At 61.0% G+C, this 57,671-nt stretch carries 45 protein-coding genes and 2 pseudogenes; 26 read left to right on the top strand and 21 right to left on the bottom strand.

The window, feature by feature from the left end; all coding sequences use genetic code 11:
* Nucleotides 1-521: 521 nt before the first annotated feature.
* From NKI24_RS28010 to NKI24_RS27930, 17 genes are all read right to left on the bottom strand, one after another.
* Nucleotides 522-2,417 (bottom strand): ABC transporter ATP-binding protein, encoded by a 1,896-nt coding sequence (locus NKI24_RS28010; protein WP_352749978.1) that lies wholly within the window; start codon nucleotides 2,415-2,417, stop codon nucleotides 522-524.
* Nucleotides 2,417-4,285, bottom strand: a complete 1,869-nt coding sequence (locus NKI24_RS28005) for an ABC transporter ATP-binding protein (protein WP_352749976.1) — start codon at nucleotides 4,283-4,285, stop codon at nucleotides 2,417-2,419. The genes NKI24_RS28010 and NKI24_RS28005 overlap by 1 nt, the downstream gene beginning before the upstream one ends.
* A gap of 73 nt (nucleotides 4,286-4,358) precedes the next feature.
* Nucleotides 4,359-5,264, bottom strand: a complete 906-nt coding sequence (locus NKI24_RS28000; RefSeq protein ID WP_352749974.1) for an SIR2 family NAD-dependent protein deacylase — start codon at nucleotides 5,262-5,264, stop codon at nucleotides 4,359-4,361.
* Between the two features lie 38 nt (nucleotides 5,265-5,302).
* On the bottom strand, nucleotides 5,303-5,515 hold the full coding sequence (gene nifT / locus NKI24_RS27995; RefSeq protein WP_023678250.1) for a putative nitrogen fixation protein NifT: 213 nt from the start codon (nucleotides 5,513-5,515) through the stop codon (nucleotides 5,303-5,305).
* Nucleotides 5,512-5,832 (bottom strand): nitrogen fixation protein NifZ, encoded by a 321-nt coding sequence (locus NKI24_RS27990; RefSeq protein ID WP_352639920.1) that lies wholly within the window; start codon nucleotides 5,830-5,832, stop codon nucleotides 5,512-5,514. The genes nifT and NKI24_RS27990 overlap by 4 nt, the downstream gene beginning before the upstream one ends.
* Before the next feature lie 99 nt (nucleotides 5,833-5,931).
* Nucleotides 5,932-6,126: a 4Fe-4S dicluster domain-containing protein gene (locus tag NKI24_RS36035; RefSeq protein WP_023678248.1), complete on the bottom strand. Its 195-nt coding sequence runs from the start codon at nucleotides 6,124-6,126 to the stop codon at nucleotides 5,932-5,934.
* 32 nt (nucleotides 6,127-6,158) lie between these two features.
* Entirely contained in the window at nucleotides 6,159-7,637 is a 1,479-nt protein-coding gene (gene nifB, locus NKI24_RS27980; protein WP_352749971.1) for a nitrogenase cofactor biosynthesis protein NifB, read from the bottom strand.
* Nucleotides 7,638-7,875: 238 nt separating this feature from the next.
* Nucleotides 7,876-9,639 carry a nif-specific transcriptional activator NifA gene (gene nifA / locus NKI24_RS27975; RefSeq protein ID WP_352749969.1) on the bottom strand — a complete coding sequence of 588 codons (1,764 nt, stop codon included), beginning with the start codon at nucleotides 9,637-9,639 and terminating at the stop codon, nucleotides 7,876-7,878.
* 182 nt (nucleotides 9,640-9,821) lie between these two features.
* Nucleotides 9,822-10,121 (bottom strand): ferredoxin family protein, encoded by a 300-nt coding sequence (locus NKI24_RS27970; RefSeq protein ID WP_352749967.1) that lies wholly within the window; start codon nucleotides 10,119-10,121, stop codon nucleotides 9,822-9,824.
* Between the two features lie 11 nt (nucleotides 10,122-10,132).
* Nucleotides 10,133-11,440, bottom strand: coding sequence for an FAD-binding protein (locus NKI24_RS27965; protein ID WP_352692296.1), 1,308 nt, complete (start codon nucleotides 11,438-11,440; stop codon nucleotides 10,133-10,135).
* Between the two features lie 9 nt (nucleotides 11,441-11,449).
* A complete protein-coding gene (locus NKI24_RS27960) occupies nucleotides 11,450-12,559 on the bottom strand; it encodes an electron transfer flavoprotein subunit alpha/FixB family protein (protein WP_352692222.1) in 1,110 nt (369 codons plus the stop codon).
* An 18-nt stretch (nucleotides 12,560-12,577) separates the two neighbouring features.
* Nucleotides 12,578-13,429 carry an electron transfer flavoprotein subunit beta/FixA family protein gene (locus tag NKI24_RS27955; RefSeq protein WP_352480508.1) on the bottom strand — a complete coding sequence of 284 codons (852 nt, stop codon included), beginning with the start codon at nucleotides 13,427-13,429 and terminating at the stop codon, nucleotides 12,578-12,580.
* Nucleotides 13,430-13,617: 188 nt separating this feature from the next.
* Nucleotides 13,618-13,998 carry a nitrogenase stabilizing/protective protein NifW gene (gene nifW, locus NKI24_RS27950; protein ID WP_352480507.1) on the bottom strand — a complete coding sequence of 127 codons (381 nt, stop codon included), beginning with the start codon at nucleotides 13,996-13,998 and terminating at the stop codon, nucleotides 13,618-13,620.
* Entirely contained in the window at nucleotides 13,995-15,203 is a 1,209-nt protein-coding gene (gene nifV / locus NKI24_RS27945; RefSeq protein ID WP_352749964.1) for a homocitrate synthase, read from the bottom strand. Before nifV ends, nifW begins: the two co-directional genes overlap by 4 nt.
* Entirely contained in the window at nucleotides 15,200-16,417 is a 1,218-nt protein-coding gene (nifS, locus tag NKI24_RS27940) for a cysteine desulfurase NifS (RefSeq protein WP_352516050.1), read from the bottom strand. The genes nifV and nifS overlap by 4 nt, the downstream gene beginning before the upstream one ends.
* Complete coding sequence (locus tag NKI24_RS27935) at nucleotides 16,368-16,613, bottom strand: NifU family protein (protein WP_352480504.1); 246 nt, start codon at nucleotides 16,611-16,613, stop codon at nucleotides 16,368-16,370. The genes nifS and NKI24_RS27935 overlap by 50 nt, the downstream gene beginning before the upstream one ends.
* 264 nt (nucleotides 16,614-16,877) lie before the next feature.
* Nucleotides 16,878-17,198: a HesB/IscA family protein gene (locus NKI24_RS27930; RefSeq protein WP_023678237.1), complete on the bottom strand. Its 321-nt coding sequence runs from the start codon at nucleotides 17,196-17,198 to the stop codon at nucleotides 16,878-16,880.
* A gap of 588 nt (nucleotides 17,199-17,786) precedes the next feature.
* Between NKI24_RS27930 and hemP the strand changes: the two genes are divergently transcribed.
* The 11 genes and pseudogenes from hemP (at nucleotide 17,787) to NKI24_RS27875 (ending at nucleotide 28,899) form a co-directional block, all read left to right on the top strand.
* Nucleotides 17,787-17,891, top strand: a complete 105-nt coding sequence (hemP, locus tag NKI24_RS27925; protein ID WP_352480503.1) for a hemin uptake protein HemP — start codon at nucleotides 17,787-17,789, stop codon at nucleotides 17,889-17,891.
* 32 nt (nucleotides 17,892-17,923) lie between these two features.
* Entirely contained in the window at nucleotides 17,924-18,991 is a 1,068-nt protein-coding gene (locus tag NKI24_RS27920) for a hemin-degrading factor (RefSeq protein WP_352749961.1), read from the top strand.
* Nucleotides 18,992-19,843: 852 nt separating this feature from the next.
* Nucleotides 19,844-21,061, top strand: a complete 1,218-nt coding sequence (locus NKI24_RS27915) for a cytochrome P450 (RefSeq protein ID WP_352749959.1) — start codon at nucleotides 19,844-19,846, stop codon at nucleotides 21,059-21,061.
* 40 nt (nucleotides 21,062-21,101) lie between these two features.
* Nucleotides 21,102-21,302 carry a ferredoxin gene (locus NKI24_RS27910; protein ID WP_352491466.1) on the top strand — a complete coding sequence of 67 codons (201 nt, stop codon included), beginning with the start codon at nucleotides 21,102-21,104 and terminating at the stop codon, nucleotides 21,300-21,302.
* Between the two features lie 323 nt (nucleotides 21,303-21,625).
* Nucleotides 21,626-22,237 (top strand): nitrogen fixation protein NifQ, encoded by a 612-nt coding sequence (locus NKI24_RS27905; protein ID WP_352491520.1) that lies wholly within the window; start codon nucleotides 21,626-21,628, stop codon nucleotides 22,235-22,237.
* A gap of 854 nt (nucleotides 22,238-23,091) precedes the next feature.
* Nucleotides 23,092-24,525, top strand: a complete 1,434-nt coding sequence (locus NKI24_RS27900; RefSeq protein WP_352516062.1) for a hypothetical protein — start codon at nucleotides 23,092-23,094, stop codon at nucleotides 24,523-24,525.
* A gap of 55 nt (nucleotides 24,526-24,580) precedes the next feature.
* Nucleotides 24,581-25,336: a hypothetical protein gene (locus tag NKI24_RS27895; protein ID WP_352667638.1), complete on the top strand. Its 756-nt coding sequence runs from the start codon at nucleotides 24,581-24,583 to the stop codon at nucleotides 25,334-25,336.
* Nucleotides 25,336-26,649, top strand: a complete 1,314-nt coding sequence (locus NKI24_RS27890; protein ID WP_352516048.1) for a methyl-accepting chemotaxis protein — start codon at nucleotides 25,336-25,338, stop codon at nucleotides 26,647-26,649. The genes NKI24_RS27895 and NKI24_RS27890 overlap by 1 nt, the downstream gene beginning before the upstream one ends.
* Nucleotides 26,646-27,686 carry an OmpA family protein gene (locus NKI24_RS27885; protein WP_352749956.1) on the top strand — a complete coding sequence of 347 codons (1,041 nt, stop codon included), beginning with the start codon at nucleotides 26,646-26,648 and terminating at the stop codon, nucleotides 27,684-27,686. The genes NKI24_RS27890 and NKI24_RS27885 overlap by 4 nt, the downstream gene beginning before the upstream one ends.
* 58 nt (nucleotides 27,687-27,744) lie before the next feature.
* A pseudogene (locus NKI24_RS27880) lies at nucleotides 27,745-27,891 on the top strand (DUF4236 domain-containing protein); the annotation flags it as partial.
* A gap of 126 nt (nucleotides 27,892-28,017) precedes the next feature.
* Nucleotides 28,018-28,899 carry a hypothetical protein gene (locus tag NKI24_RS27875; protein ID WP_352491527.1) on the top strand — a complete coding sequence of 294 codons (882 nt, stop codon included), beginning with the start codon at nucleotides 28,018-28,020 and terminating at the stop codon, nucleotides 28,897-28,899.
* A 29-nt stretch (nucleotides 28,900-28,928) separates the two neighbouring features.
* Here NKI24_RS27875 and NKI24_RS27870 read toward each other — a convergent pair whose 3' ends face one another.
* A complete protein-coding gene (locus tag NKI24_RS27870) occupies nucleotides 28,929-29,756 on the bottom strand; it encodes a thermonuclease family protein (RefSeq protein WP_352516047.1) in 828 nt (275 codons plus the stop codon).
* 537 nt (nucleotides 29,757-30,293) lie between these two features.
* Between NKI24_RS27870 and NKI24_RS27865 the strand changes: the two genes are divergently transcribed.
* The 5 genes from NKI24_RS27865 (at nucleotide 30,294) to NKI24_RS27845 (ending at nucleotide 41,805) form a co-directional block, all read left to right on the top strand.
* Nucleotides 30,294-35,879, top strand: a complete 5,586-nt coding sequence (locus NKI24_RS27865; RefSeq protein WP_352749954.1) for a DUF3320 domain-containing protein — start codon at nucleotides 30,294-30,296, stop codon at nucleotides 35,877-35,879.
* 70 nt (nucleotides 35,880-35,949) lie between these two features.
* Nucleotides 35,950-37,209, top strand: a complete 1,260-nt coding sequence (locus tag NKI24_RS27860) for a metallophosphoesterase family protein (RefSeq protein ID WP_352516045.1) — start codon at nucleotides 35,950-35,952, stop codon at nucleotides 37,207-37,209.
* A complete protein-coding gene (locus NKI24_RS27855; protein WP_352749952.1) occupies nucleotides 37,206-40,676 on the top strand; it encodes an ATP-binding protein in 3,471 nt (1,156 codons plus the stop codon). Before NKI24_RS27860 ends, NKI24_RS27855 begins: the two co-directional genes overlap by 4 nt.
* Before the next feature lie 290 nt (nucleotides 40,677-40,966).
* On the top strand, nucleotides 40,967-41,569 hold the full coding sequence (locus tag NKI24_RS27850; protein ID WP_352749950.1) for a hypothetical protein: 603 nt from the start codon (nucleotides 40,967-40,969) through the stop codon (nucleotides 41,567-41,569).
* Nucleotides 41,557-41,805, top strand: coding sequence for a hypothetical protein (locus NKI24_RS27845; RefSeq protein ID WP_352516041.1), 249 nt, complete (start codon nucleotides 41,557-41,559; stop codon nucleotides 41,803-41,805). Before NKI24_RS27850 ends, NKI24_RS27845 begins: the two co-directional genes overlap by 13 nt.
* A 757-nt stretch (nucleotides 41,806-42,562) precedes the next feature.
* Here the strand turns inward: NKI24_RS27845 and NKI24_RS27840 are convergent.
* The 3 genes from NKI24_RS27840 to NKI24_RS27830 form a co-directional block, all read right to left on the bottom strand.
* The gene (locus NKI24_RS27840; RefSeq protein ID WP_352749948.1) at nucleotides 42,563-43,780 is read right to left on the bottom strand and encodes an MFS transporter; all 1,218 of its coding nucleotides are present in this window, start codon (nucleotides 43,778-43,780) and stop codon (nucleotides 42,563-42,565) included.
* A 57-nt stretch (nucleotides 43,781-43,837) separates the two neighbouring features.
* Nucleotides 43,838-45,274, bottom strand: coding sequence for an RNA polymerase factor sigma-54 (gene rpoN, locus NKI24_RS27835; RefSeq protein WP_352516038.1), 1,437 nt, complete (start codon nucleotides 45,272-45,274; stop codon nucleotides 43,838-43,840).
* A 69-nt stretch (nucleotides 45,275-45,343) separates the two neighbouring features.
* A complete protein-coding gene (locus NKI24_RS27830) occupies nucleotides 45,344-45,877 on the bottom strand; it encodes a peroxiredoxin (protein WP_352516037.1) in 534 nt (177 codons plus the stop codon).
* A 1,641-nt stretch (nucleotides 45,878-47,518) separates the two neighbouring features.
* Here NKI24_RS27830 and NKI24_RS27825 point away from each other — a divergent pair.
* The 10 genes and pseudogenes from NKI24_RS27825 to NKI24_RS27780 all read left to right on the top strand — a co-directional run.
* Nucleotides 47,519-48,721 carry a cytochrome P450 gene (locus tag NKI24_RS27825; protein WP_352749946.1) on the top strand — a complete coding sequence of 401 codons (1,203 nt, stop codon included), beginning with the start codon at nucleotides 47,519-47,521 and terminating at the stop codon, nucleotides 48,719-48,721.
* Between the two features lie 90 nt (nucleotides 48,722-48,811).
* Entirely contained in the window at nucleotides 48,812-50,101 is a 1,290-nt protein-coding gene (locus NKI24_RS27820; protein WP_352749944.1) for a cytochrome P450, read from the top strand.
* Nucleotides 50,085-50,228 (top strand): annotated as a pseudogene (locus NKI24_RS27815) (ferredoxin); the annotation flags it as partial. The gene NKI24_RS27820 and the pseudogene NKI24_RS27815, both read left to right, overlap by 17 nt.
* Before the next feature lie 168 nt (nucleotides 50,229-50,396).
* Entirely contained in the window at nucleotides 50,397-51,239 is an 843-nt protein-coding gene (locus NKI24_RS27810) for an SDR family oxidoreductase (protein ID WP_352749984.1), read from the top strand.
* A complete protein-coding gene (locus NKI24_RS27805) occupies nucleotides 51,239-52,582 on the top strand; it encodes a cytochrome P450 (protein ID WP_352749942.1) in 1,344 nt (447 codons plus the stop codon). Before NKI24_RS27810 ends, NKI24_RS27805 begins: the two co-directional genes overlap by 1 nt.
* Nucleotides 52,583-52,727: 145 nt before the next feature.
* Nucleotides 52,728-53,729 carry a polyprenyl synthetase family protein gene (locus NKI24_RS27800; protein WP_352749940.1) on the top strand — a complete coding sequence of 334 codons (1,002 nt, stop codon included), beginning with the start codon at nucleotides 52,728-52,730 and terminating at the stop codon, nucleotides 53,727-53,729.
* A gap of 134 nt (nucleotides 53,730-53,863) precedes the next feature.
* Nucleotides 53,864-55,414 (top strand): hypothetical protein, encoded by a 1,551-nt coding sequence (locus NKI24_RS27795; RefSeq protein WP_352749938.1) that lies wholly within the window; start codon nucleotides 53,864-53,866, stop codon nucleotides 55,412-55,414.
* Nucleotides 55,411-56,313: a terpene synthase family protein gene (locus tag NKI24_RS27790; protein ID WP_352749936.1), complete on the top strand. Its 903-nt coding sequence runs from the start codon at nucleotides 55,411-55,413 to the stop codon at nucleotides 56,311-56,313. The genes NKI24_RS27795 and NKI24_RS27790 overlap by 4 nt, the downstream gene beginning before the upstream one ends.
* An 85-nt stretch (nucleotides 56,314-56,398) precedes the next feature.
* The gene (gene fni, locus NKI24_RS27785) at nucleotides 56,399-57,448 is read left to right on the top strand and encodes a type 2 isopentenyl-diphosphate Delta-isomerase (protein ID WP_352749934.1); all 1,050 of its coding nucleotides are present in this window, start codon (nucleotides 56,399-56,401) and stop codon (nucleotides 57,446-57,448) included.
* 53 nt (nucleotides 57,449-57,501) lie between these two features.
* Nucleotides 57,502-57,671 (top strand): FAD-dependent oxidoreductase (locus NKI24_RS27780; RefSeq protein ID WP_352749983.1); only part of this gene is annotated, 170 nt, incomplete at its 3' end.

The following is a 57,671-nucleotide window of genomic DNA, read 5'->3' as shown; positions in this document are numbered from 1 at the left end:
GCAATCGGGAGGGAGGCCAAACTGACGACGAGCCGGCGGCACAGATTACCAGGGGTTTGTGCGTTGGCTGGCGTCTGGGCCATCGTGTGAACCTGCACGATCCTAAGAAGATGATGGCCGAGCGCGTCACGATGCCGGCACGCGTCTGCTCGTCGCGCTCGCGCTAGTCGTTGGCACATAGCCCGCCGCAGAGGTTCTTCTCGCCCGGGGCGGCGCCGGTGCGGCGCCCAGATCCAGCTTCATCAGCGGCTCGACGGTAGCAAAGCCGTCACTCGCTACGGCGCTGTTGAGGGCGCGCTCGTGAGCGGCTTTGCTACGCCGAGCGACACCACCTGGAGCGAGTTCGCCCGATGTCGCGGGGTGCACCGCGGTCGGATAACGATGCTGGAGGAAATCGTTCGCAGCCGGTCTTCACGATCTGCGCGAGTGCTTTTCATGAATGCTGCCTGCTTCCTCGTCTGCGGCGGCCTGAGTGTCCGGCACGCCCGAGTCAATGCCAGTACCACAAGGCCGGCAAGACGTCAGGTCTGGGAGCCAGCTTGTACGGTCGTATCGTGTTCGGGAATATCGTCGAAGGAGGCGTAGTTGAGATTGTAGAGTTTGGAATACAGGCCCCCTATGGCTATTAGCTGATCGTGGTTGCCAGTCGCAACAACTTGGCCATTCTGAAGCACGATGATGCGGTCGGCACCCCGGATCGTGGCAAGACGGTGGGCGATGATTAGGCCAGTGCGCCCTTTAAGCAGCTTTATCAGAGCCTTCTGAATCTGCATTTCCGTGTAGCTGTCGATGTTGGCGGTAGCTTCGTCGAGCACGAGGATCTTGGCGTCGGCGACGAGGGCGCGGGCGAAACTGATAAGCTGGCGCTGGCCGAGAGATAAGTTGTCGCCGCGTTCGCCAAGTTGGGTCTCATACCCGTCGGCGAGGCTCATTATGAAGTCGTGGGCGCCGACCGCCTTGGCGGCCTCGATCACCTTGTCGCGCGTGGCCTCTGTCTTGTGGTATCGAATGTTCTCGAAGACCGTCCCGGTGAACAGGAACGGCTCCTGCAGCACCATGGCGACCTGGCGGCCGAGCGATTCCTGGGTGAGATCGCGCACATCATGTCCGCCGACCAGCACTTGGCCCTGCTGAACATCATAGAAGCGGTGGACCAGGGCCATCGCGCTCGATTTGCCAGAACCGCTCGGACCGACCAGTGCGACCGTCTCGCCGGGATTGACCCGGAAGGAGACATTTTTCAGCACCGAACGGTTCGGATTGTAGCCGAAGGTGACGTCCCGGAACTCGACCGAGCCGTCCATTTCGGGCGAAAGCACCTCGGCATTGGGTTTGTCCTGAACATCGATCTTGACGTCGAGCACATCGGTCAGGCGCTTGCCTGAGGCCATGGCGCGCTGCATGACCGAATATTGCAGGGTGAGTGAGCGGATCGGGTCAAAGAAGCGCTGGATGTAAAATAGGTAGGCAACCAATACGCCCACATCTATGCGGCCATTCATGACCATCGAGCCGCCGACCACAATAACGGCGGCCATGGCGAGGCCGGTGAGGCCATCGACGATAGGCACCATGACCAGTGCATATTTGGCAGCGATCAGGTGGGTCCTGAGGTTGGCATGGGCCTTGTCGTCAAAAAGGATGAAATTCACCTGCTGGCGGTCCATTGACTGGACGGTGCGCACGCCGTGAATGGCTTCGGCCAGCGCGCCGTTGACGACGGAATTAGTCTCGTGTGCGGCCATGAAGGCGTCGCGGGCACGCGGCAGCCAGACAATGCGGACGATCACCAGGACCGGCAGAACCGAGAGCGTCAGGAGGCCGAGGCGGAAGTCGAGCCACAGCATTACGAAAACGATGCCGAAGAGAAGCGCAACATCGCCTACGGAATATACCGAGGTTTCGAGGAATTCCTGTATGGAGTTGACGTCGCCTTGCAGGCGCGACATGAGGCGTCCGACCTCGGTCTTCTCCATGAAGGAGAGCGAAACTTTCTGCAGATGGCCAAACATGGCGCGGCGGATGTCGAACAGGACAGTTTCGGCCACTTTCCCAACCACGGTTTCCTGCATGTAGCCGGCAGCGAAATTGACCAAAATCGCCAAAACGAACGCGCCGACGGCCGCGAGCTGGGCTGAGCGATCGGTCCTTGCCGGGTTCATGCCCTGGTCGAGCGCGTAGCGGATGATCAACGGGATGAGAAGCTGCGTCCCGGTGAAGATCAGCATTGCTGCAATCGTGATGACTACCCTGGCCCGATAGGGACGGACGAAAGCCCAGATGCGCCGGAGGATGCTCTTGTCGAAAGCCCGGCCGAACATCTCCTCCTCGATGCGGTGCGAGCCGACAACCGCGCGCGGAGGGCGTCTGCCGTCGTCACGTTCGGCTTCGACTTCGCCGGCGCGGCACTGCGCCATCAGCGGGCGCCCCCATACTGGGTCATATTGTCATCACCCGGGCGCGTCTGGAGATCGTAAAGGGCCTTGTAGCGTCCCCGCTTCGCCAAAAGCTCTTGATGCGTGCCGCGTTCTACGATTTCGCCGTTATCGACAAAAAGGATCTGATCGGCGTGCATAAGCGCACTCAGCCGGTGCGCGATGATGATCGTCACCCGATCCTTGGCGAAGCGCCGCATCGCCGCGCGGATGCGCTGCTCGGTGCCGGCATCGATCGCCGCCGTTGAGTCGTCGAAAACGACGACGGAGGGGCGCAGCATCATGGTGCGAGCAATCGTGAGACGCTGGCGCTGGCCGCCAGAGAGAGAGACGCCGCGTTCGCCCACGACCGTCTCGTAGCCTGCTGGGAGCCCGAGGATGTATTTGTGGAGCTGGGCGAATTCGCCAGCGCGTTCTATTCGCTGTCTCTTCGCCCAGGGATCGCCATAAGCGATGTTGTTCTCGATCGTGGTGGTGAATAGGAATGCATCCTGCTGTACGACGGCGACCGCCTTGCGAAGCGTCGCGAGGGTGACATTACGTATGTCCTGGCCGTCCAGCGTGATGGCGCCACCGGTCACGTCGTAAAAGCGGGGGACCAGATGAGCCATCGTCGATTTGCCCGAACCCGGCGGACCGACGATCGCGATCGTCTCGCCTCTACGGGCCTCAAAGCTGAGGTTCTTCAAAATGGCGCGGTTTTCGGCGCTGGGGTACGCAAACGAGACATTGTGGAAGCGCAGAGTGCCGTCGCTTATCTCGAGCGGTCTGGCCTCGAGAGCATCCCTGATTGTGATCTCCTGGTCGAGGAGACCGAAAAGCCGCGAACCGCAGCTAGAAGCGCGGGCAAAGGCATTGACCATGAGGCCGATCTGGCGGACTGGCATTTGCAGGATTGTCATGAAGGTCAGGAAGGTCGCCACCGTTCCGACGCTGATCTCGCCAGCGACGAGCTTGCTGCCACCGATCCAGAGCACCAATCCCATTGCGAAAAAGAAGGACAAGGTCATCGCCGACGTGCTGGGCACGTAGATGTCAACGCGGTCGTGGGCGAGGTCGAGCGCGTTCTTGGAAGCGCCGTCGAACTTCAGCATCTCGTAGGCTTGAGCCGCAAAAGCGCGGACCACGCGGATGCCTGCGAGATTTTCCTCCATCACGCGGCTTAGTACCGAAAGCCGCTCATGCAGGTCGAGCCAGGTGGCGCGCAGCCTAAGCTGTGTGGCCGATGAGCGCCAGGCGACAAAAGGCACGAAGCTCAGCGCGACCAGGCCGAGCATGGGATCGGTCGAGATCATCATGTAGGCGCCGATCCCGATCAGCATGGTGAGCAGGAGCACGCGAACGAGCGCGGTGGAAAAATACATCCGCACGCCTTGGAGATCGAGCATTCCGATGGTGATCAGATCGCCTGAATGGACCCGGTCGTGAAAGGAAAAGCTGAGACGCTGGATCTTGTCGTAGTAGGCGAGCCGCAGTTCGTACGCGACATGATGCCCGACGGCTTCGGCAAAATAGTTCTGCGCCATCGTGAAAAGGCCGCGTAGCGCGCTGACGGCGAGCAGCAGGAGAGCCGGGGTCCAGAGCGCTTGTCCTGCCGCGGTCCCCGCGACACCGCCCCCAATGGCTGTCTGGGTCTGGTCGACAGCCCGGCCGAGAAGCTGGGGAATGAGCAACTGGAGGATTGCCGCCATGATCGTCGAGCCCATAGCGAAGGCGACCTGCCAGGGATGCCGCAAATTCATACGCGTGATGCGCAACAGCGTACTCAAATCCCTGCCCCAGCGCGCCGCTTCCACATGGGTCAACGAATTCAGAGCGTTCGTTGCGCTGCCGATAGCATCACTGCTCACGGGTGTATTCCCGACTGCATTTTGCGCCTTCGAGGCAAGCCGAAGGACCAATCATCAAAGGGGCCCGCCATTGTTAATCCTGTCCACCACCTGCAGCAGTGCCCGTTCCTATAAGCCGAGCCGCGGCTTCACTTACTGGCATGTCGATCACCGTGATTCCGCTTGCCGCAAGGAAACGCGCTTCGTTTCTGGTCAGCGTTTCCGCGTCCATTACCGCGCAATGTGGACCTCGGGAGCGCTTCATGATCTGCCTGGCGTAGGTGCGCAGCATCTGATCGTTGAAGCGGCAGCCAACGAAGAAAAATCCACGGGTGACGCGCCCTTCCTTCACCACGTCTGGGATCGGTGTCTGGATATCGATTTCGGTCAGGACTTCGACATAGTCGGAATCTGCGACGAGAAAGTTTTGCGCCGGCCTAATACTCCCGTGAGGTGTATAGAGAACCGTCTTTGCCCCCGATCGGGGGTCGAGTTCCCTCCCGGACAGATCGTAGGTTTTCGTCCAAATGTCCCGGATTTCGTTCGCCCGCGTGACGCCTTGTATCTCAACGACGTCCGTTCGGCCGGTCTCTACGAGAGCCGTGCGCATCGCGCCGTCGTACCAGCTGTCGACGATGAGGGAGAGCGGCAGCCTTGCGAGCCAGGCGTGGAGGAGGGTCGGCGCCACCGGCGCTGCGAATATGTCGGTCATCCAAGCTTGAAGCGTCCGGCGATGCCGGCGCTGTTCGATGAACTGCGCAACCGACCACATATTGGTGCGGATCCTGGAAGGGGCTGGCGCCCGTGCATTGAGTGCCGCGGCAACGACCTCGGGCGTATGCGGCACAGGCGGTTCCGCACAGTTGAACCCAAGAAGACCCGGACCGAGATAGGGGATCACCTGATCGGCGGCGAGCGCTTCCTTCGCCAGGTCAAGCAGCTTTTCGGCAAAACTGTCCCGCACGATGACCAGGTGGCCCGATGTCAGGATCGTGTTCATGCTCGTTTCCTCGCGACGCACCTTATGAACGGGCAGCATCAGTCCTCTTCGGAAACCTTCCTTGCCTCGACGGTGATCGGCAGACGCGTATCCCGTGGAAGATCGGGTAGGAGGAGCCGCCACCCGTTCCTGAGCGTCACAGTTCCGCCCCACAACTCTTCCTTCTCAAGCTTGATGATCGGCTCTTCGAGGTCCTTTTTGGGGACATACGCCGACAAGCCAGCATCGGTCCTGCGGATCATGACTTTCATCTGGCCGTCCCTTCATTGGTATTGTTTTCAGCACTGCAGGGCGCCTCGGCCTTGTCGAGGCTCATCAGTTCACGCGCTCGCATGCCGACGACGGTGCCACGGTCGATCCATTCGACCGCATAGATGAAGAACTGCTGGAGAAAGGTGCCAATGTCGCGCACATATCCCTCGTCGCCCTTCCGCACGAGATTTTCGCCGATCTCCCTGCCAGGATAGGTGCCGTCATTTTTTATGTGGCGAGTGGCACGTACCCGCTCTCCCGGTATGAATCGTGGAGGCCTGCGGATTTCGACCTCCTCTTCGCGTCCGAGCGACATGTCCGTTCCCTGATTTCTCTTGAGGCTGCAGATTGTGAACAAAGGCGTTCCAGGCCTCCTGCGAAGGCATCCCCGACCATGTCGGCAGCCCAATGTTCGTCACGCAGGAACGCAGGTCTTCGGCACCGGGCATACCGAGGCACATTGCTGCGCATCGAAGACCCCCTCGCACTCGGTGCACTTTTGCGGCTCGATCACATAGCTCTCGCCTTTGAACTTGATCGCGCCGGAGGGACACTCGAATTCGCAGGCGCCGCATTGGGTGCATTGGGATGCGATGATCTTGAAAGCCATTTTAACTCCTGGTCCGAATGGATGAGACGCGCTCAGGCCGTCGCCGCGAGTGCGGGGGTCCCAGACGCGGCCGCGTAAATCGCGCTGATTGCGGTCTCGATATAGTCGTGGGCATATGCGTCGGTGGCTTGGATTCCAGCGTCGGCGAGCTGATCCTGCGGGCAGTTTCCGATCTTGGCGCACAGCACGACATCTATGCCCTCAAGCGCAGCGATGACGCCATCGAGGGCGGCTTCTCCGCCCCAGCCGCCGAGACAATACTGCTCGACCTTGCGATGCCCGACAAAACTGATCCCTCTCGGCGAGGCTTGATAAACCTGGAATTCCTTCGCATGGCCGAAATGTTCATTGACGCGGCCGCCGCCCTTGGTCGCCACCGCGAAGAGAAGGGACTTGCCGGGGCTCGCTGCCTTGACCAATCCGATCGCTTCTCTCCTAGCCGCCACGTGATCACGGCGCTCCTCCGCGACCAGCTCCCGATAGGCCTTGCGATTGCTGGCATCGTAGGTGACCTCGCCGGGAATTCGGTCGACTGTGAATTCCTGGCCACGATCCTCTCCGAGCAGGCCGACGGCATCTGCCCGGCACTGCCGGCAGTGGCGCATCAACTGGGCGCCGCCTTCGACACGATCCTGAAGAGCCTTCATCTCCATTGCGTTTGGGCCGCGTTGCCCGCTCAGTCCGTAGTGCGTGCCGTGCGCCGGGTCCGAAATCAGCGGCATGAGGTTGTGCAGGAACGCGCCTCGCTCCTTGACCCATCTATTCACCTCGATCAGATGCTCATCGTTCACGCCGGGGATCATCACCGAATTGATTTTGGTGAGGATGCCGCGCGCGGTCAGCATCTCCAGGCCCAACATCTGCCGCTCGTGCAGGATCCGGGCGGCTTCGATGCCGACGTAGCGGCGATGGTCGTAAAAGATCCAAGGATAGATCTTTGCACCGACCTCAGGGTCGACCATGTTGATGGTGATCGTCACGTGATCGACATTCATGTCGGCAAGCTCATCGACATGGTCCGGCAGCGCGAGCCCATTCGTGGAGATGCAAAACTTGATGTCTGGGATTTCCCTGGCGACTCGTTCGAACGTTGCCTTCGTCTTCTTCCAGTCGTAACAGGCATCGCCAGGTCCGGCGATGCCGAGCACGGAAAGCTGCGGCACCTCGTTGGCGACCGCGATCACCTTGCGTAGCGCCTGGTCGGGCGTCAGCTTTTCGGAGACCACCCCAGGCCGGCTTTCGTTGGCGCAGTTATATTTGCGATTGCAGTAGTTGCACTGGATATTGCAGCCGGGCGCGACCGCGACGTGCATGCGCGCGAAATAGTGATGCGCCTCTTCTGAAAAGCAGGGGTGATCCTTGATCTTCTCCCAGATAGCCGGATCCGTGTCGTCCGGCTTTATCGACGAGCCGCAGGACGAAGACGCGCAGCCACCGGCTTTCACGGTGGCAAGCAACTGGTCACCGAATGTCGTGCTGAGGCTCTCAAGCGAAATTGCCGGTGCGGACATCGAACGGCTCCGTTGCTGGGTGAATGTCGCAGTTCAAACCGCAAGAGCTATGCCAGCTCAAAGAGCGGTTTTGGTTCACGAATTGGCTTTCGTGTCGGATTCCGTCGGATTACTCCGACACACCTTTGTCGGGCTTCCGACAGTGGACAAGCAAATCGGGTCGCGAAGGCTACCAGCCTTGGGCGCGAAGGGTGTGAGGGAGACTACTCCGGGCTTACGTTTGACGTCATCACGACGTCTAGAATTTCTTCACCTCGATACCATGCCGGCGCAGCGCGTAGCCGATTTGCCGCGGCGTGAGGCCGAGGATACGAGCCGCCCTGGCCTGAACCCAACCGGCCTTGTCCATCGCGTCGATCAGCCGGTCGCGTTCCGTCAGACGCGGGGGACAAGCGGGATCGTTTGGATCGCCGGCCGCAAGGGGAGATACGTTGCCTGCGGAGGCACCGATGCGACTGGCCGGCAGCCGCAATCCGACCGGCACTGCGTTGACCCGTGCGAGATCGTCGATGGTATTGCCGCCATTCGAGCGGTCGACTCGCTTCCAGAGGAGCCAGGAAAGGCACTGGCTCTTCTTACAGGCGAAATCGGATGGCGTGATCGTCCTTGAACGCGCAAGTGTGGCCGTCCTTTGGACGCAGTTCTCCAGCTCGCGGACGTTACCAGGGAAGTAGCATTGCGAGATCAGGTCAAGCGCCGACGGCGCGAAGGCGAGTGCGCGATCGTTCTCCTTGTTGAATCGATTGAGGAAGGCGTTCGCAAGGCGTGGAATATCGCCGGGTCGCTCTCTGAGCGGAGGCAGGATAATTGGCACCACATTGATGCGGTAATAAAGGTCGGCCCTGAACTCCCCTTTTATGACGGCCGTCTCGAGGTCCTTGTTGGTGGCGCATATGAGGCGCACGTCGACCTGTAGCGTTTTGGTGCCGCCGACTCGCTCCAACTCGCCTTCCTGCAAGACACGCAACAGCTTGGCTTGAAAGGCCGGCGAAATCTCGCCGATTTCATCAAGTAGCAGCGTTCCCTCATTTGCCAATTCAAAACGACCGGCGCGCTGGGAGATAGCACCCGTGAAAGCGCCCTTTTCATGCCCAAACAGTTCTGACTCCAGAACGCTTTCAGACAGTGCGGCGCAGTTCAATTTGACGAAAGACTTCTTCCTCCGACGTGAGAGCTTATGGATGGCTTGCGCAAAGAATTCCTTGCCGGTGCCGCTTTCACCCCGCAGAAGCACGGTGGAATTGGTCCCTGCTACGACCGAGACGGTTTCGAGCACCTGCTTGAGTGCGGGGCTTTCCCCGATGATCCCGTCGATTTTGGCATCCGCATGCCGGGCAGGGTCGTAGGTTCTCCCCTCGTTGGGCGATTTCTCCGGTCTCCATTGCTCAGGGACACACCTTTGACGATCTGTACTCAGGGTGCGATGGAGACGGATGGTCCGGCCGACAAGGTTGGCGACCATCGTCAGGAAGTATGTGTCCTCGTCGTCGCGAAAGTCGGTGGCGCCGTCTCCGGCGCGGTCGATCGACAATGTCCCAAGGATCTTATGATCAGCCTTTAGCGGGATGCCGATAAAGGCAATTGGGATGGTGCCGCTGCTCGAAGACGTTTGAAGGTCAGCCTGAAATAGTTGGGACTTGCGGACGTCCGGTATTAAGAGCGGCGTCCCCGTAGCGACGATTTGATCTGTTACGGCCTGTGGTATGACGCGGCGAGTGCCTGATTGAGGTGCGTGGGTATTGCCGGCAGTTGCGGCAATCTCCGGCTCTCCTTCAGCGTCCAGGACGATGATTGCTCCGTGACGCATCTGCAGAAACGAAGGCAGGATGTTCACGACGTTGGCGAGCGTAATCTCCAGCTCGCTGGGGGCGGTCAGCACCTTCGATATCTCGTAGAGTCCCCTGAGCGCGATATCTGCTTGGGGCATGCTTTTGATGGGCGGTTCAGGGCGGGTATCCCGAGGTGCTACCTCGTCGCCCCGATCTTGCGGTACGTGAGCCATGGAAACACCTCAGGGGTTGTCGTCCAGAGTGCTCCTCCTTTTGTATCTGGGTCTGAATTCTGAAAGCACAGTATTCACGAGCTTCTCTTCGTTGCGAGGCGATTCCAGCAAAGATAGACTTGGCCTTGGTCCCGACCTCAGGTGTACCAAGATTGACCCTGTTGATACGGTGCGTGCCTCGGTCATCCGAATTTGAAGAGGACTCCGAAGCCGCCGCGTGGATAGTTCCACTCGATCTCGCCACTGGTCTCGCACAAAATCCGGCAGGTGCCGCACTCCATGCAGCCGTCGGCGGTGATCTCCACTTGACCTTTGTCGTTCAACTCATAACATTTCGCCGGGCAGACGTGGGTCAGCGCGAGCAAGTTCGCGCTTGGCCTCTCGTGCGGTAGCACTTTGATATGCGGACGGCCGGAATCCACCAAGTAGCGGTTCTGGTAAAGCTTGTCCTCGACACGTGACTTCGTCAGTGCGATCGTCATTTCGTCTCCCCTCAGCGCCACGCCAATGCAAGGCGGACCGCGTCGCTGACCAGCCCCCAGCGCGAGCGCGCCTTGATGAAGGCCGCCGTGGTCGCCTTTTCCTTCTCGATCTTCGGCGTGCCGTCGACACGCATGAAATTCTGCGCGGCTTGCGACATCAACCGCGGATAAGTCGTGAAGTAATTGCAGGAATTGGTGTGGAGCAAGGCCGGCATGTCTTTGTATTTCCTTAGGTCCTTGACCACGAAGGACTTGTCCAGCATGGCTTTGTAAAGGGCGAGATTCCGTTTGGTCATAGGACCGTTGCGGCTCTTGACCTCGATGATTGCCTCAGCCGCGATGCGGCCGGAGGTCATGGCGAGGTTCGAACCCTCGCGGTGAATGGCGTTGTTCAGTTGCGCGGCATCGCCGACCACGACCCAACCGTCGCCAAAGAGCTGCGGAATAGCCTTGTAGCCGCCTTCGGGAATGAGATGCGCGGAATATTCTTTCACTTCCGAGCCGGCGATCAGCGGCCGGATCGAAGGATGGCTTTTTAAGGCGTCGAGGAGGACGTAAGGGCTCTCGGCCATCGCGGCGAAATCGGAGACGAGGCAGCCAATGCCCAGTGAGATCGACTCCTTGTTGGTGTAGAGGAAGCCGAGCCCGGCCATGCTGCGGGAGGTCGTGCCCACCGCCTCGATCACGCAGCCTTCATCGCCTTTGAGGCCGAACCGCTGCTCAATGACCTCTTCGGGCAGGAAATGCATTTCCTTGACGGCGAGCGCCACGGTTTGCGGCTTCGGCATCTCGCGCAGGCCGGCCCGCGTGCCAAGGAGTCCGCAGACACCTTCTGCGAGGACGACCACGTCCGCGTAAATGGCTCCGCCGGCCCGGTCTGTGCGGACGCCGATCACCCTGTCCTTGGCGTCACGGATGAGTTCCGTCACGGTCGTCTCGCAAAGAACCGTCGCGCCGGCCTCGCGCACCTTACGCGAAAACCATTTGTCGAACTGGGCACGAATGATCGTGTAGCGGTTGGGCTTCGCCTCATTGAAGTCGTCCGACCGATAGTGAATCCCGGTATGGGATGTGTCGTCCATCACCCAAAGCCGCTGTTCAACCAAATGCCGCTCGAGAGGCGCATCGTCCCGGAAGTCCGGGATGATCTTCTCCAGCATGTTCGCGTACATGATGGCACCCTGGACATTCTTGGACCCCGGATATTCACCCCGCTCCAACTGCAGCACCTTCAGGCCGTGGCTGGCCATGGTGTAAGCAGCTGCGTTTCCGGACATGCCGGCCCCAATAACAATGGCGTCGAATTGTTCCTCAATCATATCCATCCCTTAGCTCGCAAGCTTATCGCGACTGTGGGGCGACAGCCGCCGGGTGAAGGCTTCCGTCAGTGCGGGCAGGAAGCGGATCGCGTCGGTGACGATCCCGAGGTGAGCGAAATCGAAAATCGGCGCGTTCGGGTCGGTGTTGATGGCCACGATGAGATCCGCCCCCTCGACGCCAACCCGGTGCTGGATGGCGCCGGAAATCCCGGCCGCTATGTAAAGCTTCGGCCGGATGGTCTTGCCAGTTTGGCCGATCTGCCGATCAGCTGGCATCCAGCTCTTCTGGACCAACGGGCGCGAACAGCCGTGCTCGGCGCCAATTGCTCGCGCGAGATTCTTCACAAGCTGCAGGTTCTCCGCCGCGCCTAGACCGAGGCCTCCCGCAACCACGACATCGGCATAGGCAAGATTTGCCTTTGCCGACTGACTATCCGGCAGGAAGCCCAGCACTTTGGTAACGATCTCGTCCTCGGCTACCGACAGCTTGTGCCGGATGACACGCCCGACCGGATTATCCGCCCGCTGCGGCATGGGCATGACCCTCGGTCGCACTGTCGCCATCTGCGGCCGGAAATTGAGCGTATAGATCGTGCACAACAAGGAACCGCCGAAAGTCGGACGGGTGGCGGCGAGCGAACCGTCGGTATCCACATCAAGTTCGGTGCAGTCGGCCGTGAGCCCTGTCTGCAAGGTCGTCGCCACGGAGCCGGCAAGATCCCTGCCGAGTGTGGTGGCACCGAGAAGAAGGATCTCGGGTTTGTGGGTATCGACCAGATCCGTCATCGCCTTGGTGAAAGGCTCGTTCCTATAGTCGGCGAGCAGCGGCTCCTCGACGATGTAGACAAGGTCGGCGCCATAAGCGAACGCTTCGGCAACGGCGTTCCCGATGGCCTCTCCCGGCGGTCCAAGCGCGACGCCCGCAAGCTGGACCTGAAGCTTGTCTGCTAACTTGCGGCCTTCGCCGAGCAGTTCGAATGATACGGGATGGACCTGGCCGCGTTCGAGCTCGATGAAAACCCAAACGTGCCGGTAGTCCTTGAAATGCGCGGGCAGCTCCTTCTTTATGCCGGCACGGCCGGCGGCAGGGCGAGGGGTTTCTCGGTTCGCGTTCGCCATCGTCTGATCCTTGCCCTCTCACGCGCCGCCGTTGAAGGCGAGCTCATGTTCCAATGCCGGCTGGCGGGTGAAGATTGCCGTGATGAGTTCGTCAGCGACATCGCGCAAGGCCATCTCGGCGGTGTCGATTTTTGCCGCCTTTTCCGCCCGCGCAGGAGGGGCGAAAACGCGCTTGACGACGGTCGGTGAACCGCGCAGGCCGCATTTGGTGAGATCCTCAATGCCGGCGTCGGCGGCACTCCATTTCAAGACCTGGCTGCGCGCGGCGCACAGGGCGTCCTGGATCGAGCCCCGGCGGATCTCGTTTGTGCCTTCCAGCATAGTGATGAGGCAAGGGAGCCTGCTCTTCAGCATCTGTGTGCCGCCTTCGGAGCGGCGCTCGACCTTGATCTCGCGTGCAGCAAGGTCAATAGAGGCGATCTTCGCGACATAGGTCAGTTGCAGGAGTCCGAGGCGCTTGGCGATGCCGGGCCCGACCTGGGCGGTGTCGCCATCGATCGTCTGCTTGCCGGTGAAGACGAGGTCTGGCGTGCCGAACGTCTCGCCAACTTTTGCGATTGCCTGGGAAAGGGCGAACGAGGTCGCCAGCGTGTCGGAGCCGGCAAAATAGCGGTCGGTCAAGAGCACCGCTCGGTCGGCGCCGTAGCCGAGCGCCTTGCGCAGCGCGTCCTCTGCCATGGGCGGACCCATAGTGAGCACGGTGACTTCGCCACCATAGGCGTCGCGCAGTTTGAGAGCTTCTTCGAGGGCGAACAGGTCGTAAGGGTTGATGATAGTCGGAACACCCTGGCGCATGATCGTGTTCGTCACCGGATGGACCCTTATCTGTGCCGAGTCCGGCACCTGCTTGATGCAGATTACGATGTGCATTGGCGGTTTCTCCAGGCTCCTGTCCGGATGCGGGCTTGGCGGTTTATCTCCTTGGTTTGCATCATTCGTGCCAACTGTTTTGGGCTGCCCCCTATCCCTAGAACTTCGCTTGGTTGCTTCCGAGGGCGCCGTGGTGATGACGGATTTGTCGGCTTCTCGACATTGTCGCGTCGCAACCCGTGTCGCGGTCATTCCTGTCCGAACCGCTTCAGTACGGAGTCGAACGGGACAAAGGTGCGGCCCGGCGTGGCAGGTTTGTTCGGATCGTGGTCTTTGAGCACCTTGAAGACCCGATGCGAGAGCGGCGAGGAAATCGCGAAGTCTTCGTAAGCGCGTTCGAGCGTCGCGCGCACCCGCGCGGCAATCACCTGGTCGGGCAGACCGGAGAAATCTTCTTCGGCAAGGTATTGGCCCACGCGCTTCATGATATGGAGCCGCGAGACATTCAGCACCTTCGGATCATAGGAGACGCCAAGGACTGCGAAGAACTCCTCCGCAGCCGACAGGCGCTTCAGTCGTGCGAGGATGTCGGTGACATCGATAGGGCGGCTGTCAGCGGAACAATTCATTGCATTCTCCCTGGTCGGAAAACTGTGGTGTCGGTGCGCTCGCGCACGGCTGACCTGGACCCGCACAGCTCCGCGAGGGATGCCTCGCTGCACATTCCATCGTAGAGCTCGACCAGTTGAGTTGCAGTGACGGTCGATTTGGTCTCGGTCGCCTCGCGCCGGGCGCGGGCCACCATCGCGGCTGCCAGATCCGGGTCGAGATCGCGGCCGCTTTCGCTCAGCACATGGGCAATCGCAGTGGCGCCGGAATGCTTGCCGATGACGATACGCCGGCAGCGGCCCACGAGAGCCGGATCGAGCCCCTGATAAGTACGCGAGTCCTTCAGCAGCCCTGCGACGTGAATGCCGGATTCGTGCGTGAAAACATCGGCGCCGACGACCGGTTTAATGGCCGCGGTCTGCCGGCGGGCGGCCCAAGCCACCTGGGCGGCGAGGTCGGGCAATGCGGTCAGCTCGATGCCGGTATCCGCGTCGTCGAGGACCGCCATCGCGGCGGCCACCTCTTCCAGCGCGGCATTGCCCGCACGCTCGCCGAGCCCCAGGACGGTGACGGACGCATGGCGCGCGCCTGCGCGGATCGCGGCCAGCGTGTTGGCGGCAGCAAGTCCGAGATCGTTGTGCGCATGAAATTCAAGCTCGATTGGAGACTGCGGCACGAGCTGGGCGACAAGTTCGAAGGTCGAAAACGGGTCGAGAACGCCGACTGTGTCGGCTAGCCTGACGCGGCTTGCGCCGGCGCGTGCAGCCGTCTCGATGACGCGGGCGAGATGATCCCGATTGGCCCGCGAGGCGTCCTCGCAGCCCACCGCGACGAAGAAGCCGGCGGCGGCTGCGCGCCTGACCATACGTTCGATGACCTGGAGCGCTCCCGCCTTATCGAGGCCGAGCTTGGCGGCAAGTTGGATGTCCGACGCAGGCAGCGATAGATTGATGGCGTGGACGCCGCTCTCGATCGCTGCATCGAGATCCAGCGACGTCATCCGGCACCAGGCCATGAGCCGAACCGGGAGACACCGCGCGACCACGGCGCGAATTGTTTCGATCTCGTCGGCGCCCATGACCGGCGTGCCGATCTCGATCTCTGTGACGCCGGCCGCCGCAAGAGACTCGGCGATCTCCAGCTTTTCCGTCGTGGTAAAGGCGACGCCGGGCGCCTGCTCGCCATCGCGCAAGGTCGTATCGTTGAGAAAGACATGACGGGTCATGAACGGTAGCCGGTTCTGCTGCCGCTCAGGCATAGACCGGATTGACCGTCTTCGGAGCTTCGGTTACCCGGCCCAGAACTGGGAAAGCCACGCAGCTTCTCCACGATTGCCGGCATGACCTCGAGCACCCGGTCGACGTCCGCTTCGCCGTTGTCCCGCGCCAAGGAGAAGCGGACTGCCGCGTGTGGCGTTTTCATCGCGCTCAGGACATGGCTCGGTTCCAGAGAGCCGGAGGTGCAGGCAGAGCCGGAGGAACACGCGATGCCCACGCGGCTGAGGAGGAGTGGAATTCCATCACTTTCGACATCTTCGAAGGAGATGTTTGCGGTGTTGGGCAACCGTTCCAGGGGATCACCGGTGACACAGGTGCTTGGGATGCGCTGAAGAATCCCGTCCTCTAAACGGTCGCGGAGCGACTTTACCCGTGTGGTCTCGTCGTCCATGAATTTCAAGGCGAGTTCGGCCGCCATGCCGAGCCCGACTATGCCGGGCGTATTCTCGGTGCCAGCACGCCGGTTGTGTTCTTGGTGGCCCCCCTTGATCAGCGAGTGGAAATTGACGCCACGTTTTACGAAAAGCGCGCCGATCCCTTTCGGCCCGTGCAGCTTGTGGCCGGAGAGCGACAGCATGTCGATTGCGGTCGACTTCAGGTCCATCGGAAGCTTGCCGACCGTCTGCACAGCATCGGTATGGAAAAGGGCGCCCACTTCCTTGGCCAACTCGGCAAGCCTGGCCACGGGAAAGATCACACCAGTCTCATTGTTCGCCCACATTATCGAGACGATTGCCACCTGTGGGGTGAGGGCGGCCATATAGGCGTCGAGGTCGAGCCGGCCACGGCAATCCACCGGGATCCTGTGCACCTTGACGCGGCGGGTCTTCTCAAGATGCGCGCAGAGCGTCAGCACGGCGGGATGCTCGACCGCGGACGTCACGATTTCGGTTCGGTTGGGCGCCGCCTCGAGCGCCGAAAGAAGCGCTGCATTGTCGCTTTCTGTCCCACCCGAGGTGAAGGTGATCTCATCGTCGAACTCCGCGCCGATCAGAGCTTGCAACTGCCTCCGCGCCTTTCTCACCGCCGCACTGACTGAGGCGCCAAGAGCGTGCGCCGACGAAGGGTTGCCGAATTGATCCCTAAAGAACGGCAACATCGCTTGCACGACCTCAGGATCGACCCGTGTGGTTGCGTTGTTGTCGAGGTAGACAGGTTTCATGTGCGATCCTCAGTTGACCGGAATGACGCGAGCGCGCGACCGCCTCATTGAGCCTCTGGCGTATGCCGTTGATGATGATGGGCCCGAACTGGCAGCCGGCGCGGACGCCCGAGAGTTTGACGTAGACCGGATCGGCGTCGGCATGGCCAAGTCCGCAGTCGCCGCCGTCAGCCCGCAGGTAAGGACGCCCGAACACGACAACGTTATCGATAAGCCGAATTTGGCGCAGCGGCGCGATTTGGCCGCCAGCAGCTTGGGTGCCACCAGGAACCGAACTGTTTCGGGAGGCGACGTTCTTTGCATCCTACCTGAAGCGATTGCCGGTCCCAAGATCGGCTTCGACCTTGCCTTGTTCTTGAGGACAGGGACATCTGTTGTGCCGGCCATATAAGCCTCCTCTGCCGCAAATGAGTCCGTCGGCGGCAATCGCTTCATGGACCCGCACAGGCGCTTCGGGCGATCAACTGAAGGACTTGCCGCAGCCGCACTTCTCGCGCGCGTTGGGGTTATCGAAGACAAAGCCGGAAGATTCGAGCCCGGTGAGGAAGTCGACGGTCATGCCGGCGACATGCGGTTGGGAGCCCGCGTCCACGAACAGCTTGATCCCATCTGTCTCGGTGATCGCGTCGCCCTCGCGCGACACGCTCTCCAGGCCCATTAAGTATTTGAAGCCGGCGCAGCCGCCGGCCTGGACCATGATGCGAAAGCCTTCCGCCGGCTCGCTGGCGCGGGAAAGAGCAGTCTTGATGGCGGCAACAGCGTTGTCGGTGAGCGTAATCATGGCTCCATTCTCCTCAGTCCGGGACCTGCTTGCGCATCACGTTGCATGCACCGTGCCAAAGCGAAAAAATGTTTCAACACAGCGCGGCATCTCTGACCCTGCGGTGGTTCTTGTGAGTCCATTGCTGCGAAGGTGTCGGCCAACCGACACGTACTGTCGGGTTTGTCGGGTCCGCCACGCGGGATGTTGGGCCTGAGTTGTTGGCTGAACTCACATTAAACCAATGACCATTACAGAAGACTCCTTCTGGGCTTGCTTCGGCGCAATTGGCACAGTTTTTGAAGCTCCACTGGCGAGGCGGCAAGAGACTGCCGATCCACAATCGTGTCGTGGGTGCCCTCGCGATCGATGCGGCGAAGCAAGGGAGCAACATGTCAGGACTGGGTCAGACACGCTTTGTTTGGCGAAGCAGCGCCGCCCGTGGCATCCGAATGACCGATTGGCCGATTGCGACAACACCCACAATCGCTCACCACCGCCCGGTGGCCACCGACCGGCTCGATGAGATTCCATCGGCATGTGCCTGCACGTGTCACTCGGGTCTCGCCGCTCCGATAGCACCCCCGGTTTTCGCGCGGGTGCGACGACGTGCGCACGCTGTCCAGCGACACTTTGTTCACGGGCCAGCAGCAGATCAGGGTCGAGCATTTCGGCGCGCCTTATCGGCTGAAGATTCCCGGGCAGTGCAGCTGATCCTCACACGTAGGTGGAAGCAGGGGTAAGACATGGACCAGCGCGAGAAACCATCGCCGGACGAAATCCGGCGGGCGTGCGAAGACAATCCGAAAATCCGGGAGCATGATCTCGCCGCTCGATTGGGCATTTCGGAAGCCGAATTGGTCGCGGCGCATTGTGGTCACGGCGCGGTGCGCATCGAGCCGCGCGTCGATGATCTGCTGACCGGCCTCGAAGCGGTCGGCGAGGTGATGGCGGTCACCCGCAACCAAAGTGCCGTGCACCAAAAGATTGGCGTGTACGACAAAGTGGTCACCGGCAACCCGCATGCCATGGTGCTCGGCGACGAGATCGACCTGCGCATCTTCCCGAAAGCGTGGGCGTATGGCTTCGCCGTCGAGAAGCGCGAGGGAGCCGAGATCCGCCGCAGCCTGCAATTCTTTGATGCCACCGGCGAGGCGATGCACAAAGTACATCTCAGGCCCGCCTCGAACCTGCACGCCTATCAGAATCTGGCGGCAGAGCTCGTATCCTCCGACCAGGAGCCGATCATATCGGTCGAGGCGAGCGGGGCGCGCGATAACGCAGTGAGTCCAGACCAAGCCGCCACGGTCGACGACCTACGCGAGCACTGGAGCCGGCTGAGCGACGTGCATCAGTTCTACCATATGTTGAAAACACTGAAGCTCAGCCGCTGCCAGGCGATGCGTATGGCCGACGAGGATTACGCCTGGCTGCTCGACAATGATGCCGTTGGCGCCCTGTTCCAACAGGCGACCGAAGACGAGATGCCGATCATGTGCTTTGTCGGCAATCGTGGTTGCATCCAGATCCATTCCGGCCCGATCAAGTCGGTCAAGCAGATCGGGCCGCGGATCAATGTGCTAGACGAGACCTTCCATCTGCATCTTAGGACCCATCACATCCGCGAGGTCTGGGCCGTGCGCAAGCCGACGAGGGACGGTCACGTCACGTCCGTTGAAGCCTATGGCGCCGACGGCAAGATGATCATCCAGTTCTTCGGCACGCGCAAGGAAGGCGAACGCGAGCGCAGCGACTGGCGGTTTCTGGCCGAGAGTCTGCCACGCGTTCCCGGTCCGACCGACAGGGATGTGTAGAGCCGGCAGGCCCGTAGGATTGAACCGGCCGCCATAGGGCTCGGCGCCACGTTCCGACAGCGGCTCGCGAGGAAATATAGGTCCATGTGCGATAGAGCTTGCCGTGTTAGCGCATACGCACGGTCAGGTGTGCACGCCGGAATTGACCGCATCGATACAGTCAGGCTCGTCGCCGGCCGGATCGCTGCGCACGAGTGCATCGCTCGTCTGACCGGAAATCCTTGCAGCGGCTACAACAACGCATATGCCATCAGCGCCGAACCGAAGCGGAAGCGCGGCCGGGTCTTGTCGGACCGCACCCGAACCTTGCGCTGGATCGCGTCGTTGCTCAATCCGGGCCGTGCGAGCGATCTCCTCGCTCGTCGACCGGAAGGCTGTGCAGCAGCAGCCAAGCCGAACAGCCCGATGTCGCGGACTCGACAAAACCGACCACGGATGTCGGTTGTCGGACGTTGTCCTAAGAATGATGGACAGGTGATCATCAGCGGCGGGCCTAGTGCAGGCTGGCATTGCTTGGTGCAGCGCCATGGGTACGCCTATCCGGCACGCGACTTGCTTCGACAATTTGATCAGCAGGGCATCAGCAGTGCGTCACGGAGCTCAGAGGTGATTGACCAGCCTCTCAACCCTAACGGGGATAAGCGGCGGCTTTGCTTCATGCCCGCAGCGCGGCGGAGATGCCCCTTCTGATCGACTTCGCAACCGATCTCATCCGCGCTGGTGCAGGTGGGCTGTATCAGGCGACAGAATCTAGAAGGCGCCCGACAAGAGACGTGCCCATGCTGGAAATCGACTTTATGAACAGCGGTGCAATCTCAATCGAGCCATGAACGCCAATGTAGAGAAAACAAAATGGCGACCAACCCCGTTCCAGATCATGTCCCGCCCGAAATGGTGAGGGACTTCAGCCTGTTTACATCGCCAGGGATGCCACCAACACCCAACGGGGATCCACACGCAGCTGTCGCTTGCGTACATGACGGGCCTCCGATCTTTTACTCCCGCTACAACACGCAAGATGGCCGGGGTACCTGGGTCATCACCCGTGCCGCGGACCAGCGGAAGGTGCTGCAGGACGCAGAGACTTTTTCCAGCGATCGCAGCATCTTCTCCTCCATACTGGGTGAAAACTGGCCGACGATCCCGCTTGAGCTCGATCCACCGGCCCATGGCGTCTTTCGCTCACTGCTCAATCCGCTGCTTTCGCCAAAGCGGGTGTTGGCTTTGGAACCGGCTGTCCGCGAACGGGCGGTCGAGCTGATCGAAAGGATCGCCGCGTCGGGCACAAGCTGCGACGTGATGAAGGATTTTGCCTTTCCTTTCGCGGTGAGCACCTTTCTTCGCTTTCTGGGGTTGCCCGATGACCGACTCGATACATTCGTCGGCTGGGGGAAAGATCTGCTCCACGGCGACGATAAGGAACGACCTGTGGCTGCCCGGACGATCGTGGCATTCATCGACGAACTTGCAGCCATGCGCCGCCAGGAGGCGGTTGACGATTTCATGAGCTTTATCGTGCAGGCACGGGTCGAGGGCCGCCGGCTGACGGACACCCAAGTCCGCGGCATCGGCGTGCTTGTCTTCGTCGCTGGGCTCGACACGGTCGCAGCAGCTATAGGCTTTGACTTGGCGTACCTCGCGCGCAACCTCAAAGATCAGCAATTGCTGCGGAGCGAACCGGACCGCATCCCGCTCGCAACCGAAGAATTGCTGCGGGCCTATCCGCCCATTCAGTTGATCCGCGTGGCTACGAAAGATATCGACTTCGAAGGCGCGCCGATCCGGAAGGGGGACTATGTTTCCTGCGCCACGATGATTGCCAATCGTGACCCGGCGGAATTCGAATGCCCCAACACAATCGATTTGGAGCGGGAGGACAACCGCCACGCAGCGTTTGGCTATGGTCCCCACCGTTGCCTTGGCTCACACCTTGCCCGGCGGGAGATTGTCATTGGCCTGGAGGAGTGGTTGGCGCGCATCCCGGCTTTCAGGATCAAGCAGGGTACGGCACCGATAACTTCTGGCGGCCATGTGTTCGGGATCGAAAATTTGATCCTGGACTGGTCTTAGGCCCGCCCCGACCCGGGGCACAGACAATGGAGGCAGCGCAATGCGCATCATCGTCCAAAAGGCCAAATGCCAGGGTCACGCGCGATGCGCGGCGCAAGCGCCGGACATCTTCAAGCTTGATGACGAGGGCTACATCCTGCCCGGTGACATTGAAGTTGCGGAAGGGGAGGAACTGCCTGCATCGCGGGGCGCGCGATCCTGTCCTGAACGTGCGCTGGAACTCACCCGCTGCGCGCTTTGAGGACTCATTCAACCGAGAGTCTGGCGGGCTTGAACCATGTGGCCGCATTCAGCACGCGACCTCTGTCCCGCACGGTTCACGTCCAACTCTGCAGGGGCATTTCCGGCGCCAGTGTTCCCCGTGAGGCGCAAACGGCAGGGCAGGGGTTCGCGAACACCTCTTCCAATCACAGAATTTGCGTCAGAGCCGACGGACCAGACGAGAATTGCCGAACTACTCGACGCGAGGCGACCCGGAGTGCCATACCGAAGAACTGCCCGACCCATGTTGCGGCAGGCCGGGTCTCTGCATGATTTGATAGGACGAAACCAGGAGAACGCACCATATTTGCCCAACATTATGCCCGGCTCAGCACCGGCCAATGGCCGCACATCGAGCTGGAGAGGAGGTTCGACCAGCATGTGCTTGCCTGTGTGCTTTCACGTGCGCTCGAGGAGATCGAGGCCGGCGAGGCGACGGCGACGGAGGCAACCGGACTTTCGCGCGCCGAGTTGCGCGATGTCCTGGTCCGCTGTTTCCCTGCTTTTCCTATCAACGCGTTTGCCTTGAAAGAGGTGAGCGAGCCCGAGCCGGATCTGGAAGAAGAACTTCTGCATGGACTGCTGCTGGCGCATGCCCGACATGGCGACCCGGCGAGCGCCCGCTTCGCCAAGATCATCGCCCGGCGTGCGATGCGCAATGACCACCTCTGGCAGGACCTTGGCCTTTTTAATCGAACCGACCTCGGCCGCCTGCTCGCCTCGCATTTTCCGACGCTGGCGGCCGGCAACACCCAAAACATGAAATGGAAAAAATACTTTTACCGAAAGCTCTGCGAGGCCGAAGGTTTTTCGCTGTGCAGCGCCCCCAGTTGCCGGGACTGCAATGATTTCGAAAGCTGCTTCGGCCCGGATGAAGGCGAAAGCCGCCTCACACGGACCAAGGACAACGCCTAGGATTGAGAGCCGCTTGCGTCAGTCGTACAGCGTCAGCGCTCGCGCCGCGCCATATGTCTGTTGTCAAATCTCGACGGACGCCATCGTTGAGACGGCCATTTCGGCAGCGATAGCCCTCTTTTCGGCCTCCTGGGCAAGATGACTGGCCGCGACCTGCGAATGGCCCCTGCGGCAAGCAAGGCGCCATAAATAACTGCGCCCAGCAGAACCAGTCGGCAAGAACGAACGGAACTGGCCACGTGGACGGGTATATCGAAGCGTCCATTGTTGACGTCAGCATTATACCTGGTAACGCCAGACTTCGACCGATTTTCAGCGGGCCGATAAGAAAGGCGCTCGAAGAGAAGGCGACTTTCGACCTGAACCGGAAATTGCAAAGCTGCAAGCCCAGTTGGAGCAGCAGTTGGCCCGGTTGAAGGATGCAGAAAAGTTGGCGATCAAGCTCAAGACTAATTCTGTTGGCCTCAAACGAATCAACGTCGCCGACGAAGCAATCGAGGTCGTAGCCGGTTTCACAGGACGGCGGACATTGGGGTCGGCAGTCTAGTCCCAGCCAAATAGGGCGCGCGCTTCTGCTACTGCGCAAACGCCTCTGGAGTCGATTTTATCAGCTCGTTGGCGTGATCTTCAGTTCCTTCGCCACAAAGCCCGGCGGAGAAGAGTATGCTGCCTGGCCTATTCATTCGCCCAAGCCCGCTTGCCACGGCAGCTATCGTGGTCATTTTTACATCAGACGATCGTCTCGTGAGCAGTGGACCGCAGAGTTGCGAAGACGCAGTTGCCCTTTGCTTCTACTGTGCATAGAAGCCATTTGTGCGGGCAGAGGTACAAAATCTGGGTGCGGTGCTGTGGGAATAAAATTCGAAAAGCTAAATAAACTGCGAGAGTCACTGCTAGAGGCAAATCACGATTTCCGCGCCAGCACCCAATTGTTCAATAGCTTGGATGTCGCGAAAATTGATCGCGAAATGGATCTTGGAGATCGCGGAAAGCAGCGGGGCGAGGCGAACCAACCTCCGAAGGCGGCCAAGAATTTCGACGACGTTGAGCATGCAGTCATCGAGAGGGTCGAGGACGAAAAAAAGGCGGCACACCACACCCTCGAGGATAGCCTGCAGCTTCTCTCCGGACGTTTGGCGGGCCTCGACTTTGAAGAGCAATTTGGTCTGATCCGTCAGGCGAACGCCGCCAGTGTTTCTGATTTCAAGGCCTCGATCGCGGTAGGCCTGGACGAACTTCACGGATTGCGAAAATCGCTCAACGACGCGGAGAAGGAGCACGCCTGGTTCAAACAGAAGCACGGGCTTGTCCGCGCCGTTAGGATTCAGCACGGAGCAGCCTACGTTTTCCGAATTTCCTTGCTGATTTTCCTGTTTCTGATTGAAACGGCGATGAACGGAAATTTCCTTGCCAAGGGAAATGAACAGGGATTTTTTGGCGGACTCCTCGAAGCCGCCGCGTTCTCGTTTTTGAACATCGGCGCCGCTCTGCTTTTCGCAATATTCTGTGCACGCCTGGTGACTCACAGATCGTTTTTCGTGAAGGTGATCGGCGCGTTGTCGATAGTGGCATACATCGGCTTGGCATTGACCATAAACCTAGCGCTTGCACATTACCGCGAGGTCAGCGGGTCCTTTGTGAACGGAGCCGGTGTCGAGGTTGTGCGCAGCATGCTCGCCAATCCGGCCGGCCTTATGGATGTGAAATCCTGGCTTCTGTTCGGCATCGGTCTCATGTTTTCGATTTTTGCATTTATCGACGGCTGGTTCGTTCTCGACCCATACCCAGGCTATGCGGGTGTCGAAAACAGATTGGTCGCTCGCAGGGAAGACTACATCGAGCGCAAGAGCGAGCTCATCGAGGCTCTGCAAGAGGTGCGCGATGAGCACAACGAGAAGGTGGAGGACATCGTCAAGCGGCTGGGGAGCAGACGCAGGGAGCATCGGGCGATCATCGATCATCGGTCGAGGCTGCTGACGCTCTTTGTGCAGCATCAAGACCAGCTGGAGCGAGCCTGCAACCAGCTTCTCGCAAAGTACAGGGAGGCCAATATCCAGGCCCGCACAGAGCCAGCGCCAAAACATTTTGCCACGCCCTACAGACTCGAGCGCATAAAACCCCTGATATCGTCCGACGATGAATGGAGCGAGAAGGACCTGGGCGCCTCAATTCGTGACGCGCAGGAAGAACTCAACGCTCAGGTGCGGCTCATCGGGCTGGAATGCGAGCGGGGGATCGAACAGTACCGAGATCTCGACAAGCTTCATCCGGACAGCGTGAATGGCTAGGCGGGGCCGCAGAAGAAAGAATGGCAGTGGCGGCACCATTGTGGCAGCAGTTGGATTGGCCGTGCTGTCGGCTGCGATGCTGGCCGGTTTTGTTTGGATGTGGTCGAGATCCGGGAAGGACCAAATCGACGCCAGCACGAATTGCCCGTTGGCCGGTCCTGTAAGCCTGACGGCGGTCTTGATCGACGCCACCGACCCGATTTCGCCAATAACCATGGCCGATTTGAAGAATGAATTCCGTAAGACCATTGGGCGCGTCGAGCCCGGCGGCTATCTGAGGATATTGACGCTGGGCCCGACCCCCGGCGACCTGACTGTGATGTTTGATGGATGCAACCCGGGCGATGGCTCGACGGTCGACAGCTGGACGAACAATCCGTCCCGGCGGCAGAAGAAATGGGAAGATGCATTCGAGGATCCTCTGACGAAGCTTCCCGACCAGATTCCCAATGGAGAATCCGCTAGCCAATCTCCAATCATGGCCGGAATGCAAAAAATCAAACTGTCATTATTCGATAGCGGTTTGGCGAAAGAGAAGACCGCAAAGCGAATAATAGTCGTGTCGGATATGATTGAACATACGGCGCTGTACTCACAATATCGTTCGGGTCTCGATTACCAGAAGTACCTTGATAGTTCGGCCGACAGGACCTACGGGACATCGCTTGATGGCGTGGGGGTTACGATACTCTATGTCGATAGGGCGAAGAAGCCATTTGGCTCTTTCGGACATGCAGAGTTCTGGACCCGGTGGGTTCAAGCTCATCATGGCGAGTTTGAGAAGCTGGTAGGGTTGGAGGGGTTAAACTGATGGCCAAGAAGCGAGGGGAGTCCTTCTTGGGACATCCGAGCCTGCCCCTTGTCGTCTTTGCGACACTAACCCTGGGCGGCTGTGTGTTCATCGCAATAGCCAAGCTGTCGGGCGTAGACCCGATAATGGCGGCGAGCGCACCGGTATGCCTGATGCTCATCTATCTTGCCGCGTCCGTCTTCACCGGCAAGCTGCGGCTCCACGATGAGCAGACTGGCGACAATCTCTACTACATGGGTTTCCTGTTTACGTTGACGAGTCTCGGCGTATCGCTGTTTCAGTTTGGTTCCGAAGGATCCACCGACACAATCGTGAGGAACTTTGGTATCGCGGTGACGTCGACGATCACGGGCATTGCTCTGCGGATCTTTTACAATCAGATGCGCCGCGATCCTGCCGACATCGAACGGACGGCCAGGCACGAACTCGCCGATATGACGCGTCGTGTAAGAGCTGAGATGGAAAGTGTAACCAGGGAATTCGCTGACTTTCGCCGCGTCAGCAATCAGATGTTGGAGGAGGGTTTTGCCGAAATTGCCGTTCAAGCGGAGCGGAACGGAGAGCACATAAGATCGGCGCTGGATAAAATCGCGATGGAATCGATCAAACCGGTTCAAGAGGCCTCGGGAAAGCTCAGCAATGCTTTGAGCGATAATTTTGGGCAGATCGAAAGTCAGTTCTCGTCGATCGCACAGCGCGTCGAGGCGGCAGCCGATCTGCTCGACAAGGCCAACAGCTCAATGTCCTCTTCAGTTGGCAGACTGGGTGAACAGGCCGACAGCGTAGCCACCAAGTTAGAGAAGGTTGTCGTCCCTGATGAGGTCCTTAAGAACGATCTGGCGCCGATGGTGAAACTCCTTGGCAGCGCGGTCGCCCAATATGCTGTCAAAACAGAGACGGCTTCGCAGGAACAGCAAGCCCGCATGGCGGGCATCGTTGATGCTGTGGCTAAAGTGGCCGCAGGTGTGGAAAGGGCTGTGGCAGCCGCAGAGCAAACAGCGGAGAGTGTCCAAGCGCAACAGCGCTTGACCCAGGCGCTTGCTGCAGTGGTGCAAAAGCAAAGCAAGGACACCGGAGACCTTGTCGCAACCTTGGCAGGAAGAAGCCTCCACGCGCCGAGGCCTGTTCCCCCTCTCAACGCTCCTATCGCGATCGAACAGCCACTGGCAGATCTGGCCGCAAATGACACCGTCGAGAGCGCACCGATTAGGGTCGAGCCTGAGCCCCAACCAGACGCTTTCCAAACTCTGGGAAGCGAGCCTCCCGCCGAACGAACGGAACCGCCTAAGCGAACCAGTTGGTGGGGCAGGTGAGTGACGCTGGCGGAACTTCGGTCGCCTTCGAGCGCAAGGGTTACGGCCGCGGTTTGATACTGGGCCTGACCATGGCCGAGACGATGCTGCTTTTGGTGTTCTGCCTGCTGCTAGCAGCCGGTGCTATCATCACGAAAAAGCAGAAAGAGACCGATGAGGCGCTGCGAGCCGCTCAATCAAACAAGGAAAACGTGCAGAGGCTCGAAGCCGAAAACAAGCGGCTTCTGGCTCAGATAAAAGCGGTGTTTCAGCCCGCGAGCGGAGGAACCGTTCCCGACGAAGAATGGCGCGAGCTGGTCCTGGCCAAGGATGCTGTTAAGTCGGTCAAGGAAGCAGGTATTTCCCTGGAGGAGGTCGTGCGAAATGCCCCTGTCGCGAAGGTCCTTGCGGACAACGACATAAGCGTTGATCAGGCCAAGGCCATGATAGATGCGGCGAAGGTCTTGAAAGAATTTGGTTACATCGGCACCGACAAAGGGCTGCAGGATCTGGCTGATGTGCTCAAGAAGGCTGCAGAGCCGACGCAAGCAGCAAAACCTCACGATTGGCCGCCGATCATTAGTCTCAGCGAACTGGATGGCTATAATTTCGATACCGGAAGCGCAGAGCTTTCGGATCCGTTCAAAACAAAGTTGCGCGATCTTGCGAAGACAATCGCCGGCACTGCGACCTCTTACGGTGTCGACGTGATTGAGGTGATTGGACACACGGACGAACAGGCAATGGCGGGCGAATCCTCCAACATGGACAAAGGGCTCCGACCGGTTTTGTCAGGGAAAGTGGAAATCGGCTCACTCCATCCCGCCGACAATGCCGGCCTTGGTCTGGCGCGCGCGATTTCAGTCATGAGTGTGCTCAGTGACATGCCCGCATTAAAGGGGTTTACGATTTTGCCGATGTCAGGTGGTCAGCTCATCCTGCCCGGCGATCATCTCACCGACGGAGCGCAGATGGGCGATGTGCGGGCTCGAAGGCGCATCGAGATTAGGGTGAGGCAGCGATCAAAATTGGCGCCGGTTGGTGGCGCCAAGCCATGAATGGGGACGAGAGACTGGCGCCTTAGCCGGTACGGCAGTTGAGTTGGGGGATTGGGCTATGGGGTTTTACGTTCGAAAATCGATCAGTGCGGGACCATTCCGCTTTAACTTTTCGTCCGGCGGGGTTGGCGCTTCCGTTGGCGTGAAGGGCCTCCGCATCGGCACTGGGCCACGAGGTCACTACATCCACGCCGGCGTCGGTGGGCTCTACTATCGTGGCACTTTAGGCAAGGCTAGCGCCAAGAAGGTAGTACAGCTCTCTCAAACCCGATCTGCGCCGCAACCCCGTCCACAATCCTCGCCCCCGGAGTACGTCTCTGACGGCGTCGTAATGAGGGAAATCGAGTCCCGCGATGTGGTGGAGATGCGTGACGAGACATTTGCCAATGTACTCGATGAAATCAATGCTAGGCAATCGCAGACGCGGCTGTCCGTAGCACTCGCGGTTCTGTTCGGGATTGCAGGTTTCCTTGTGGGGACCAAGCTCGGAGGTGCCGCACCGGTGCTGGGCATCGGTGCCTTTGTGCCGGGTATGCTCATTGGCAAATGGTTTGACAGCTACCGCCGGGTAAGCGTGCTCTATTACGATTTGGAAAAAGACGCGGAGGCCGCCTACGGGCGACTTGTCGGCGCGTTCGAAACTCTCACCGGCTGCGGCGGGAGATGGCATGTCGCTGCCGGCGGCAAGATAGAGGATCTGACGGCTTGGAAGCGAAATGCCGGGGCCAGCATGCTGGTCGATAAAAAGCCCACGACACTTGAAAGCTCCTTGCCGAAGGTTGTGCGCAGCAACGTTACTCCGCCTTCAATCCATGTGGGTCGGCAGGTGCTCTTCTTCATGCCTGACCTAGTGCTGGTGAAGGACGGAAACCGATACGGCGCAGTCGGATATGCCGATCTGCAGACCCAATTCGCCCCGAGTAATTTTATCGAGACCGGCAAAGTTCCATCTGATGCGGAGATCGTGAGCTACACTTGGGCTCACCCAAACAAAAACGGCGGGCCCGACAAGCGTTTCAAAGACAATCGGCAGATCCCTGTCTGCCGCTACGAAGCGTTGCGGTTTTCTAGCCCGTCCGGACTTAACGAGCTGGTGGAATTTTCCAAGACAAACGTCAGCCAGCCCTTTTGCCAGGCTCTATCGGCACTCGCGCAATTGCATCGAAGCTCCGACCGCCAATCCATAACGCTGAACGCGCACTCAAGGGACTGATAGTGGCGATGGCTCAAAGCATGGCCAGGTCAGCAAACGCCTTCGCATGGAATCCCATCGCTATCTCGATCCAACTTGCTCCCCCATGAGCAGTTGGCGAGATACCAACGCGCTTCTTCGCAAGATGAAATCTGCCTGCAAAAGCGGCGAGGTTGGCATGAGTAGCTCTGTGCTACTTGGCGACGGCTGATGAGCCCAAGTGGGCTTTTGGTTGGGTTCGTAGCTTCCGAATGTTGTTCGCGCCAATCCCAAGGGTTGTCAAAAGTTCCAATCCAGATTCCGACCTTAGCGGTTTCAGCCTTAGTTTGCTGTTGCGCATAGGCCCCGTGGCTGTAGCGGGGCCAGTCCAAGGCTCGACCATGTTCAACCATCCAGGACGCGACGCTGACACCGTCCGCGCGACGGCAATCACCGACGAAGCGACGGTACCGATCCCATGAAACAAATGTGCATTGGACAGGCCGCGAAGCCGCAAGGAAATTCGCCAGTGCTTCGGCCGCCTGGCGCCCGCAGGGGTATTGATGTCCGCTCGCGTCATTGCAGTATTGGCGGCTTTCGGGTGCATCGATGCCGTTGAAGCGGACGCGCTGCCCGTGGATCTCTATCGTGTCTCCATCAACCACCGATGCTATGCCGACAATCGGCGCCGGTCTCGACCCGGTCGAGTTTGCTATATCCAGACCACGTAACTGGTCGCCCGGCCCTGTAAAATAGTGGGTGGCGTAAGCAGCCAAGGCCACCACGATCACTAGGATCAGAGGCAAGGGCACATCTGGAAAGAAACGTCTGCGGACGATTGGTTCCGCGCCGCGCCTTGGTCGCGCGCGGCGACGATGAGAATAGCGATTGTTATTCAATTTCCGATCCTTTGCGAAACGCAGGCTGCATGATTTCTAACGTGCCTCTGCACGCTTCGTAGGCGCCTTTTTCGCTGGCGCTGGTTTGCCTTGTAGTTCGGCGCTTTGAACACCATGGTGCCTTCGCAGATCAGCCCGAAGTCACGACTTTGTAGTTGCCCTTTTCGTGAACACGACCATCTTTCCGCGCTGGAGCCTACAAGTTTTCTCGGAATGCAATTAGGAGGGCCGATTGAAAAAGAAGTCGGCTTGTGCGCCAGTTGGTCGTGGCCGGCGAGGCAGATGCCAGAGCTGCCAACACCTCGTCCAGAGGTATGATGGCATTTTGTCCGAAAGGGAACCTCGAGATCAAGGTGGGGATGCGAAGTGTCCGGAACATTAAACAAACATCCGCAATTTTCCACTAAGCTGCGGTGCTCACAATACTAAAACGATTGAAGTGTTGGTGGCAGCCATTCGAAGTTGAAAAACGAGCATTTTATGTTGCGGACAGCCCTTGTGTAGGCTCTATGTGTCCAGCCTATCAGGGGGGTGTGAGTGTCGGAAGTTGAAAAATCGGTCTTCCAAAGCGATCTGCCTTTAAAGGAAAAGCTCGAGCGAGCCAGGATGGAATTGCTCGACCTTTCTGCTCGCAACCGACTTTTGAATGTGCCACGGTTTTCAAAGAGCGCGAAGACGATCGATATTGTCGACGAGAGGTCGTCTGAGATCTATCGATTGCTGGTGAGCGAAGGAAAGGCTTTTACCTTCCTGGCCGGCAAGCCGGATCGGCCGAAGGCAGGCCAGGTTGAAAGCAGCCCTCCAGACGAGGAAATCGACTATTCCCCCGTTGCTCTTGCTCAGCCTGAGGACGAAGGATTCGACGATAGAGGGGTATCTGCGCGACATTCTGACACCAAGCTTCAGACGAGGATGACCCCAACGGGGCTGCAGCGCCGGCTCCTTGATCTCTACCACGATGCCCGCACACTTGAGGAAGAGCAGGGCGTCAATATCCTCTTTCTGGCCCTTGGCATGCTGAAGTGGATTGACCCGAACAACAAAGAAAACATCCGTCAGGCTCCTCTCATTTTGGTGCCGGTACGGCTTGAGCGAGGGGCCGCTGGAGAAAAGTTTCGGCTGCGAGCTCGTCCGGAAGATCTTACCGCAAACCTCTCCTTGGAACTCTATCTCGACCGCATCCGCAAGCTCGCCCTGCCGCGTTTTGAAGTGGGAGACGACTTCGACGTCTCGGCCTATCTCGATGCCGTTGCCGAAGCAGTGTCGACGAAAGAGGGTTGGCAGGTGCTTGCCGATGATATGGTGCTCGGCTTCTTCTCGTTCGCTAAGTTCTTGATGTACCGTGACCTGGATCCGGATCTCTGGCCGGATGGCGCAAAGATTATCGAACAACCGAAGATCCGCTCGCTTCTTTCAGATGGTTTCGACGCACGCGAACCGCTGATGTCGGACGACAATGCGATTGATCCGCATATTGCGCCTGCCGAAATGTTGCATATCGTCGACAGTGACAGTTCTCAGACGCTGGCGATCCATGATGCAAGAAAAGGTCGCGACCTCGTTATCCAAGGTCCGCCTGGGACAGGAAAATCGCAGACGATCGCAAACATTATCGGGTCGGCCGTTGCCGACGGAAAGACCGTGCTGTTCGTGGCCGAAAAAATGGCTGCGCTGGAAGTCGTGAAGCGACGGCTTGATACTGCCGGAGTGGGGGACGCCTGCCTCGAGCTCCATAGTAACAAGGCGAACAAGCGCATGATGCTGGAGGAGCTGCGGCGCACCTGGCAACTCGGATCGCCTAGGGGACAGCTTCCTTCTTGCCTGACTGAGCGCTTGCTGGAGGCTCGCGATAAACTCAATGCACATGCTGCACGAATGCACGTTGCATTTGGAACGTCCGAACTCACTCCATACCAGGTTCTTGGCCAGCTAACCCGACTAAGGCAGAACGGGCAAAAACCAGTTGATATTGAACTTGAGGATGCCACCGCTTGGACGAATGACGGTGTCTCGCAACGTCGCAAACTTCTCGATGAGGTGTCTCAGCGGATCAACGAGATCGGCTTGCCGATCCACCACCCATGGCGGGGAGTTGGCCTGGATGTCGTTCTACCAACGACTATTGAGAGGCTCGTCCCACGCATTGCGTCGTCGCTGGATCAAGCAAAGGCTCTGCACGCCAAACTGGCCGATATTGCTGAGCGGATCGAGGCGAAGCCTCCGCAAATCCTCAGCGACAGCGGCGAGGTAGAAGATCGTGCTGAGCTTCTCGCGTCCGCACCTGGACTTCCTGCCGAGGCGCTAGTCTCGCCGGTTTGGGATGAGCGTCCAAAGGACATTGCATCGCTTCTCTGGACAGGAACGGATTTCAACCGCAAATCCGAGGAACTGTCGGAGCAGTTGGTGGCGACGGCTATCGACACGCCAATCGAAGGTCTCGAGACAGAGCTTGCTAAGCTTCCTTCAGACTTTCCGAAAGATGGTTTCGTTCGTGCGCGCCAGCTAACCGTGTTGCTCCCACGCTTACGGGAAGAAGCTGAGCGGCTAAATCAAGAACTGGGGTCTACGGTTTTACCGGACACGCTTGCAGGACTCCTCAGGCTAGTGATGACCGGCGAGAGAGTTGCGGCAGCCCCCGATGCGAGCCCTGAGGCATTCGCAGCCACAGTTTGGGACTCCGGGCTGGAACAGGCTGGTGACCTTGCCGACAGCGTAGCAACGCTAGAGACTGCTAGAGCCGAGCTTCAGGGCAAGGTTGTTGATGCCGCGTGGAGTACCAACGTGGCCGCGGCGCGGCAAGCGCTCGCCACGCACACGGGAATATTGAAAGCATTGAATGGCGACTACCGTCGCGCCACTGCACTTGTGCGGACTATTTTGGTAGCCCCTAGCGCGCCTGCGGCGGAGATAGTGGGTCTCCTCGACATTCTGATGAAGGGCCAGGCGGCCGCAGCAAAAGTGCGCGAAGGCGACGCCTTTGGCCGTTCCGCCTTCGGAGCCGATTGGCGTGGGGAGAGATCGTCTTCGGCACCACTCCAGGCCTTAGTGGAGTGGATGCGCACGCTGAGGGGACTTGGCTCGGAACCGCGAATTATAGCCGGGCGGATGGCGGAGCGCTCTGAAGCGGGCGCGCGTGCGGTCCGAGTTCGTAAGGTGATCGACATCGGTCAGCCGATTATCGAGGGGTTCTGGAACGATTTAGGCCACCTTGCGTCATCCATGCTAGGTGACGTGGCTTCCGCCGAGCGGGCCTCGCTGCAACTGATGGAAACGAAGGCAAGCACTGTAGCTCAAGCCGATAACGCGTCACGACAGGTTCTGACTGACGTTCCAGATCTGATCAGTGAGCGGGTGGAGATACTGCGCCGACTAGGCAGACTACAAGCGCTTGCTCAAGAGATCGACGACGGGGAAAGCCTTGGCAAGTTCGCATTCGGCTCGTCGTGGCTCGGTCGAGGATCCGATTGGGCCGCTCTCGCGCAAGCCGAACTTTGGCTGAGAGAAAATGGCTCAATCCGGCATTTGGCTGCGCGGTTGCCTGAAAGAAAAGAGATCGCAAACTTGGCGCGTTCAGCGCGTGAAGCGGCCCAAGCGGCAGCGCGGGAATTGAAGGCGCTTGCAGGGGATTTGAAAGCCGATGCTCCCTCCTTGTTTGGAGTAGACGATTTTCCAGACGTCGCGATAGTCGAGGTTGTTTCTCGACTGGAGGGGTGGCTCGATCATCAGGAACAGCTCTCGAAATGGGTTGCCTATGAAGAGCGATCCGAAACGGCCCGAAAGGCTGGACTGGGACAGTTGATAGACGGCCTAGCCGACGGCCAGATTACAACAGGATCGGCGCGATCAGTCTTCGATATGGCCTACTACGAACGAATGTTTCTAGCGATGGCGACCGATGAGCCGGAGCTGGCAAGGTTCGACGGGGAACTGCATTCCAGGGCTGTACGTGACTTCGCGGATCTGGACCGACAGAGGATCAAGGCCGGTGCCATCGAAGTTGTGACGGCTCATCACCGAAAAATTCCTTCAAGAGACGGCGGAGCTGGACCAGTCGGACTGCTTCGTTCTGAGATGGCGCGCAGACGGGGCCACATGCCTATCCGGCAGTTGATGCAGAAGGCAGGGCCTGCCATCCAGGCACTCAAGCCAGTGTTCATGATGAGCCCGCTTTCGGTGGCCCAATTTCTGTCGCCCGGCAGGATGTCCTTCGATCTGCTTGTGATGGACGAGGCGTCTCAGATACAGCCTGTGGACGCGCTTGGCTCGATCGCCAGGGCCAATCAGGTGGTCGTTGTTGGCGACGAACGCCAACTGCCACCCACGACATTCTTCGCGAAGATGACAGGCTCGCAGTCTGATGACGAGGGTGAGGGCGCGCAGGTCGCCGACATCGAAAGCATCCTCGGCCTGTTCACGGCCCGCGGCTTGCCGCAGCGTATGCTCCGCTGGCACTACCGTAGCCGTCACCAATCTCTGATCGCCGTATCGAACAGCCAGTTCTACGAGAACCGGCTTTTCATCGTGCCAAGCCCCTATACCCAAGAGGCAGGCATGGGGTTGCGGTTTCATCATGTGCCGGAGGGGGTCTTCGATTCCGGTGGCACAGGAACCAATCCGGTAGAGTCGAGAGCAGTAGCCGAAGCGATCATCCGTCATGCGAAGGTGAACCCGCAAGAGACTCTAGGCGTTGCAACATTTTCGGTTAGCCAACGCCGCGCGATCCAGGATGAACTCGAAGCGCTGCGGCGACTAAATCCCGATACGGAGGAGTTCTTTCACGCGCATCCCAGCGAGCCATTCTTTGTCAAGAACCTTGAGAATGTTCAAGGCGATGAGCGCGACGTGATCATGATCTCGGTGGGGTATGCCAAGAATGCGCAGGGATACATGGCCATGCGTTTCGGCCCTCTTGGTGCGGAAGGCGGCGAGCGTCGGCTCAACGTCCTCATAAGCCGAGCCAAGCGCAGCTGCGAAGTATTCGCGTCCATCACAGACGAAGACATCGACCTGGAGCGTGGCAAAGGGAAAGGCATCTTCGCCTTCAAGCTCTTCTTGCACTACGCGAGAACAGGGCGAATTTCGCTTGCCCAGGCCACGGTTCGCGAAATGGATTCGATCTTTGAAGAACAGGTAGCCAACGCGCTGATCGAAAAAGGTTATCAGGTTCATGCTCAGGTGGGCATTGCCGGTTTCTTCATCGACCTCGCGGTTGCGGATCCAGAGAGGCCAGGCCGGTATATACTCGGCATCGAATGCGATGGTGCAGAATATCATTCGTCGCGCTCGGCCAGAGATCGAGACCGGCTACGGCAATCCGTCCTTGAGGATCATGGTTGGATTATTCATCGGATCTGGAGCGCTGACTGGTTCCAACGACCTCATGAGCAGCTGGAGCGAACCATACTAGCGATTGAGGCTGCCAGAAAGGAACTCGATGAGCGGGCCGAATTGGGGGTTCAGAGAAATCGTGCTGTAGCCGTTCAGGTTGTTATGGTCGACCGGGGCAACGTGACGGAAATCGGTCTCGAGAGCACAAACGGATCCGAGACTCCCAATCGAGCCTACGAAGAGACTCAGCTAAGGCGACCGGGATCGTTCGAACTCCACGAGACGCCCAGCGGAATCATGGCCGGGCTGGTCGAGCAGGTCGTGGCTACAGAAACACCAATCCATGTCGACGAAATAGTTTCGCGTATTCGGGACGCGTGGGGTCTGCAGCGGGCCGGTGGCAGGATTCAGGATGCAATCGAGCGAGGTGTAGGCATAGCACAGAGAGGTGGTGCAGTAGCCCGTCGAGGCAACTTCTGCTTCAAGCCGGGTGCTCCTGTTCGTCTTAGAGATCGCAGTGCGGTCGTGTCCCCTGGATTGCGTAAGCCCGAAATGATTGCGCAGGACGAGGTCGCCCAAGGCGCTATGGAAGTCGTGAAATCCAATCTCGGTGCGACAGAGGAAGAAATTGCCACAGGCGTTGCGAGGATGCTGGGCTTCAAAGCCACAAGCGCACAACTGAAGCAGCTAATTTCGGCCGCGGTCGCCGATTCAGTTGCCAAGGGATTGTTACGGTCCCAAGACGGCTTGTTGGTGGTCGGCGACTCCACGAGCGAGAAATTAGCCGAAGTGTAATGGGGCGTTGCAGCGACCTCGCTGCAATTTCAGTCGAGCTCAGAACACCTCTTTCCCTGGCGGAGGCCGAATGGCATTTCGATTCGTACACACGGCCGATATTCATCTCGACTCGCCGCTTCGTTCGCTGGCCATGCGAAATCCCGATCTTGCCGGGCTCGTGGGCGACGCCAGCCGCCAGGCATTCGTTTCGATAGTGGATCTCTGCCTTGAGGAACGAGTCGACGCGTTGGTCATTGCTGGCGACCTATACGATGGCGAGCAGACCTCGATGAAAACTGCGCGGTTTCTGGCATCGCAAATGACACGCCTGCACCAGACCGGCATCAGGGTTTTCAAGATCCGCGGCAATCATGACGCCTTGTCGCGGATTTCCAAACAGCTGGTGTTTCCCGACACCGTTACCATCTTCGGCGGTCGTGCTCAGTCGGTATTGCAGACAGCCGGCGGTCTGGACATCGTTTTCCACGGTTTGAGCTTTGCGAACCCAAAGGCCCCGGACAGCCTGCTGACCAAATATCCGGCTGCTCGTGAAGGGGCCGTCAACATAGGCATCATGCATACCAGTCTGGCTGGATCGCCCGGTCACGACGTTTACGCGCCCTGCAGCATCGCTGACCTGCACGCCCACGGTTTCGACTATTGGGCCCTCGGCCACATTCATGTTCGTCAAGTCTATTCCGGCGCAAGCACCGTGGTGATGCCGGGAATACCTCAGGGGAGGGATATTAACGAGGCGGGTGAGAAATCAGTCACCCTGGTGACGGTGCGCGACGACCGTTCGGTGGAGATCGAGGAACGGCTGACCAGCGTTGCGCAGTTCGAACGGGTGAGCGTCGACCTTACCGGGGCGGTGGAGTGGCCCGAGGCCGTCGCGTGTATTCGTTTCGCGCTCGAAGAGATGCGGGCCACCGTCCGATCGCGTCATGCTGTGGCCCGCGTTGGCCTGAGAGGGACGTCACCATTGTTATGGGCGCTGATCCGCGACAGGGACCTCCTTCTTGCCGAAGCCGAACAGGCTGCGGAACAGCTGGGCCATACGTGGGTGGAGAAGCTCGAGCTTGACCTCGCGCCGCCTCGGACGGAGACCGACGAGGATATTGCTGATCCGATTTTCGAACTCGGGCAATCAATGCGTGCCGATGCCACCTCGGAGGCCTTCCGCGCTGAGGCGAGGGCGTTCGTCCAAAAGATGGTCGCCGACCTTCCGGCCGACGGACGGGATTTTGCTGGGAAGGACGAAGCCGGGCTGGAGCAGTTCCTCGATCAGGTGCTTTCCAAGGGTGCGGACTTGGTCACTGCCCGCCTTAAGTCCGGTGGATCGTCATGAGGTTGCGGCGACTTGACCTCATTCGCTATGGAAAGTTCACCAATAGCACGATCGACTTCGGACCCAAACCGGAATCCGGACCTGACCTGCATATCGTGTTCGGCCTGAATGAGGCCGGCAAATCGACCGCGCTTTCCGCCTACTTAGACTTGCTGTTCGGCATCGAGGAACGGAGCCGCTACAACTTCCTGCACGAGTACAGCGCCATGCGCATTGGCGGCGTGCTGGAACTGGCCGGCTCCGAGCACACGTTCACGCGTACGAAACAGCGTACTAATTCGCTATTGAACGCGACGGGCCAACCGGTGAGCGACGTGGCGATCACGGCGCATCTCGCCGGACTGTCGCGTGACGCTTACACGACGATGTTCTCACTCGATGACGAGACGCTGGAAGCGGGCGGGAAGTCGATTCTGGAGTCGCGGGGCGACCTCGGCAAGCTCCTCTTCACGGCAAGCGCCGGTCTTGGGAACGCAAGTGATACGTTGAACACCCTCGAGGCCGAAGCAGACGCTCTGTATCGGAAGCAGGCGCATGGCACCGAACTGGCGCTCCTGAAGAAGCGCCTTGTTGACGTGAAGTCGCGCAGGGATGCGATCGATACCCTTGCATCAACCTACGAGGGCCTGGAGGCCGAACGTCTCGATGCAGCGCAGCAATACGACCGGACCATCAGTGACCGAGCGGTGCTGGTGGCCAGGCTGGATACCATTGCTCGTTACGTGCGTGCTGCGCCGATGCGGGCGGATATCCGGCGCAAGATTGCCCGGCTGAATGAGCTGCCGGACATCGCCTCCCCAGCTCGCACGTGGACGGGTAGTGTCACCGGACTCATCGATGACGATGCCAGCCTCAGAACGCGGCTGTCCGCAAACATCGACGAGGTCCAGCGCTTGGCGGCAAAAGTCACTGCGGTCGATGAGGATGGATCGATCCTGTCGATTTCCGAACGAATTCGCGGGCTTGCGGAGATCAAAGTGCGCCATACCGCGGCTGGCTTTGACTTGCCCACTCGCAGGATGGGGCTGCAAATCCTCAACAACACCGTGGCAAGCTGCCTAGCCGCCTTGGGTCGATCTTCCGAGCCGGATCCTGCCGCGCTGCTTCTGCCTGCCGTCACCGTTGGCGTCGTTCGCGCTATGGTCGAGCAGAGGTCCGGGATTGCTACCGGGGTGCGCGCCGCCCGCGACGAGGCGGCGGCAGCACTCGATGCGCTGCAGGCGGCAAGGCAGCGGGTCGGCGAGGAAAGGGCAGTGCCCGAACCTGCCAGGGCAAGGCTGGGCTCGGCTTTGTCGAAAGCGCGAGCAAGCGGACACCTGGCGGAGATCAGGACGGCTCGCGAGGCAGAAGATGCGGGAACAATTCGATGGGAGGTGTCGCTCGCGCGCTTGCGTCCATGGAGAGGAGATGCCCTTGCTCTCGCCAACGTCGCGGTTCCGAGCGCCGGGCACATTGCCGCCTGGAAGACAGTAGCGTCAGAACTGGCAAGAAACACCGCCGTACTTGCCGAACGCCTCGCCGAATACGAGGGCAACCGTGCCATGCTCAAGGCTGGATTGGATGCCCTTCGTGCCTCGGTCGACGTTGTCGACGATGATGGGGCTGCCGCGATCCGCCGTGTCCGCGATGATGCGTGGGCAACACACCGCGCAGCGCTGACCGGTGACACCGCTGACGATTTCGCCGTGGCACTGGCGCGCGATGACATTGCCAGCGCGGGCCGGCTGGCCGGCGCGGCGGATCTTGCCGAGATCCGGGCAACGACTCGCGAACTGGCCGAGGTCGCGGCCAACCTGTCACGCAACGGCATCCAACGCACACAGCTCGGCAAGGATGTGGATACCCAATTGTTGGAAATCCGCGCGGCCGCCAGAGACCTGCTCGGAGACGCCGTGGAACCTTCGTCTGAGCGCCTGATCGAAAGGATCGAGGATCAGATCGAGGCGCGCAGCGATGCGCTCGCTGCCTGGGAGCAGATCGAACTTCTCCGCAGGAAGGCGGAGCGAGCCGCTGACGCCGGCGAGCAGATACGCTTGGAAATGAGAGCAGCGCTGGAAAGCGTCGGCATAGTATCAGAGCCCGGCGACACCCTCGAAGCAATCATGGCCATCGCTGAGCTGTTTCTGGATCGGCAGCGCAAGGTGGACGCAGAGTATGCCGAGGCGCTCAGAATGGTGGGCTCCAAAGAAGAGGATCTAGCGGCCCGACGGGTTGCCGTAGGCGTGGCGGAGCGTCGCGAGGAGGAATGGCTGGCCGGCATTGTCGAAGCACTCAAGGGAACTTGGCTCGAAAGCGGGCTCTCAGCATCCGGCGTCGGCACTGTGCTCGATCAACTGGCCGAACTGTCAAGAAGCCTGCAGGAACGGGACGATCTGCAGCTGCGTATCGACAAGATGGCGGCCGACAGGGCTAATTTTCTGGTCGAGGTCATCGCCGTAGCGGTTGAAGCCGACGAGCCGACGGAGGATGGCGAGCCGGAGCAGTTGGCCATCCGCCTTGCCGAGCGCCTGGAGCGCGCCGAGCGGACACGCGAAACGAAGGCAAGCCTCGGCCACGACCTGAAGCGCCTGAAGGAGGCGCGCGACATCCTCGACAATGAGATTTCGGCGCACGAACGCCGCAAGAACGAAGTGCTGGGCGTTTTTGGCGTCGCCACTTTGTCCGAGGTAGTCGAACGCGATGAGCTGCTGCGCGAGCGGGATGGATTGCGCGCTGCCGTCGCTGAACTTGAGGAACGGGTAGTGACGGAACTTGCAGTCGACGGATTCGAGGAGGCACGCTCGATCCTGGACGCGATCGATTTCGACAGCCTCACGGTCGAGAAGGCTGAGGGCGAGCAGCGGCTTCGCCAGTTCGATGAGATGATCCAGCAACAGCTGATCCGGCAGACACGCGCGGCCGATAAGCTGGACGCCATCGGCGGCGACAGCGCGGTTGCACACCTGGATGCCGAACGGCGCACAACCCTGTTGGAAATCGAGGAGAAGGCCGTTCGTTACATCGAGCTGAAGCTCGGCATCATGTCGGCTGGAAATGCTTTGCGGATCTACCGTGAGAACCACCGTTCGGGGATGATGGCGCGTGCATCAGACGCATTCAAGCTAATGACCCGTGGGCAGTATTCAGGCCTTACAACCCAGCCCGTGAAAGGCGGGGAGGTTCTCATCGCGGTGCAGCGCGACGGGCAATCCAAGCTCGCTGACGCGCTTTCGAAGGGCGCGCGCTTTCAGCTCTACCTGGCACTGAGGCTCGCCGGTTATTACGAGTTCGCGCAATTCCGGCCCTCGGTTCCCTTCATCGCCGACGACATCATGGAAACCTTTGACCATATTCGCTCGGAGGAGGTTTTCAGATTGTTTGGGGAGATGGCGAACACAGGTCAGGTCATCTATCTCACGCACCACAAGCACTTATGTGAAATCGCCAAGGCTGTTGTGCCACAATCTACCATTCACCAGCTGGATTAGGCTCGATTAGAATTCGCCTCAAAACGGTTCAACTAACCAACTCGTCTGACATAGGAACTTTCGATCGAATCCGTCATGACGTCCCATAGAGGTTGAGAAATGCCTATTTTGTTCTGCAATGTTGCGTGGATGAACGACTACGCCGGGCGGAGCGCGGATGACCCGCCTCTCGGTGGCGGGGCATTTCCGAGTAAGCAGGGTTATTGCGCGGAGGAATGCAACTTTGTTGCAGCCGATGACGGGTACGTTTACGGCTCTTCGAGACGATTAAGGGCGAATTGGATCGGCAGGTGCGCATCCAGAATCTGGGTTCAGGCAAGCACGACGAATTTGTCGACGGGATCGACATCGTTTGGACGGCTCCGGAGGAAGGCAAAGATCCGCGCGTGGTGGTCGGGTGGTATCGCGGTGCGCGACTGTATCGCCACCGCCAGCACTTCAAGGGGCGTAACCCTTCCGCCCAGCATTACAAGGATAAGATCAGGTCGTTCAGGGCTAGGACACTCGCCGAAAATGCATTCGTGCTGCCCCCGGAGGATAGGCACCGTGGCAAAGGGTGGAGTGGCCAGGCAAGCTGGTGGTATGCGAACGATACGACAGATCGATCCGCCAGAGCATTCGTCAAGAGAGTAAAGGCATTTATCGAAGGCGAGCCAGTCGCTCCCGTCGGGGCATCGCCCGATCATGATGGAGGTCGTGGCCGACCGGCTGGAGCGGCAGCGTCCGACGTCTACAAACGGTATGTGCGGAAGTACGAGATCAATGTCCATCCTCAGCATGACAGTCTGCAAAAACAGTTCGTAGCGTTTCTCAGCGAGCGATATCCGCGGATTGATTTTCCCGCTTGTTTTCGCGACGACCTTCGGTTGCGGTTGACGCAATGCCGGAAGTGATGGTCGAGATCAAGCCTGCTGATGCGGCTACGATGCGCTTCGCGATTCGCGCCGCGACCGGCCAGTTGCTCGACTACCGCCAGCATCAGCGGTGGACTGGCCGACAGGTAATTCTCGTCGGTGCGAAGGTGACGAGCAAGAACGATCTAAGTCTGGCGTTTGACAACGGCTTTGGCCTGGCCTGGCCCATTGGAACCGGCGGATTCGAGATCCGCTGGCCCGACGGCGCTGGTTGATTGGCAAGCAAGCGCCGAACGTCCGGAGGCTAAAGCTCAGGGTCGCGATGGATCGGCATTGCTGCTTTCGGTGCCGAACCCAATCTCTCATGTGGGGATATCGCAGTCCTCCAAACGATGCTCAAGTCGGTAGTAATGGTCCCTTATGCTTCGCAATCGTGCAATCAGTCCTTACTCGCCGGCGCGCAGAGCTGTGACGAACTCGTTTTCCTCCGCGAACCTGCTTAGGAGAGATCGTATCGCGTACGTACGACATCGATGTTTTGCGCCAGCTCAGTGCGGCCAATTTTGTACGATTGCTTGAATTCAGCGTATATCACGCCGTAGATTCAATCAGTCTGCGGCGCAGTTCGATGAACACTGCATCGTCCGTCGATTCGGATAGTCTGGCATCCGACAGTATGTTTCTGACGTGGAGCTCAGTGACGCAGACCGCTGATATAGCACTTGTGTCAACGATCAACGCCAAACCGAGAGGCTTTCTTATCGTCTTGCATTTTGAGAAATTTCTACCCCTTGAGTGTCTCAGATGCGTATGCGCGAGCCTCTAAGGTCGCTGTACGTTGGCTTTAACGGTGCGGCAGATGCCGCGCACCGAGGTGCTTTGTCGACAACCGGTGTCGGTCGCCATGGCCCGGAGGTGAAGCCGGCGAGGCGCTTGCGCTGGTCCATGAGTAATCGTGCGGAGGACCGCGCCGCGCCGTGCCTCGCATCTCTCGTGCCGCTTGCGCTGCTGAGGCCTCTTCTGTCAGGCGGTCTAGGTTTCGCGCTTCGGGCCGAGCAGGAACACTGTCAGGGCGGCGGCGAACGTGGCAACAGCACTGTAGGCAATGGCACTGGTAATCCCGGCATTGTCCACCAATACTCCGCCGAAAATCGCGCCGGCTGCGATTGCCACTTGGAATGCTACGACCATCAGCACACCGGCGCTTTCGGCCTGCTCGGGAACGGCCCGCCGCACCATCCACGTCTGTAATCCCACCGGCACGGCGCCGAAGGCAAAGCCCCACCCGGCAACCGCAATCGCCGAGGCGAAGGCCGATGCTCCCGCCATCAGCAGCGAAACAGCGGCTATCGCTATGAGCAGCGGTGCAAGGGCCGCGACTGCCTTGAGACTGTACTCGGCCAGAAGCCCGCCGGCCAAATTGCCGAAGAATCCCCCGATGCCAAAAGCAAGCAACACAAGCGAAATCGTTTCGACGTCCAGAGCGGGAACCTTCTCGAGGAAGGCGCGGATATAAGTGATTCCGGCGAAGTGGCCGGAACCGACAAGCAGGATGACCACAAGCGCGACCTTGACCATCGGAATCTTAGCCACATTCAGCAGGCTGCGGAAGCTAGCCACTCCAATCGGAGGCAGTCTCGGAATGGTTATGAGTTGCACCAGCAGTGTAGCCGCGCCGCCGACTGCGGCGAGCATGAAGGCACTTCGCCATCCCCAGATATCGCCGACATAAGCGCCGATTGGAGCTGCGCAAACGGTAGCCACGGAAACGCCGGTGAGGATGATCGCCATAGCGCGCGGCAGGAGGTGGCTTGGAACGAGCCGCATCGCCAGTGCTGCCGACATCGACCAGAAGCCTCCGAGCGCTATGCCGAGCACGACGCGTGCAGTCAGGAGAACCGCCAGCGACCACGCGCCGGCCGCCAGAACGTCCGACAGGATCAGCAGCAGCGTCATCGCCCACATGACGAGCCTGCGGTCCAGGCGCTTTGTGATGATAGCCAACGTCGGCGCCGAGATCGCCCCGACGATAGCGGTCGCCGTCATCGCCTGTCCAGCCGCTCCCTCGGTGATGCCGAGATCATGTGCGAGCGGCGTGAGCAGGCTGACAGGCAGAAACTCTGCGGTCACCAGCCCGAAGGTGCCCAAGGAAAGCGAAATGACCGCACCCCATGCGGGACCAGACGGTGGGACGGGCTTTTCTGGGTCGTGCAGAACAGCGTCCACAACGCCTGCCGCGGATTGGGTCATGAACGAAGTCTCCACTTTGATGCAATGCAACCTGATTTTGGCTGCCTTGACCCAAATTTAAAAACACAAGCGCATTTCCCGGCGGCGTTGCACGGAGGAGGGGATGTTCATTGCTTCGCGATATTTTGTGACGGTGCGGCGCGCAACATCGATGCCGGTTTCCTTCAGCCGGGCAGCGATGTCCTCGTCGGAAAGCACGTCACCGTGAGATTCTGCGGCAATCATCGCTTTGATCCGATGGCGGACAGCTTCGGCTGAGTGCGCATCGCCGCCTTGGCAGGACGCGATTGCGACGGTGAAAAAATACTTCAGTTCAAAGACGCCGCGCGGGGTAAGCATGTACTTGTTCGAGGTCACCCGGCTTACCGTCGACTCGTGCACGCCGATCGCGTCAGCGACGGTTCTGAGATTGAGAGGGCGCAGGTGGGCGACGCCATGTTCCAAAAAGGCATCCTGCTGACGCACGATTTCAGCCGCAACCTTAACGATGGTCTTGGCGCGCTGATCGAGGCTGCGGATTAGCCAGTTCGCGTTTTGCAAGCATTCGTCGAGAAATGCTTTATCCTTCGCACTTTGGGCAGTTTGACGCGAGACTTCGGCATAGTAGCTTTGGTTGATCAGCAGCTTTGGCAGTGTGGCGGGATCGAGTTCGATCTGCCATCCCCCTTGCGGTGAGGGCGTGACCCAGATGTCGGGTATGATTGATTCAGACGCACCGGATTGGAATCGGTTCCCAGGCTTGGGATCGAGCGCCCGAATCTCATGCATCATGTCGAGAAGGTCTTCTTCATCGACTCCGCAATGCTGCTTCAGTGCCTCAAAATCGCGCCGCGCAAGCATTTCAAGATGGGCAACCAAAGCTGCCATTGCCGGGTCGAGCCGGTTACGCTGGCGCAACTGGATCTCGAGGCATTCTCTGAGACTTCGCGCAAAAACTCCCGGTGGATCAAATTGCTGCAAGGTTCCGAGAACCCGTTCCACAACAGCCTCATGGACATTCAGGCTCTCGGCCAGCTCCAAAAGGTTTGCCCGAAGATAGCCAGTATCTTCCAGATCGGCGGCAAGCTGGCCAGCGATCAGCCGCTCCTGGGGTGTGAACGCAGTGAGGGCGATCTGACGAGCGACATGGTCGTGCAATGTTTCGGCGAGGGTGGCAAACTCGTCGAGGGAAGGGCCATTGCCCGGCGGGTTGTTGGTCGTGTTGCCGAGTGATTTCCATTGCCCGAGCCGTTCAGGCGACCCTGCCCCGGTCGGTCCTTCAACGGCGTTTGCGCCAGGGCCGACAGGCTGATCCGCTCCCGAAATCGAGACGTCGTCAAAAGGCCCGCCATCGCTTGATGCAGATTCCAAAAGCGGGTTCTTCTCGATTTCCCGCTCCACGAACTGATGCAGTTCAGTATGCGCCAGTTGCAGCAGGCGAATCGACTCAATGAGTTGAGGCGATGCGACCATGGATTGCTTCTGGCGCTGAAGCAGGCTTGCTGAGGATTGCATGGTGAGCGCGAAAATCCTGTCGAGGAGCCTCTTGGAGCCGGCAATGGCACCACTGAGACGTATTCTAGGTCATGCGGCGGCTTTCAGCGTTTCGAGAACGTTTTGCGGGGACGAGACGCCATAGGGGTCGGCCTCGCAGTTGTCGGAGAAACCTTCCTCCTCGAACCAGTGCTCCACCACGCCATTGTTGATCAGGGCGGCGTAGCGCCAGGAGCGCATCCCGAAGCCGAGATTGTCCTTGGCGACCAGCATGCCCATTTTGCGTGTGAACTCGCCTGAGCCATCGGGGATGAGCTCGACCTGCTTCAGGCCCAAGGACTTCCCCCACGCATTCATGACGAAGGCGTCGTTGACTGAGAGGCAGTAAATCGCGTCAATTCCCTCCTTCTCAAACTCATCATAGAGCTCTTCGAACTGGGGCAATTGGTAGGTCGAGCAGGTCGGCGTGAAGGCGCCAGGCAGCGAGAACAGGATGACCCGCTTGCCGGCAAAGTAGTCGTCCGATGTCTTTTCTTCCCAGCGATATGGATTTGGGCCCTGGACTGACTCATCGCGAACACGCGTGAGAAAGGTGACGAAGGGAACCTTCTTTTGAACGGTCATCAACTTGCTCCTCAGGAAAAAACTGGCGCGCCGGATTCTGGCAGAGGCTGGCGCAATACCGAGCAAAGGCTCGTATGCCGGGGATGAAATGAGGCCCTCGCGGCTCGCACCCTCCTTTTTCCATCGCGATGTAGGGGAACGTCTTGGCTGCTGGTCTTCGTCACCCGAACGCCATCGATCTGAGCAAGTGGAGGCTGTCGAGCCGCTGGAGCAATCTTTCCAAGGCTATGGCGCCGGAAGCGGCATCCATCGCTCGCGCTCGTGCCCGGGACAAAGTGATAGCGGGCCCGAAGTAGCCAATATCGGACGCGTGTGGAGGCCTCAAATGTGACTTCACGCAAGAGACCCGCGTTACTGAGCTGGTTCGGCGTATTGTCGATATTTGCCAGTGACCCGCCGACCTTGGCTTCGGTGGCTCTTTGACGGGGCTCTTGGGCACTCACATGCTGATCAGAACCGGTAAACGGCAATTGCGCGAGCGCCATGTGTTGGCGTGCCGGCATCGGACCAGTCGTGCGCAAAGCGGCCGCCGAGGAGGGACCTCCGGAGGAGATGATGTACCGATGTTCAACGGGAACGGGCACCGTCTCCTCAGGCCACGGTCTAGAGCTTCGCGTGTCGGGCATGGCGCAAGTCGCTTTCATCGTGTTTTGATGGGCTCTGACCAGGAGCAGCAAGCGGCGTGCCATTTCAAATAGAGATGCTTTTGGACCGCCCCCTTTTTCTCGGAGGCCGTGTCTTAGAAGATCGGGCGCGCGCTATAACCGCCTCGTCACCACACGCAACAACGGTGCTGTATGGTGCGGGTATTCGGCGCTTCAGCCCCGGCTGGGCAAAGAAGAACCGGAAGCCGAGCCGATGCATGGCGGGCACTCCAGTCGTAGCGTGTGCCGCTAGCGTTCATGGGTGCGCAGGCACGGCTATCGCGAACACGCGCCTGTCGCAGCAACATGAGCGCGCGCTCTTGGGCAAGCGCCCCGGCGCCGTGAGGATCGAATTCCCCAATCGTGTCTGTTTGCCGCCCTCTTATGTTCGAAACTGGACCAGAATGTCGCAAGCCCGACCTAAAGGTCGCCCGAGGCGTTCTGTCCGACACTGTTCCGTCGCCTTTGTTGGCCCGCGACACCGGCTTATTTCGCCTAGCTCTTCTCTGGCCTCAGGCTAAGCCGCTGAGAAGCTGCCACAATCTTTTTCTGCTGCGGCCAAATTGGCACGAGATTTGAAGCACCTTCGTTGCGGGCCGGGAGCCGCCGACCGACTTTCATTTCGTGGATGGCACGAATGGAACGAAGAAAGAAAAGCAAAATGTCAAATCCGCGTCGGATAGCGTCTATGGGCAGGGGGTCCTCGGCGAAACCGCCCTTACCCAACAGCTCGCCGCCCTTGTCGACCCTTGCTCAGGAAATCTTGGCCGGCGGCGGCTCAAAGGCCCACCACACCGACCTTATCCTGAAATCGATGGTGCAGGATAAAGTTCTGCATCTCGCCGCGCGGTGTGCCTAGACAGTTACACGTTGGCCGATCTTGATAATCAGGCCGGCCGTCGGAGGACGTCATCTGTATGCCGTCTTAGGTCATTCGCTGCCGCAGCGCCCGCCGGTCACCTTCCGCCCTTCCATCGCTATAGAGTGAAGTGCCACCATGCCCGAACAACCTTTGCCGACGCTGCCGATGTGGCGCGTCGATCACATTGAGCCCTCGCCCGAGATGTTGGCACTACGCGCCAACGGTCCGATCCACCGCGTGCGCTTCCCGTCCGGGCACGAAGGCTGGTGGGTCACAGGCTACGACGAGGCCAAGGCGGTGTTGTCCGACGCGGCGTTCCGGCCCTCCGGAATGCCGCCGGCGGCATTCACCCCGGATTCGGTGATTCTCGGTTCGCCGGGGTGGCTGGTCTCGCACGAGGGGGGCGAGCATGCGCGGTTACGTGCGATCGTGGCGCCGGCCTTCAGCAACGGCAGGGTGAAGCTGCTCGCGCAACAGGTCAAGGCGATCGCCGCGCAGTTGTTCGAGACGCTGGCGGCCCAGCCCCAGCCCGCCGACCTGCGGCGCCACCTCTCCTTTCCGCTTCCGGGCATGGTCATCAGCGCGCTGATGGGCGTGCTCTACGAGGATCACGCCTTTTTCGCCGGGCTGTCGGACGAGGTGATGACGCACCAGCATGAAAGCGGCCCGCGCAGCGCGTCGCGCTTGGCCTGGGAAGAACTGCGTGCCTACATTCGCGGCAAGATGCGGGACAAGCGCCAGGATCCGGGCGACAACCTGCTGACGGATCTGCTCGCGGCGGTCGACCAGGGCAAGGCGACCGAGGAAGAGGCGATCGGCCTGGCGGCGGGCATGCTGGTGGCGGGGCACGAGAGCACCGTCACGCAGATCGAATTCGGCCTGCTGGCCATGTTCCGCCATCCGCAACAGCGCGAACGCCTGGTCGGCGATCTATCCCTGGTGGACAAGGCGGTGGAGGAAATCCTGCGCATGTACCCGCCGGGCGCGGGCTGGGACGGCATCATGCGCTATCCGAGGACCGACGTGACTATCGCGTGCGTGCATGTTCCCGCGGAGAGCAAGGTGCTGGTCGGCCTGCCGGCGACGTCGTTCGATCCGCGCCATTTCAAGGACCCGGAAATCTTCGACATTGGACGTGACGAAAACCCGCACCTGGCGTTCTCCCATGGGCCGCACTACTGCATCGGCGCGGCGCTGGCCAGGCTGGAACTCAAGGTGGTGTTCGGTTCGATCTTCCAGCGCTTTCCCGCGCTGCGCCTGGCCGTGGCGCCCGAAGAACTGAAGTTGCGCAAGGAGATCATCACTGGCGGGTTCGAGGAGTTCCCGGTGCTCTGGTGATGCGCGGACGCCACCGGGAACCGCGATGTTCTCCGAATTCGCCGGCGCGCCTGCCGCGCGCCGGTCAGATCAGCCAGCAACAGGTGACCAATGGATGTACAAGAAACCACGGCAGCATGCCGGGACGCCTTCGCCGAACTGGCGTCGCCAGCGTGCATTCAGGACCCGTATCCATTCATGCGGTGGTTGCGCGAGCACGATCCGGTGCATCGCGCGGCGTCGGGCCTCTTTCTGTTGAGCCGCCACGCCGACATCTACTGGGCGCTCAAGGCCACGGGCGATGCTTTTCGGGGACCGGCGCCGGGCGAACTGGCGCGCTATTTCCCGCGGGCGGCGACCAGCCTGTCACTCAATCTGCTGGCGTCCACGCTAGCCATGAAGGAACCACCGACTCATACGCGTCTGCGCCGGCTGATCTCGCGCGATTTCACCATCGGCCGGATCGACAACCTGAGGCCGACCATCGCTCGCATTGTCACAGCGCGCCTGGACGGCATGGCGCCCGCACTGGAGCGCGGGGAGGCAGTGGACCTGCATCAGGAATTCGCGCTGGCCTTGCCCATGCTGGTTTTCGGCGAACTGTTCGGCATGCCCCCGGACGACATTCTCGGGCTCGTCACCGGCATCAGCGCCATTCTGGAAGGCCTGAGCCCGCACGCCAGCGATCCCCAACTCGCTGCGGGGGACGCGGCCAGCGCCAGGGTGCAGGCCTACTTCGGCGACCTCATACAGCGCAAGCGCACCGATGCCCGCCACGACATCGTGTCAATGCTGGTTGGCGCACACGACGACGATGCCGAGATGCTGTCGGATGCGGAATTGATCAGCATGCTATGGGGCATGCTGCTGGGCGGCTTCGCCACCACTGCCGCGGCCATCGGCCATGCGGTCCTGGCGATGCTGGCGTATCCCGAACAGCGGCACTGGCTGAAGGGAGATGCCGTGGGGGTGAAGGCATTCGTCGAAGAAGCCTTGCGCTACGACGCGCCCGCCATGTTCAGCTCCATTCCGCGTATCGCCCAGCGCGACATCGAACTGGGCGGCGTGGTGATCCCGAAGAACGCGGACGTGCGCGTGCTGATCGCGGCCGGCAATCGCGACCCGGACGCCTTCGCCGATCCCGACCGCTTCGATCCCGTGCGGTTCTACGGCACCAGTCCTGGCATGTCGATCGACGGGAAGATCATGCTGACCTTCGGCCACGGCATCCACTTCTGCCTGGGTGCGCAACTGGCCCGAGTGCAGTTGGCCGAGAGCCTGCCGCGGATCCAGGCGCGCTTCCCCACGCTGGCATTGGCCGAGCAGCCGACCCGGGAGCCCTCCGCGTTCCTTAGGACGTTCCGCGCGCTGCCGGTGCGGCTGCATGGGCAGGAGGGCTGAGATGCGCGTCCTGGTCGATCAGGATCTGTGCGGAACTACCGGGCAGTGCGTGCTGACGCTGCCGGGCACCTTTCGCCAGCGCGAACCGGACGGCGTGGCCGAAGTGTGCGTGGCGACGGTCCCGCAGGCGCTGCACGCCGCCGTGCGGCTTGCGGCCAACCAGTGCCCGGTCGCCGCCATTCGGGTCATCGAAAGCGACGCTGGCGATGACGAGCGCGCCAGCGCCGACCCTGCGCCTTCTCCGGCGCAGGCCCAGCGGCATGCCGCGAAGGACCAATGCAATTCAGGAGACACGATGGGACGGTTTGAAGGCAAGGTGGCCGTGGTGACCGGCGCCGGCGCCGGCATCGGCAAGGCATGCGCTCTCGCCATCGCGCGCGGAGGCGGCAGAGTGGTGGTGGCCGACATTGATGGCTCGGCGGCCATCGCCTGCACCGCGCAGATCGCGGCCGAAGCAGGCCACGCGCTGCCCATAGCCATGGATATCGCCGATGAGCAGGCGGTGGCAGCGCTGTTCGAGACGGCGGAGCGTCACTTCGGGGGGGTCGACCTGCTGGTGAACAATGCGAGCGCCATGCATCTGACCCCGCGCGACCGCGCGATCCTTGACCTAGACCTGGCAGTCTGGGACCAGACCATCGCGACCAATCTGCGCGGCACGCTGCTCTGCTGCCGGCAGGCCATGCCACGTATGATCGCCCGCGGCGGTGGCGCGATCGTCAACATGTCGTCGTGCCAGGGGCTCAGCGGTGACACGGCGCAGACGTCCTACGCCGCGTCGAAGGCGGCGATGAACATGCTCTCGGCTTCGCTCGCCACCCAATACGGTCATGCGCAGATCCGCTGCAACGCGGTTGCGCCGGGTCTCGTCATGACAGAGCGTCTCCTCGCCAAGCTGGACGAGTGCATGCAACGGCACTTGCGCCGGCACCAGCTCCTGCCGCGCGTCGGCCGCCCCGAGGACGTGGCCGCCCTCGTGGCGTTCCTGCTCTCCGACGATGCTGCGTTCATCACCGGCCAAGTCGTGTGCATCGATGGCGGCATGCTGGCGCATGTGCCGACATACGCCGACGGCGGCAACAGCTGCGCCGCGCGCCCTGCCGGCGACACCGAATCGGCGGCGGCGGCGCGCTGCTGATGGACATGCTGCTCAACCCACTCAACCGTCGGCACCGGCTGCGATGCGACATCCCGGTCATGCCTGGCGCTTTCCCCCTGGTCGGGCATCTTCCCGCCATCGTCTGCGACCTGCCGCGCCTGCTGCAGCGCGCAGAACGGACGCTGGGCAGCCACTTCTGGCTGGATTTCGGCCCTGCCGGACACCTGATGACCTGCGTGCATCCGGATGCGTTCGCACTGCTCCGGCACAAGGACGTGTCCTCGGCGCTGATCGAAGAGATCGCGCCCGAATTGCTTGGCGGAACGTTGGTTGCCCAGGACGGCGGCGCGCACCGGCAAGCGCGCGATGCGATCAAGGCGGCGTTCCTGCCCAAGGGGCTAACCCAGGCCGGCATCGGCGACCTGTTCGCGCCCGTCATCCGGGCGCGGGTGCAGGCATGGCGCGAGCGCGGCGACGTAACCATCCTGCGCGAAACCGGCGACCTGATGCTCAAGCTCATCTTCAGCCTCATGGGAATCCCCGCGCAGGACCTGCCGGGATGGCATCGCAAATACCGGCAACTGCTGCAGTTGATCGTCGCGCCACCGGTCGACCTGCCCGGACTGCCCTTGCGGCGAGGCCGCGCCGCCCGCGACTGGATCGACGCGCAGTTGCGCCAGTTCGTCCGCGACGCGCGCGCGCATGCCGCGCGCACCGGGTTGATCAACGACATGGTGAGCGCCTTCGACCGCAGCGACGATGCGCTTTCCGATGACGTCCTGGTCGCCAATATCCGCTTGCTGCTGCTTGCCGGTCACGACACCACTGCCTCGACGATGGCCTGGATGGTGATCGAGCTGGCGCGGCAGCCTGTGCTGTGGGACGCCCTCGTCGAGGAGGCTCAACGCGTGGGCGCGGTGCCGACCCGGCACGCGGATCTGGCGCAGTGTCCGGTCGCCGAGGCGCTGTTCCGCGAGACGCTGCGCCTGCATCCGGCGACCACGCTCCTGCCGCGTCGCGCCCTGCAGGAATTGCAACTCGGCCAACGGCGCATTCCCGCGGGCACCCATCTGTGCATCCCGCTGCTGCATTTCTCGACCTCGGCGCTGCTGCACGAGGCGCCTGATCAGTTCCGCCTGGCGCGGTGGCTGCAACGCACGGAGCCGATCCGGCCCGTGGACATGCTGCAGTTCGGTACCGGCCCACACGTCTGCATCGGCTACCACCTGGTATGGCTGGAAATGGTGCAGTTCTGCATCGCCTTGGCGCTGACCATGCACAAGGCCGGGGTGCGGCCGCGGTTACTGAGCGGCGTCGAAAAAGGCCGGCGCTATTACCCGACCGCACATCCGTCCATGGCAATCCGCATAGGCTTCTCATGAGCTGGCATCGCATGCCCCGTGTGGCGAGGCAGCGGCGCCGGCGACGCGCGGCATTGCTGCACTCGGCGCGCGCGCTCGGTGCGACGCCGGCAACACCGCGGCGGCTTGGCGCTCGCCGTGGCCATCTCGTGTCAGGTACAAGGACATGAACAACACGCAGACCGGTTCCACGCTACACGACGACCGAACTGGCGTTTCCGCGCTCGGCGGATTGGGTGCGCAGGCGCGCGGCGCATCCGGCAGGCTGGTGCCGGAGATCTGGATGCAGGACGGCGCAAAGCGGGTCGAACAGGCGCTGGCGCGTCTTCTCTGCGCCGAAGACGACGGTGAGACCGAGCTGATGGCGGCGATGCGCTACGCCACCTTGCATGGCGGGAAGCGCACCCGCGCCTTGCTCTGTCTGGCGGCCGGCGCACTGGCCGACACGCCAGCGCACATGCTCGACGACGTCGGCGCCGCCATCGAGATGATGCACGCCTGTACCCTGGTCCACGACGACCTGCCCGCGATGGACGACGACGTGCTTCGCCGCGGCCTTCCGACCGTGCACGTCAAGTTTGGCGAAGCCACTGCGATCCTGGTCGGCGATGCGCTGCAGGCGCACGCCTTCCTGACCCTGGCGAGCCTGGATGCGCCGGGCGACAACCGAATCGCGCTCGTGCGCGAACTGGCGCAGGCGGTGTCCGCCGAGGGTGCCGCAGGCGGGCAGGCCATGGATCTGTCGCTGGTCGGAAAGCACGCCGAGCTGGACAGGATCGTGGCGATGCACCGGAAGAAGAGCGGAGCGCTAGTGCGCGCGTCCGTTCGCATGGGCGCGCTATACTCCATCGCGGACGATGCCGCGCACGCTGCGCTGTACTGTGCGCTCGATCGCTACACCGCCTGTTTCGGCCTGGCGTTGCAGGTGGTCGACGACATTCTCGACGCGACAGCGGATACCGCGACGCTGGGCAAGACCCCCGGTAAGGACGCGGCGGCGCAGAAGCCGACCTGCGCGTCGATCATGGGGCTGCAGGCAGCGCGCCAGTTCGCGCTGGATTTGTTGCGCGACGCCGGGGAAGCCATCGCCCCGCTGGGGCCGCGTGCGGAACGGTTGGCACAGATGCTGCAGCGGACCAACGTGTATTTGTCCGCGCCATACGCATGAGCGCGTCCGTCCGCATGGACTCGCCCCTGTGCTGCTGCGATCGGCCGGCGGGCGGTGCATGCTGCACTGTGTCCGAGTCCGCGGCGTCTGCCGACCCTGGTTCTCGTCAACCGTCTGCAGAAGGAACATCCCGCGTGAACGCGCTGTCCGAACGGATCCTTTCCGAATTGCGCCACCTGCTGAGCGAGATGAGCGACGGCGGGAGCGTCGGTCCGTCCGTATACGACACGGCGCGAGCTCTGCAGTTCCACGGCAACGTCACTGGTCGGCAGGACGCATACGCGTGGCTCATCGCGCAGCAACAGGCCGATGGCGGATGGGGAAGTGCGGACTTCCCGCTGTTCCGCCATGCGCCCACGTGGGCGGCGTTGCTGGCATTGCAGCGTGCCGATCCTCTCCCCGGCGCTGCCGACGCAGTCCAGGCTGCAACCCGGTTCCTCGAGCGCCAGCCCGATCCCTACGCGCATGCGGTGCCGGAAGACGCGCCGATCGGCGCGGAGCTGATCCTGCCGCAGTTGTGCGGCGAGGCCGCATCCTTGCTGGGCGGCGTGGCGTTTCCGGGCCACCCGGCGCTGTTGCCGTTGCGGCAAGCGTGCCTGGTCAAGCTGGGGGCGGTGGGGACGTTGCCGAGCGGCCATCCGTTGCTGCACTCCTGGGAAGCCTGGGGGACGTCGCCGACCACCGCATGCCCGGATGACGACGGCAGCATCGGCATCAGTCCGGCGGCCACCGCCGCGTGGCGTGCGCACGCCGTGGCACAGGGAAGCACGCCGCAGGTCGGGCGCGCCGACGCGTATCTCCAGGCGGCATCGCGGGCGACGCGCAGCGGCATCGAAGGTGTCTTTCCCAACGTCTGGCCGATCAATGTATTCGAGCCATGCTGGTCGCTGTACACCCTGCATCTGGCCGGTCTGTTCGCACATCCCGCGCTCGCCGAGGCGGTGCAAGTGATCGTCGCGCAGCTCGACGCCCGCCTGGGCGTGCGCGGTCTGGGCCCGGCCTTGCACTTCGCGGCCGATGCGGACGATACCGCCGTTGCGATGTGCGTCCTGCGCCTTGCAGGCCGCGACCCGGCGGTCGATGCGTTGCGCCATTTCGAAATCGGCGAGCTGTTCGTCACCTTCCCCGGCGAGCGCAATGCCTCGGTGTCGACCAACATCCACGCCCTGCATGCGTTGCGGATGTTGGGAAAGCCCGCCGCCGGCACCAGCGCCTACGTCGAGGCCAATCGCAACCCGCACGGTCTATGGGACAACGAAAAATGGCACGTTTCGTGGCTGTATCCCACCGCGCATGCGGTCGCTGCGCTGGCGCAAGGCAAGCCCCAGTGGCGCGACGAGCGCGCGCTGGCGGCGCTCATGCAGGCGCAGCGCGACGACGGCGGCTGGGGCGCCGGTCGCGCGTCCACATTCGAGGAAACCGCCTATGCGCTGTTCGCGTTGCACGTAATGGACGGGAGCGAAGAGCCGACAGGGCGCCAACGCATCGCGCAGGCGGTGGCGCTTGCCCTGGAGTGGATGCTCGCCCGCCACGCGGCGCATGCATTGCCGCAGACGCCGCTGTGGATCGGCAAGGAACTGTATTGCCCCACCCGGGTGGTGCGCGTGGCCGAACTCGCCGGGTTGTGGCTGGCGCTTCGTTGGGGGCGGCGCGTTCTGGCCGAGGGAGCAGGAGCGGCGCCATGATCCAGACCGAACGCGCGCTGCAGCAGGTGCTGGAGTGGGGGCGTTCCCTAGCCGGGTTCGCCGACGAGCATGCCGTGGAAGCGGTCAGGGGCGGCCAGTACATCCTGCAGCGCATCCACCCGAGCCTGCGCGACACCAGCGCCCGCACCGGCCGCGATCCGCAGGACGAAACGCTGATCGTGGCGTTCTATCGCGAACTGGCGCTGCTGTTCTGGCTCGACGATTGCAACGACCTTGGCCTGATCGCGCCGGAGCAGCTCGCCGCGGTGGAGCAGGCGCTGGGGCAGGGCGTGCCGTGCGCGCTCCCCGGATTCGAGGGCTGCGCTGTGCTGCGCGCTTCGCTGGCCGCGCTCGCCTACGATCGTCGCGACTATGCTCAGCTACTCGACGATACCCGATGCTACTGCGCGGCGCTGCGCGCCGGACACGCGCAGGCGGCAGGGGCGGAACGCTGGTCCTACGCCGAGTACCTGCACAACGGCATCGATTCGATCGCCTACACGAACGTGTTCTGTTGCCTGTCGTTGCTGTGGGGGCTGGACATGGCGACCTTGCGCGCGCGTCCGGCGTTTCGCCAAGTCCTGCGGCTCATCTCCGCGATAGGGCGCTTGCAGAACGATCTCCATGGACGCGAAAAGGACAGGTCGGCCGGCGAGGCCGACAACGCGGCGATCCTGCTGCTGCAGCGCTATCCGGCTATGCCTGTGGTGGAGTTCCTCAACGACGAGCTGGCCGGCCATACGCGCATGCTGCACCGGGTGATGGCGGAAGAACGCTTTCCCGCGCCGTGGGGACCGTTGATCGAGGCCATGGCGGCCATCCGCGCGCAGTACTACCAGACCTCGACCAGCCGCTACCGCAGCGACGCTGCGGGGGGAGGCCAGCGTGCGCCGGCCTGAACGCACGGGAGGCGGCGGCGTGCGCGCGCTGCCGTCGGTCCGATCCGACGCAACGCCGTCGCCCGATGCAACGGATGGAGCGAGCATGAGCGACACCGCCCTGAGCCGGCGCAAGGACGACCATCTGGACATCGTGCTGGATCGCCGAACGGCGCCGGCCACGGTCGCCGCCGGCTGGGAGTACATCCGTTTCGAACACTGCGCATTGCCCGAGTTGGACCTGACGCAGATCGACCTGCGCGCCTCGCTGCTGGGCAAGACCATGCGCGCGCCGCTGCTGATCAGCTCCATGACCGGCGGCATGCCACGCGCAGAGGCCATCAACCGGCATCTGAGCGAGGCAGCGCAAGCGTTGGGCATCGCCATGTGCGTCGGTTCGCAGCGCGTGAGCCTGCAATCCCGCAACTCCCAGGGGCTGACGCGCGCGCTGCGCCGCTTGGTCCCAGACATTCCCTTGCTGGCCAATATCGGCGCCGCGCAACTGCGCGAGGCCGACGGCCTGGACCTGGCGCGCCGGGCGGTGGATGCGCTGGAGGCCGATGGACTCATCGTCCATCTCAATCCGCTGCAGGAAGCGGTACAGCCGGAGGGCGACCGCGACTGGCGCGGCGTCCTGGCACAGATCGCTCGCGCCGCGCGCAGCGTGGGTGTGCCGATCGTGGCCAAGGAAGTGGGGTCGGGCCTGTCCGCCTCGGTGGCCTGTGCGCTCGTCGAAGCGGGCGTGGCGGTGATCGATGTCGCCGGCGCCGGCGGCACCAGTTGGGCCGCGGTGGAGGGCGAGCGCGCCCGCGATGCCGCCGACCGTGCAGTGGCGATGGCGTTCGGCGATTGGGGGATTCCGACCCCGGCCAGCGTGCAGGCGGTACGTCGGGCGCTGCCAAGAGTGAAGCTGATCGCGTCGGGCGGGATCCGCGACGGCGTCGACGTGGCCAAGGCCATCCGCCTGGGCGCGGACATCGCCGGGCAGGCGGCCGGCGTGCTGTGCGCGGCTACGGTATCCACCGAGGCGGTTGTCGCGCATTTCGAGATCGTCATCCGCCAGTTGGCCGTCGCCTGCTTCTGCACCGGCTCGGCTGATCTGGCGGCGTTGCGTCAGGCGCGCTTGTTGTCCTCGGCACATCTGCCCGCCGGTTGATGCCGGCATCGCCCGCACGTGGCGGCGGGCGCCTGAACTGGAGAACCGAAAAAGTGCATTACGACATCATCATCATCGGCGGAGCCATCGTCGGCTCCTCGGTCGCCTATTATCTGCGCGAGGAAGGGTTTTCGGGCGCGATCGCGCTTGTCGAGCGCGACCCGCAATTTTCTCATGCCGCGACGACGCTGTCCTGCGCCTCCATCCGCCAGCAGTTTTCGAT

It is taken from the genome of Mesorhizobium sp. M0701, from assembly GCF_040320365.1.
Lineage (GTDB): Bacteria > Pseudomonadota > Alphaproteobacteria > Rhizobiales > Rhizobiaceae > Mesorhizobium.
The sequence above is the reverse complement of the archived record's forward strand: the minus strand, read 5'-3'. Positions and strand labels throughout refer to the sequence as shown.

Excerpts from the sequence above, each read along its gene's own strand:
- NKI24_RS27990 (WP_352639920.1), bottom strand. The coding sequence starts at position 5,832 with ATGTCGCTCGGACGCGAAGAGGAGGTCGAAATCCGCAGGCCTCCACGA.
- nifT (WP_023678250.1), bottom strand. The coding sequence starts at position 5,515 with ATGAAAGTCATGATCCGCAGGACCGATGCTGGCTTGTCGGCGTATGTC.
- NKI24_RS27875 (WP_352491527.1), top strand. The coding sequence starts at position 28,018 with ATGAGGGAAATCGAGTCCCGCGATGTGGTGGAGATGCGTGACGAGACA.
- NKI24_RS27840 (WP_352749948.1), bottom strand. The coding sequence starts at position 43,780 with ATGACCCAATCCGCGGCAGGCGTTGTGGACGCTGTTCTGCACGACCCA.
- NKI24_RS27915 (WP_352749959.1), top strand. The coding sequence starts at position 19,844 with ATGGCGACCAACCCCGTTCCAGATCATGTCCCGCCCGAAATGGTGAGG.
- NKI24_RS27810 (WP_352749984.1), top strand. The coding sequence starts at position 50,397 with ATGGGACGGTTTGAAGGCAAGGTGGCCGTGGTGACCGGCGCCGGCGCC.
- NKI24_RS36035 (WP_023678248.1), bottom strand. The coding sequence starts at position 6,126 with ATGGCTTTCAAGATCATCGCATCCCAATGCACCCAATGCGGCGCCTGC.
- NKI24_RS27790 (WP_352749936.1), top strand. The coding sequence starts at position 55,411 with ATGATCCAGACCGAACGCGCGCTGCAGCAGGTGCTGGAGTGGGGGCGT.
- nifW (WP_352480507.1), bottom strand. The coding sequence starts at position 13,998 with ATGAATTGTTCCGCTGACAGCCGCCCTATCGATGTCACCGACATCCTC.
- nifS (WP_352516050.1), bottom strand. The coding sequence starts at position 16,417 with ATGAAACCTGTCTACCTCGACAACAACGCAACCACACGGGTCGATCCT.
- NKI24_RS27955 (WP_352480508.1), bottom strand. The coding sequence starts at position 13,429 with ATGCACATCGTAATCTGCATCAAGCAGGTGCCGGACTCGGCACAGATA.
- NKI24_RS27930 (WP_023678237.1), bottom strand. The coding sequence starts at position 17,198 with ATGATTACGCTCACCGACAACGCTGTTGCCGCCATCAAGACTGCTCTT.
- NKI24_RS27965 (WP_352692296.1), bottom strand. The coding sequence starts at position 11,440 with ATGATTGAGGAACAATTCGACGCCATTGTTATTGGGGCCGGCATGTCC.
- nifV (WP_352749964.1), bottom strand. The coding sequence starts at position 15,203 with ATGACCCGTCATGTCTTTCTCAACGATACGACCTTGCGCGATGGCGAG.
- NKI24_RS27960 (WP_352692222.1), bottom strand. The coding sequence starts at position 12,559 with ATGGCGAACGCGAACCGAGAAACCCCTCGCCCTGCCGCCGGCCGTGCC.
- fni (WP_352749934.1), top strand. The coding sequence starts at position 56,399 with ATGAGCGACACCGCCCTGAGCCGGCGCAAGGACGACCATCTGGACATC.
- NKI24_RS27920 (WP_352749961.1), top strand. The coding sequence starts at position 17,924 with ATGGACCAGCGCGAGAAACCATCGCCGGACGAAATCCGGCGGGCGTGC.
- NKI24_RS27860 (WP_352516045.1), top strand. The coding sequence starts at position 35,950 with ATGGCATTTCGATTCGTACACACGGCCGATATTCATCTCGACTCGCCG.
- nifA (WP_352749969.1), bottom strand. The coding sequence starts at position 9,639 with ATGGCTCACGTACCGCAAGATCGGGGCGACGAGGTAGCACCTCGGGAT.
- NKI24_RS28000 (WP_352749974.1), bottom strand. The coding sequence starts at position 5,264 with ATGAACACGATCCTGACATCGGGCCACCTGGTCATCGTGCGGGACAGT.
- NKI24_RS27855 (WP_352749952.1), top strand. The coding sequence starts at position 37,206 with ATGAGGTTGCGGCGACTTGACCTCATTCGCTATGGAAAGTTCACCAAT.
- NKI24_RS27830 (WP_352516037.1), bottom strand. The coding sequence starts at position 45,877 with ATGACCGTTCAAAAGAAGGTTCCCTTCGTCACCTTTCTCACGCGTGTT.
- NKI24_RS27825 (WP_352749946.1), top strand. The coding sequence starts at position 47,519 with ATGCCCGAACAACCTTTGCCGACGCTGCCGATGTGGCGCGTCGATCAC.
- NKI24_RS27890 (WP_352516048.1), top strand. The coding sequence starts at position 25,336 with ATGGCCAAGAAGCGAGGGGAGTCCTTCTTGGGACATCCGAGCCTGCCC.
- NKI24_RS27800 (WP_352749940.1), top strand. The coding sequence starts at position 52,728 with ATGAACAACACGCAGACCGGTTCCACGCTACACGACGACCGAACTGGC.
- NKI24_RS27845 (WP_352516041.1), top strand. The coding sequence starts at position 41,557 with ATGCCGGAAGTGATGGTCGAGATCAAGCCTGCTGATGCGGCTACGATG.
- NKI24_RS28010 (WP_352749978.1), bottom strand. The coding sequence starts at position 2,417 with ATGGCGCAGTGCCGCGCCGGCGAAGTCGAAGCCGAACGTGACGACGGC.
- NKI24_RS27805 (WP_352749942.1), top strand. The coding sequence starts at position 51,239 with ATGGACATGCTGCTCAACCCACTCAACCGTCGGCACCGGCTGCGATGC.
- nifB (WP_352749971.1), bottom strand. The coding sequence starts at position 7,637 with ATGTCCGCACCGGCAATTTCGCTTGAGAGCCTCAGCACGACATTCGGT.
- NKI24_RS27910 (WP_352491466.1), top strand. The coding sequence starts at position 21,102 with ATGCGCATCATCGTCCAAAAGGCCAAATGCCAGGGTCACGCGCGATGC.
- rpoN (WP_352516038.1), bottom strand. The coding sequence starts at position 45,274 with ATGCAATCCTCAGCAAGCCTGCTTCAGCGCCAGAAGCAATCCATGGTC.
- NKI24_RS27970 (WP_352749967.1), bottom strand. The coding sequence starts at position 10,121 with ATGACGATCGCACTGACGAAGTCACGTGTCGAGGACAAGCTTTACCAG.
- NKI24_RS27820 (WP_352749944.1), top strand. The coding sequence starts at position 48,812 with ATGGATGTACAAGAAACCACGGCAGCATGCCGGGACGCCTTCGCCGAA.